Source organism: Eikenella longinqua, assembly GCF_001648355.1.
GTDB lineage: Bacteria > Pseudomonadota > Gammaproteobacteria > Burkholderiales > Neisseriaceae > Eikenella > Eikenella longinqua.
In genome coordinates, this window is record NZ_LXSL01000013.1 from 57,672 (window position 1) to 115,342 (window position 57,671).

The following is a 57,671-nucleotide window of genomic DNA, read 5'->3' on the forward strand; positions in this document are numbered from 1 at the left end:
TCACGCATGACCCGAACATCGCCGCCTTCGCCAACCGCGTGATCGAAATCAAAGACGGCGAAATCATCGCCGACCGCAGCAAAAACGAAAACATCCCGCCCAGCAGCGTGGAAAGCCGCCGTGAGCAGCAGTCTTGGCTGTTTTACAAAGACCAGTTTGTGGAAGCCTTCAAAATGTCGGTGCAGGCCATTATGTCGCACAAAATGCGTTCGCTGCTCACCATGCTCGGCATCATCATCGGCATCGCCTCGGTGGTGTCCGTGGTGGCGCTGGGGCGCGGCACGCAGGAGAAAATCCTCTCCGACATCAGCGCCATCGGCACCAACACCATCGGCGTGTATCCCGGCAAAGGCTTCGGCGACCGCCGCCGCAACCGCATCCGCACGCTCACCATCGCCGACGCCCAAGCCATCGGCAAGCAAAGCTATGTGGACAGCGTTACCCCGATGACCACCTCCAGCGCCACCGTCACCTACCGCAACACCAACGTTACCGCCCAGCTCTACGGCGCGGGCGAGCAGTATTTCAGTGTGCGCGGCATCAAGCTCGATCAGGGGCGGCTGTTTGACCAAGCCGACGTGGACGCCGCCGCGCAGGTGGTGGTGATCGACCCGAACACGCGCAAGCAGCTCTTCCCCGACGGCACCAACCCCATCGGCCAAACCATTCTATTTGGCAAGCGCCCGCTGCGCGTAATCGGCATCAGCGCGGAAGACCAAAACGGCTTTGGCGGCGCCGACAACCTGCAAATGTGGGCGCCCTACACCACGGTAATGAACCGCATTTCCGGCGAGCGCTACATCAGCTCGGTAACTGTGAAAATCAAAGACGACGTGAGCACTTCGGTGGCCGAGCAGGGCATCAAAGAGCTGCTCCTGGCGCGGCACGGCACGGAAGACTTCTTCACCAGCAACAGCGACAGCATCAAGCAAACCATCGAAAAAACCACCAGCGCCATGACGCTGCTGATTTCCTGCATTGCCCTGATTTCATTGGTGGTGGGCGGCATCGGCGTGATGAACATCATGCTGGTGTCGGTAACCGAGCGCACCAAGGAGATTGGCGTGCGCATGGCCATCGGCGCGCGGCAGGGCAATATTTTGCAGCAGTTTCTGATTGAGGCCGTGCTGATCTGCCTCATTGGCGGCGCGGCGGGGATTATGCTTTCCTATTTAATCGGCACGGGCTTCAACGCATTGGCCACCGAATTTGCCATGTCGTTTTCCACCTGGTCGATTGTGAGCGCGGTGCTGTGCTCCACCTTTATTGGCGTGCTGTTCGGCTTTATGCCGGCCAAAAACGCCTCGCAGCTCAATCCGATTGCCGCCCTGTCGCGCGATTAGCCGGGCGGCGTGAGGCTACCTGAAAAATGCGCCTCACTGCAGAAAGATACCGTTTTAGCTTCGCAGAAACTCCGCTTCCTTCGGAAACATCGTTTTAACTTATCGTTGAAGTTTGCGCTTTAGCTGCACAGAAACTCAGCCTTGCTTCGCAAGACATCGTTTTAACTACGTTGAAGCTTGCGCTTTCAGGTAGCCTGCAAAGCTTCTTGTACATCATGAAGGCTACCTGAAAATTAGCAGGCTGCCTGAAACTAACTCCCCCATGGGGAGAGGGCAGGGGCGAGGGTCGGCAAACCGTAGGTTTGCATTCCGGCGCTTTCCGCAGACAGGCGGAGGCTACCTGAAAAATCCCGGCACCACCCAAACCAGACACCAACACCCAACCAAGAAACGAGGGTTTATGAAACCGACAACCCAAGCCGTCCCCGCCCGCGCCGCCGTGCTCGCCCTGCTGCTGCTCAGCGGCTGCGCCATCGATCGCACCCCCAACAGCCAAATCGGCCTGGCGCAGGCGCAAAGCGAAGGCGCGGTCAACCCGCCCGCCGCCGTGGCCGATGCCGCCGGGCAGTGTGCCCAGGCCGAAGGTTGCGCCTATCAGGCCGACAGCGACTGGTGGCAGGTGTTCGGCGACAGCCGCCTCAACGACCTGGTGCAGCAGGCGCTGGCCAACAACGTGAATTTGAAACAGGCCGCCATCAATGTGAACAAAGCCCTGTATCAGGCCAACATCCTCGGCGCCAACCTCGTGCCCGCCTACAACGCCTCGCTCGGCGCCAACGCCAGCCGCAACCTCGACACCCGCGCTAACAGCCACAGCTACAGCAGCCAGCTCGGCTTAAGCTACGAGCTCGACCTGTGGCGTCGCCTCAACGCCACCGCCTCCGCCCAAGTGTGGGAGCAGCGCGCCACCGAGCAAGATTTGGCCGCCACCCGCCTCACCGTGGTCAACAACGTAGCCGACGCCTATTTTCAGGTAGCCTATTTAAACGAAGCCATCAAGCTGGCCGAACAATCCGTCGGCCACTATCAGCAAATCCTGCAAATCGCCCACAGCAAATACCGCCACGGCCGCTCCGCCTCCATCGAAGTTACCCAGGCCGAGCAATCCCTGCTTTCCGCGCAAAACAGCCTGCTCTCGCTCCGACAAAGCCGCGAAAACGCCGAAGCCACCCTGCGCAACCTGCTCAACTTGCGCCCCGGCCAGCAAATGGCCGTGCAGCCCGCCGATTTCAGCCTGCCCGAAGGCGGAAAAGTCGATTTAAACGTGCCCGTTTCCACCATCTCCGCCCGCCCCGACCTCATCGCCGCCGACTACCGCCTGCAATCCGCCCTCAAAAGCCAGCAGGCGCAATACCGCAGCTGGTATCCCAGCATCAGCCTGAACGCCGCCCTCAGCACATCGTCCGAGCACAGCCGCAACTTCTTCAACGTGCCGATATTGGGCGGCAGCGTTAGCCTCAACCTGCCCTTTTTAAACTGGCACACCCTGCGCTGGCGCGACCGCAGCGCCGAAGCCGACTTTGAAAACGCCAAGCTCGCCTTCGAAAAAGCCCTCACCACCGCGCTCAACGAAGTGCAAACCAACTACAGCCAATACCAAAGCAGCCGCCAAAGCCAGGAAAACCTGCGCCGCCGCTACCGCCTCGACGTGGAAAACAGCCGCTACTACCGCGCACGCTACCAACACGGCCGCAACGAACTCAAAGACTGGCTTTCCGCCCTCAACACCGAATACGGCAGCGCGCAAAGCCTGCTTGACGCCCGCTACCAAACCCTCCACCACGAAGCCATGGTGTACAAATCCATGGCCGGCCGCTACCGCCGCAATGGCGGATCGGCCGCGCAATAAACCAGCAGCCGTCAGAAAAACCGGGCAGCCGATTTAAAGGCTGCCCGGTTTTTTGCGGCCGTTTCCGGTTTGAGCGGCGTTGGGGCTGGTGCTTTAATGGCGGATGATCACTCAACGATACGTCCGTGGCTGCGCCAAGGCATTGCTTTCAGGTAGCCTCAGTTTTTCAGGTAGCCTAATTGGGCGCAACAGGCTACCTGAAAATTCTAGCCTGCTTTCGGCAACGCCGGCGCGAAGCGGAGATGCGTTGGCATGCAGTTAAGATGGAAATAAACCAGAGCATTGCCGACTGGTGTTGTTTCGATTTGAACCAAGCAGGCATAAGGTACAACCGCGCGTTGGAGCGGATGGCTTGGCCGGCCTGTTGAGTCAGCTTTGCCGGTTCTGCGTGGCAAAATCGGGATTTTTGAAGGTTGACTTAAATCAAATTAACGTGCTTTCGGCAGTTTATGCCGCCGAATTTGGAGCTTTTGTCCAATTTCGGGTAAAAATACCGTGGTGCTTGTAAAAATTTTACTCATGGAAATCCACAAATATGTTAAGCTTCGACCGTTTGGCAGGAGCTATAGCCGCATCGGGTTTCCGTGCGGCGCGGCGATTGCCGGATGGGTGGCTGTCGTAATAGGCAGTGATAAGCTGAACCGCAGCCGTTTTATTTTTATTGAATCGGAGTGTTGTGTATCATGAACAAGCTCAAAAGCATCCTGATATGGGGCATTGTGGTGCTCGCCGGCCTGGCCGCGTTTACCACTTTGGCCATCCATCGAGGGGAGCAGGTAAGTGCTGTATGGATGGTGATTGCCGCCGTTTCCGTATATTGCATTGCCTACCGTTTTTATAGTCTGTATATCGCCAAAAACGTTATGCAGCTCGACCCGAACCGGCTCACGCCGGCCGAGCGCCATAACGATGGTTTGGATTATGTGCCAACCCATAAGGGTGTATTGTTCGGCCACCACTTTGCCGCCATTGCAGGCGCCGGTCCGTTGGTAGGCCCGGTGCTGGCCGCGCAGATGGGTTATCTGCCGGGCACGCTGTGGATTATCTTCGGCGTGGTGTTTGCCGGTGCGGTGCAGGACGCGATGGTGTTGTTCGTGTCTATGCGTCGTGATGGTAAATCCTTGGGCGACATTGTGAAGCAAGAGCTGGGTACTGTGCCCGGCGTGATTGCCTCTATCGGTATCCTGATGATCATGGTGATCATTATGGCCGTGCTGGCGCTGATCGTGGTGAAAGCCTTGATCCACAGCCCGTGGGGTACCTTCACCATCGCCACCACTATCCCGATCGCCCTCTTCATGGGCGTGTACACCCGCTATATCCGCCCGGGCAAAATCGGTGAGATTTCCGTGGTCGGCTTTATCCTGCTGGTGTTGGCGATTGTGTATGGTAAAAACGTGGCCGAAAGCTCTTTCGGGCACTACTTCGACTTGGAAGGCCTGTCTATCGCTTGGGCAGTGATGATCTACGGTTTTATCGCTTCCGTGCTGCCGGTATGGTTGCTGCTGACCCCGCGCGATTACCTCTCCACCTTCCTGAAAATCGGTACCATCATCGCATTGGCTTTGGGCATCATCATCGTTAGCCCGCCGCTGCAGATGCACGCCGTTACCCGCTTTATCGACGGTACCGGCCCGGTATTCTCAGGCCATCTCTTCCCCTTCCTGTTCATCACCATCGCTTGCGGTGCGGTATCCGGCTTCCACGCTTTGATTTCTTCTGGTACCACCCCGAAAATGGTTGAGAACGAAGAACACGTACGCATGATCGGCTACGGCGGCATGATTATGGAAAGCTTTGTGGCCATTATGGCTCTGGCTGCCGCTGCCTCTCTGGACCCAGGTGTGTACTTCGCCATGAACAGCCCGGCTGCCCTGATCGGCACCGACGCTGCCAATGCCGCACAAGTGATCACTACCCAGCTGGGATTCCCCGTAACCGAAGCCACCCTGCTGCACGTGGCCAAAGAAGTGGGCGAACACACCATTCTGTCCCGTGCCGGCGGTGCGCCGACTCTGGCGGTGGGTATGGCTCACATTATGAGCCAGCTGATCCCCGGCGAAAGCATGATGGCGTTCTGGTATCACTTCGCGCTGCTGTTTGAAGCCCTGTTCATCCTGACTGCCGTGGACGCCGGTACCCGTGTGGCCCGCTTCATGATCCAGGACTTGGGTAGTATCTTCTACAAACCGTTCGGCAACACCGACAGCCTGCCGGCCAACCTGATTGCTACCTTTATGGCCGTGGCTCTGTGGGGCTATTTCCTCTACACCGGTGTAACCGACCCGCTGGGTGGTATTAATTCCCTGTGGCCGCTGTTCGGTATCGCCAACCAGATGTTGGCTGGCGTGGCTCTGATCCTGTGTACCGTGGTTCTGATCAAGATGAAACGCGACCGCTACATTTGGGTTACCTTGGCGCCCGCCCTCGGCGTATTGCTGGTAACCTGCTATGCCGGTTGGCAGAAAGTGTTCGACTCCAACCCGCGCGTTAGCTTCATGGCCCATGCTGCTAAATACAAAGATGCTCTGGCTAGAGGCGAAATCTTGGCTCCGGCCAAAACCGCTGAAGAGATGGGCCGCATCGCGTTTAACGATACGGTGAACTCCGGTCTGACCATCCTGTTCTTGGCTGTGGTTGTGGTAGTGGCCATCTACGGCTTCCGCGTAGCCATGAAAGCCCGCAAAGTGGCGTGGCCGACTGCTCAGGAAATTCCGCCGGTATACCGCAATGAAGCGGCTGCCGCTGAGGCTGGAAACAATGAAGCACAAGCTTAAGCTGCACTTGCAGAACGCCTGGAAAACGGCGAAGCTGACCGCCAACCTGATGGTGGGCGTGCCAGACTACGCCAACTATGTGGCGCGCCAAAGGCGTTACAACCCGAAAGCGCCCGTGATGACCGAGCAACAGTTTGCGGATTATTGCCGTAAGCGCCGCTGCGGTGCCAACGGCGGCCGCTGCTGCTGATTCCGGTTTCTGCCAGATTGCCTGGAAGGGTTTTGCCCTTTCAGGCAATTTTGATTGTGAGGCTACCTGAAAACGTAGTACCGGTTTTCAGGTAGCCCTTTTATATTCATTAAAGAGCAGGCCACCTAAATATACAGTACAAGCAGTACGGCAATGAGAGTCAACGCCGTAGCGGTTTAAATGTAATCCACTATAGTTGCCCCAAATTTTCAGGTAGCCTTTGTGTTTGGCAAGAGGCTACCTGAAAAATACCGCTCCCCCATCATCCGCCCAACCAGGTTTTCAGGTAGCCCGTCAGCCCGCCGCGTTTAGTGCTAAAATCCCTACCCAAATCAAACAAGCCCCCCCAGGGCAGGACAAAACATGACTCGCACCACCGCCGAAGTTACCCCCATCAGCCGCCCCGTGCTCATTCCGCCAGGCGGGCATAACAAAGTTTTATTGCACTCCTGCTGCGCTCCGTGCAGCGGCGAAGTGATGGAAGCCATGCTCGCCTCCGGCATCGACTACACCATCTACTTCTACAACCCCAACATCCACCCGCTCAAAGAATACCTGCTGCGCAAAGAAGAAAACATGCGCTTCGCCGAAAAATTCGGCATCCCCTTCATCGACAAAGACGACGACTACGAAAACGACCGCAAAGAATGGTTTGCCAAAGCCGAAGGCATGGAATTCGAGCCCGAACGCGGCATCCGTTGCACCATGTGCTTCGACATGCGCTTCGAAAAAGCCGCCCAATACGCCCACGAACACGGCTTTCACGTCTTCACCAGCAGCCTCGGCATCTCCCGCTGGAAAAACATGAACCAAATCAACGATTGCGGCCGCCGTGCAGCCGAAAAATACCCCGATTTGGTGTATTGGGACTACAACTGGCGCAAAGGTGGCGGCAGCGCCCGCATGATCGAAATCAGCAAGCGCGAACACTTCTACCAGCAAGAATATTGCGGTTGCGTCTACTCCCTGCGCGATTCCAACCACCATCGCAAATCGCAAGGTCGCCCGCCCATCAAAATCGGCGTCAAATACTACGGCGACGAAGAATAATCCGCCAATTCAACCCAACACAGGAGCACATCATGACCACCTTTGCCGAAAACCTCGCCACCTTCCCCAGTATCGACCATCTCAGCGGCATCGATATTCAAGACGCAGCCGGGCAAACCGTCCACCATATCCCCGCCGCGCCCGGCAAACTCGGCTCCCTGCGGCTGTATTACGCCCTGGCCGAGAAGTTTGCCAACCGCCTAGATGGCAAAGCCGCCACACAGGGCTTGGAGTGGTTTGCCGAGCATACCGCCGATGCCGAGGCTCACCCGGGCAAACACCCGAACATTGATTTGCTGAAACAGATTATTGATAACAAGCAGACTTTACATATTGCTCCGTTAAAAAAGCAATGAAATGACCAATTGGCTACCTGAAAAGGCAGATAATAACTTTGACTCGCCTCAAACGAGGGTTCTTAATATTTCTTGACAAAAAAACATGAAAAGATTAATGTTACGCCGACAGTCTTTTCTTTAGGGTCGGAAACGATTGTTAATAGAACAGACAATTGCGTATGCTTCTAATGCCAAGCAAAGCTTGCTTGGAATGTAAAGAAAAGATGTTTTGCCGCAGTGTAGTAATTTGCCGGAAATGGCAGTGTCTCATGTTGGCAGAGCTGGGAAAGCAGCAAATCTCAGACGTTTCAGTATCAATCGGCTGATGTGGTCAGTGCCAAGCGGTATGCTTGTTCCGTATGGCGTAATAGTTTGTGCGGGATAAGTTCCGGCAGGGTAACTGCGTTTTTTAAATCTTGATTTAAAGGATGCTGAAATGACAACATCAACCGAAAAAAGGTTCTTCGGCCACCCACGGCAGTTGGGTACGCTGTTTTTCATCGAAATGTGGGAGCGCTTCGTTTACTACGGTGTGCAATCCATCTTGATGATTTATATGTATAAGCAGGCCACGGAAGGCGGCGGTTTAGGCATGGAAAAATCGCTCGCCGCCGGTATCGTGGGCGCATACGCTGGCAGTATTTATCTCACCACCATCGTTGGTGGTTGGTTGGCCGACCGTGTGCTCGGTACGAAAAATACTCTGCTTTTGTCTACAGTAGTGATGTTAGCCGGTAATATCCTGCTTGTGATGTTGCCCGGCTATTCTAGTCTGTTGGGCCTGCCCCTTATCTCTTTGGGTAGCGGTAGCTTCAAAGCCACGGCCAGTGCCATGGTGGGTTCGCTCTATGAAGCCGAATCCGAGCAGAAGCTGCGCGATGCGGGTTTCTCCATCTTCTACACTTCAATCAACACCGGTGTTTTCCTTGGTACGCTGCTGGCCGGCTATCTGCAGCCGAAATACGGTTTCCGTATGGTGTTTGCCTCAGCCGTGGTTGGCATGGTGCTCTGCTTGCTGACCTTCCTGCAAGGGCAACGCAAACTGCCGGAAACGCCTGTTCCTAACCCTCTGCCGAAAGAGGAGCGCGGTAAAGCCATCGGTATCGTGGTGGCCATCTGCGCCGTTCTCGGCGGTTTGGTTGGCACCGGCTTGGTGAATCTCGAAAACTTCTCCAGCGTGCTGCTGGGTGTGGTGGGTGTGATCAGTATCGGTTATTTCTTTTTGATGTTTAACGACAAAAAATCTACCGAGGCCGATAAACGCCACCTGATTGCCTATATTCCGCTGTTTGTGGGCATGTGCCTGTTCTGGGCGGCCTATTTGCAGATGTACACCATTGTGGCTGCGTACTTTGAAGAAACCGTGCCGCGTCAGGTTGGCAGCTTCGAAGTGCCGGTGGCTTGGTTGCTCACCTTCCAAAGTTTGGCTGTGATCGTGTTGGCCAGTTCTATGGCTATCTTGTGGACCAAAATGGGTGACCGCCAGCCGAGCTCCCAAATGAAATTTGCCTTGGCTACTTTGGTGGTAGGTATCGCTTATGCAATCTTCGTGCCCTTCCTTTCCACCAATACGCCGATGCCGCTCGTTATCCTGATGGTGGTACTGGTGCTGATTACGGTAGCCGAGCTCTTGCTCTCCCCGATCTCCCTCTCTTTTGCCACCAAAGTTGCGCCGCAGGCGTTTAAAACCCAGATGGTATCGTTTAACTTCCTCTCCCTCTCTTTGGGCTTTACGCTCGGTGGTGTGTTGGGCGACAGGCTGTATACCCCGGAATCAGCCACTCAGTTCTATATTATTCTGGCTGCTCTCGGTCTCGGTTCTGCCGTGGCACTGTTTGTGCTGATGCCCTTCCTCAACCGCATGCTGCACGATGTGGATTGATATACAAAAGCCTAGCCTTGAGCTGACGAGCGACCTTTAGTTTCTATGCCTTGGCTAGGCATATTTTCCCAAACCAAATACAGTAACAGCAACCGCTTGAATGGTCGCTGAGTGAGACATAGGGCTGATTCCAAAAGGTAATCAGGCCAAACCGGCAGAATGCCGCAGATGGTAGTCAGCCCTGTGCAACACGGATGATGTAGAGGGATGTTGCTGGACTTTATGGCGTATAAACAATGTAAAGGACGCTGAAATGACTACGTCGACCGAAAAAAATTCTTCGGCCATCCGCATCAGCTGGGAACATTGTTCCAAGTTGAGCTGTGGGAACGGTTTTCGTTCTACAGCATGCAGGCCATTCTGGTAATTTATCTTTATTACCAAGCCGAAAAGGGCGGCTTGGCAATGCCGGAGGCGCTGGCCGTCGGTATTGTGGGCGCCTATAACGGCAGTATCTATCTTTCCACCATCATCGGCGGTTGGTTTGCCGACCGCGTGATCGGGCCAAAAAATACCTTGTTCTTAGCCGTGTCCACCATGTTGGTGGGGCACATCCTATTGGTGATGATTCCCGGCGTGGGCAGTTTGGCCGGCCTGCCCTTTATCGCATTAGGCAGCGGCGGCGTGAAATCTGCCTGTAGCACCTTGGTTGGTTCGTTGTATGAAGACGAATCCACCCGCAACCTGCGCGACGCCGGTTTCTCCATCTTCTATACCGGCATCAATATCGGCAGCTTCTGCGGCTCGCTGGTGGCAGGCTACCTGCAAACCCATATGGGCTTCCGCATGGCCTTTGCCGGCGCAGTGGTTGGTATTGCCATCGGCCTGACGCTGTTTGTTAAAGGTAAAAGTAAACTGCCGGATTTGCCGCTGCCCAATCCGCTGCCCAAAGAGCAGCGCGGCAAAGCCATCGGTATGGCCGTGGGCATTTTGGTCGTTATCGGCGGCCTGATTGCCACCAAAATCCTGCGTTTGGACAACTTCTCCAGTATCCTGCTGGGCGTGGTAACCTGCATCAGTATCGGCTATTTCTTCCTGATGTTCCACGACAAAGAAGCCACCGAGGCCGACAGACGCCACATCATTGCCTATGTGCCGCTGTTTATCGTGATGTGCTTGTTCTGGGCCATCTGTTCCCAAGTGTATAGCTCCGTTACCCTGTATTTCGACAAAACGGTAAACCGTACCTTCGGCGGCTTCACCGTGCCGGTGGCTTGGTTGGTTACTTACCAGAGCTTGATTGTGATCAGCTTGGCCGGCGTAATGGCTGCCGTGTGGACCAAAATGGGCACCCGCCAGCCGAAATCCCAAATGAAATTCACCTTGGCTATGCTGTTCTTGGGCTTGGCCTACTTGGGTTTCGTACCTTTCCTCTCTTCCGGCACGCCGATGCCGATTATCGTGCTGATGCTGCTGCTGGTGATCACCATCGCCGAGCTGCTGCTCTCGCCGATTTCCCTGTCGTTTGCCACCAAAGTTGCGCCCAAAGCGTTTAAAACCCAGATGGTTGCGTTCAACTTCCTCACCCTTTCCCTCGGCTTCACGCTGGGCGGGGTGCTGGGCGACAAGCTCTATTCAGAAGAGGCCGCCACGCAGTATTTCATGATTTTGGCCGGCTTGAGCATCGGCTCCTTCGTAGCATTGCTGCTGCTGATGCCCAAACTCAACAAACTGCTGCACGACGTGGATTGATGCACAATATTTTTCAGGTAGCCTCCCGCCGTATTGAGGCTACCTGAAAACGGGATTCCCCAGATTCAAAATCAAATCTTCGCAGATTCCCTCTCCGTTTCATGTTTTCCGCCGCCCGCAAATTCGGGCCGGCTAGGGCAGCTGCGCCCTTATCCTGCGGCTGTCGTTTGAAAAATATCAACTTAGTCAAGGAGTAAACAAATGAGTAACCAATATGCCCAACGCCTCGCCGCCCTGCGGCAAGCCATGAAGAAACACCAGATCGACGGCTGGATCATTCCCACCGGCGACCCGCACCTCTCCGAATACCTCCCCGCCCGCTGGGAAGGCCGCAACTGGCTCACCGGCTTCAGCGGCACCGCCGGCACCATCATCGTTACCGCCAACTCTTCCGAATTGTGGGTAGACGGCCGCTACTGGGAAGAAGCCGAACACCAATTGCAAGGCACCGGCACCGTGCTGAAAAAACTCGTTACCACGCCCACCCATGTGGATTCGCTGGTAGAGCAGCTGCCGGAAAACGCCGTGGTGGGCATTGCCGCCGACGTATTGTCGCTGGCCGAAAAACGCCATCTGGAACAAGCCTTCGGCAAGAAACACATTAAATTGCGCCACGATGTCGATCTGCTCGACGAAGTGTGGGAAGGCCGCCCCGGCGCTTCCGACAAACCCGTGTTTGCACAAAAAGCCGAATTCGTGCCCGAAAGCGCCGCCCAAAAATTAAGCCGCATCCGCGCCGCCATGAAAGAGCAGGGCGCCGACTACCACTTAGTTTCCGGCCTCGACGACATCGCCTGGATCACCAACCTGCGCGGCAGCGACGTGCCCTTCGACCCAATTTTCCTCTCCTTCCTGCTCATCGGCCAAGACAGCGCCACCCTGTTTGTGGACGAAGCCAAGCTCACCGCCGACAGCAAACAAGTGCTCTCCGAAGCCAAAATCGGCATCGCCCCCTATGCCGCCATCGGCGAAGCCGTGGCCAAACTCAGCGGCAGCCTGCTCATCACCCCCGACCGCACCGCCGTGTACACCCTCAGCAGGCTACCTGAAAACGTGAAGCTGATTGAAAACATCAGCCCCAGCACCCTGTTTAAAGCCTGCAAAACCGAAGCCGAAATCCAGCACAACAAAGAAGCCATGGTGCAAGACGGCGTGGCCTTGTGCGGCTTCTTTGCCGAGCTCGAGCAGAAACTGGCCAAAGGCGAACGCCTCAGCGAGCTTGACATCGACACCATGCTCTACGAACACCGCAGCAAACAGCCCCACTTCGTCGGCCTCTGCTTCGGCACCCACGCCGGCTTCAAAGCCAACGGCTCCCTGCCGCACTACCTGGCCAAGCCCGAAAAATTCAGCTACCTCGACGGCGAAGGCATGCTGCTGATCGACTCCGGCGCCCACTACCACAACGGCACCACCGACATCACCCGCATGGTGTATATCGGCACCCCCAGCGCCGAAGAAAAACGCGACTACACCCTGGTATTGAAAGCCCACATCGCCCTCGACCAAGCCGTGTTCCCCGAAAACCTCAGCGGCGTGATTCTCGACGCCGTTTGCCGCGCCCAACTGTGGCGCGCCCAGCGCGACTACAGCCACGGCACCGGTCACGGCATCGGCTATTTCCTCAACGTGCACCAAGGCCCGCAGGTGATTTCCATCCTCAAGCCGCTCACCCAGCACAACGCCATGAAGCCCGGCATGGTCACCTCCAACGAGCCCGGCCTCTACCGGCCCGGCAAATGGGGTATCCGCATCGAAAACCTGCTGGTGGCCCGCCGCGTGGAAAACCCCGAGGAAACCGTATTCGGCAACTACCTCTGCTTCGAAGCCATCACCCTGTGCCCGATTAACACCCAGTTAATCGACCGTGATTTGCTTACCGCCGAAGAAATCCAATGGGTAAACAACTACCACGCCAAAGTGCGCGCCGCCCTCGCCCCGCGCACCGAAGGTGCCGCCAAAGCCTGGCTGGAGAAAAACACCCAGCCGATTTAACCCTGTCGGCCGCATAGGCTTTCCGGTCAAATGTCGGCCATAAGAAAGGCTACCTGAAAACTTTCAGGGCAGATTTCCTGCCAAACGGTTTTCAGGTAGCCTTTAATCTATTGAAAGTAATTTAAAAAACGCCGTGGGAAGGCATTCCTCCGGCCTCCCGATTTGCCTTGGCTATCGCCGCGATTGTCGGCTAAGTGTAACAAACAGTAAAAAAATTGGAATCATTGTGCGCCTGCTTGACAAGTTGCGCTTGCCAAGCAGGCGTATTGCGTGTAAAAGTACGCCCCAATCCTCCTTCAAACAGGAAAGGGTGGCTGCGGAGTGGAAATGCTGCTCGGCATGTTCCGCTTCCGATGCCAAACTTTCTTGGGGTAAGGGAGGAATTTATTTTTTGCCGCGCCGATGCCGTATGGGCCGGAAGCAGACTTGCCAGGGTTGGACGGAGGCGGGGTGCGGCGGTTTTTAATTAGCCTCTGATAGGCATAAAAAACATTGAGGGAATATCCATGACCACTCCAACCAATGAGCAAGTTGCGGCGGCTCCCGCCGTGGGCGCTGGCGCCAGAGCCGGTTTCTTCGGCCACCCCCGCCAGCTGGGCACGCTGTTCCACATCGAATTGTGGGAGCGTTTTTCGTTTTACGGTATGCAGGCCATCCTGCTGATTTATCTTTATTATGAAGTAACCAAGGGCGGCTTGGGCATGAATGAGACCAAGGCCGCCGCCATTGTGGGCGCCTACAACGGCAGCATTTATCTGGCCACGATTTTGAGCGGCTGGCTGTCCGACCGCCTGCTGGGTGCGGAGAAGACGCTGTTTTGGTCGGGCGTGGTAGTGATGCTGGGGCACGTTGCGTTGGCGGTGCTGCCGGGCTTGAGTGGCTTGGTGGTGGGCCTCTTGCTGATTGCTTTGGGCAGCGGCGGGGTGAAATCTTCCGCCGGAGCGATGGTGGGTTCGCTGTATGAAGAGGAATCCACCCGTGCGCTGCGCGATGCCGGTTTCTCCATTTTCTACACCGCCATCAATATTGGCGGCTTTGTGGGCCCGCTGATTGTGGGCGTGTTGCAGGTGAAATTCGGTTTCCACTACGGCTTCGGTGCCGCTGCGGTGGGCATGGCTTTCGGCCTGTGGCAATACTGGCGCGGCCGCGCTTCGCTGCCGGATACGCCGCCGGCCAATCCTCTGCCGAAACAGAAATACGGCGCTGCGCTGGGCGTGGTAGCGGCCGGCCTGGCCGTGATCGGCGGCTGTATTGCTGCCGGCCTGCTCACTTTGGATAATTTCTCGCAGGTGCTGTTGGGCACGGTGATCGTCACCAGCCTGCTGTATTTCATCCGACTGTTCCGCGATCCGCAGGTTTCCAGCGACGAGCGTCGCCATATGGTGGCTTATGTGCCGTTGTTCATCGTGATGTGCTTGTTCTGGGCGGTGTGGTCGCAGGTGTTTACCGTGGTGACCGTGTATTTCGACCAAGATCAGGCTGCGCTGCGCATGATTAATGGCTTTGAAATTCCGGTGGCTTGGCTGAGCGCCTTGCAGAGCCTGTGGGTGATTGTGTTTGCCGGCGTGATGGCGGCTTTGTGGACCAAAATGGGCTACCGCCAGCCGAGAACGCCGATGAAATTCACCATGGCGATGGTGATTTTGGGTGTGTCTTACCTGTGCTTCATCCCCTTCCTCACTTCCGGCACGGTGATGCCGCTGGTGATCATGGCGCTGCTGCTGCTCACCATCACCATTTCCGAGCTGCTGCTTTCGCCGATTTCGCTATCGCTGGCCACCAAAATCGCGCCGAAATCGTTTAAAACGCAGATGGTGTCGTTCAACTTCCTCACGCTCTCGTTGGGCTTTACCCTAGGCGGCGTGTTGGTGGACGAATGCTATGTGGCGGAAAAAGCCATTGAGTTTTACGGCCTGCTCGGCGCGCTGGGCATCGGCGGCGGCGTGGTGCTGATGCTGATGATGCGCAAGCTGAACAATATGCTGGTGGATGTGGATTAATCCCGTCGTTTCCATCTTTATAATCAGACAAACCCGTATCCGTTTGAATGCGGGTTTTGCTTTTTCAGGTAGCCTTTATTGATATGGGGCAGGCGATTTGAAGTTTTTGCTTGAAATTTTATGCCACGGCTTGCGGCTGCGGGCGGGCTATACTATAGTTGGAGCTGGCCGGCAGCGGATTTTGTGCAGAAGCTTTCCCATCTGTATGAAATAAACGAACCGGCCATAGGCAGCTTCCGGGCAAAGCGGTTGTTTCCCGCCGCCGGTTGGCTTGCACAAGCCGCAGAGCAGTTTGCATGCTGCGGCTTCCGGCAAAGCCCGCGATGGATTGCCCTCTGTTTTCAGGTAGCCAGTTCTCCGGCTGCCGCTATTTCTCATCAAACCGTCAAGGAGCAAGCAATGACTACTAGTCCCGCGCAACGCCTCGCCGCCCTGCGGCAAGCCATGAAAGCACAGCAGATTGACGCCTGGATCGTTCCTTCCGCCGACCCGCATATGTCCGAATACCTCCCCGAACACTGGCGCGGCCGCACCTGGCTGTCCGGTTTCGACGGCTCGGTCGGCACCCTGGCCGTTACCGCCGATTTTGCCGAGCTGTGGGTAGACAGCCGTTATTGGGAACAAGCCAAACGCCAGCTGGAAGGCAGCGGCTTCGTATTGCAAAAACTCGGCCAAGGCCGCCCCAGCATGCTGGAATCGCTGGTGCAAAGGCTACCTGAAAAAGCCGTAGTCGGCATTCCCGCCGACGGTCTCTCATTGGCCGGAAAACGCGAAATGCAGGCAGAATTTGCCAAGAAGAACATACAACTGCGCCACGACATTGATTTGCTCAACAGCTTCTGGAGCGACCGCCCCGGCCTGCCCGCCAGCCCCTTGTTTGTGCACAAGCCCGAATTTTCACCGGAAAGCGCCGTACAGAAACTGAGCCGCGTGCGCGCTGCCATGAAAGAGCATGGCGCCGACCACCATCTGATTTCCTCGCTCGACGACCTCGCCTGGATCACCAACCTGCGCGGCAGCGACGTGCCGTTCAACCCTGTGTTCCTCGGCTATTTGCTGATCGGCCCCGAACGCTCCACCCTATTTATCGACCCCGCCAAGCTCAACGACGAAACCCGCAAAGCCTTGGCAGAAGCCAAAATTGACGTGGCCGACTACGGCAGCATCGTGGATGCCATGAGCAAACTGAGCGGCACATTGCTGGTCGATCCCGACCGCACTGCCGTTTACACCCTCAACAGGCTACCTGAAAACGTGCGCGTGGTGGAAGACATCAACCCCAGCACCCTCTATAAAGCCCGCAAGCCCGAAGCTGAAATCGAGCACACCAAAGAAGCCATGATCCGCGACGGCGCGGCCTTGTGCGGCTTCTTCGCCGAGCTGGAGCAGAAACTGGCCGCCGGCGAAACCGTAACTGAGCTCGATATCGACACCATGCTGCATGAACACCGCAGCAAACAGGCGCACTTCATATCGGCCAGCTTTGACACCATTGCCGGCTTCAACGAAAACGGCGCCCTGCCGCACTACGCCGCCACCCCCGAATACTACAGCACCATCAAAGGCCCAGGCCTGCTGCTGATCGACTCCGGCGCGCACTATCTCGACGGCACCACTGACATCACCCGTGTGATCCCCATCGGCGAGCCCACCGCACAGCAGAAACGCGACTACACACTCGTGCTCAAGGCTCACATCGCCTTGGCCGAAGCCGTGTTCCCCGAAGGCCTCTCCGGCCAGATTCTCGACACCATCTGCCGCGCCCCGCTGTGGAAAGAGCAGTGCGACTACGGCCACGGCACCGGCCACGGCGTCGGCTACTTCCTCAACGTGCACCAAGGCCCGCAGCGCATCGCCTACAACGTGGCCGGCATCAAGCACAACATGATGGAAGAAAACATGATTACCTCCAACGAACCCGGCCTCTACCGCCCGGGCAAATGGGGTATCCGTATCGAAAACCTGGTGGTGCACCGCCGCGTGAAACAGCCGGCCGAAACCGAATTCGGCAGCTATCTCTGCTTCGAGCAGCTCACCCTGTGCCCAATCGACACCCAGCTCATCGAGCGCAGCATGCTGACCGATGAAGAAGCCGCCTGGCTGAACGACTACCACGCCCTCGTGCGCGAAAAACTCGGCCCGCGCACCGAAGGCGCCGCCAAAGAGTGGCTGGAAAGAAATACCCGCCCGATCTAAACTCGGCCTAGCCGCTTGAACAAAAGGCTACCTGAAAAATACCGCTTCCGATGGAGCGGAGGATTTTCAGGTAGCCTTTTTACGTATGTTACCGTCCTGCGGAAGGAGTAGGGGCGGTTATGGTGTAACATGCTAATAAATCAAGCATTGTTAAGCTTTCTTTACTTTTACTTTTGTTTACATTACTGCGAATTTCTTTGCGCTAGCGCAAATCCGCAACGGGGATTCAGTCAAAAAGAATTGTCTTTCAAAAAATACTTATGCTAATATCCGCCCAACAAATGAGCTAAAAAGTAGTAATAATTGCACTAAGTTAGCATTCTTTAATATCCAAGTGCGACTGGGTCGCAATTAGATTGGCCGTTTTTCAAACGGTTTGATACTGGATTAATCAGGATGGTTTGTGCTAAAATACGTTTGGTCCGGATGTAGAACAAGTCCATAGTTTTACAAAACTACACAATAAAATAGCAGTATCAACACATTCATCACTCCGAAAAAAGTTTTTTCCATTGCTGCCGCTGAAGCTTGGCGGCGGTGTTTATTGAAACACATAGGAGTTTGATATGACGTTTTTAAAAGTAGCAGCCAGCCCGTCTGTTCAACAGGGCTTCACCACTGAATTCGACGTGGTGGACGTGCAAGGTGCCGACCTCGCAGGTATTGGTGCCGTAGTTGCTTCTACCGGCGATGCAGAACAAGCTGTAACGCAAGTTGAAGCCACCGGCTTCGGTATCCCGGTATTTGTGGCTCTGCAACCTGGCGAAAGCGTGCCGGAAAGCCTGCTGACCCGCATCAACGGCGTGATTCAGCTTGGCCGCGGCAACGAAGAATATTACGGCCGTCAGGTAACTACTGCTCTGCAGAAGTATGAATCTCAGCTGCCGCCTCCTTTCTTTGGCGCCCTGCAGCAATATGTGGGCATTGGTAACGCCCAGTTCGACTGCCCGGGACACCAAGGCGGTCAGTTCTACCGCAAACATCCCGCCGGTCGTCAGTTCTACGAATTCTTCGGCGAAAACGTATTCCGTGGCGACTTGTGCAACGCCGACGTTCGTTTGGGCGACCTGTTGATTCACGAAGGTCCCGCTTGCGCAGCCCAGCAACACGCTGCCAAAGTGTTCAACGCCGACAAGACCTACTTCGTTCTGAACGGTACTTCCTCTTCCAACAAAGTGGTAACCAACGCCCTGCTGGCTAAAGGTGACTTGGTATTGTTCGACCGCAACAACCACAAATCCAACACCATCGGTGCTTTGGTTACTGGCGGCGCCATCCCGGTTTATCTGCAAACTACCCGTAACCCCTTCGGCTTCATCGGCGGTATCGACAACGCCTGCTTCGAAGAGTCCTACATCCGTGAACAGCTGGCCAAAGTTGCTCCGGAACGCGCTAAGGAAGAACGTCCGTTCCGCCTGGCCATCATTCAGTTGGGTACTTACGACGGCACTATCTACAATGCTCGCCAGGTAGTAGACCGCATCGGTCATTTGTGTGACTACATCCTGTTCGACTCCGCTTGGGTAGGCTACGAACAGTTCATCCCGATGATGCGCGACTGCTCTCCGATGCTGCTGGAATTGAACGAAAACGACCCCGGCATCTTCGTTACCCAGTCTGTACACAAACAACTGGCCGGCTTCTCTCAAGCTTCACAGATCCACAAAAAAGACAGCCATATTAAAGGCCAGAAACGCTATTGCAGCCACAAACGCTTCAACAATGCGTTCATGATTCACGCTTCCACCAGCCCGTTCTACCCGATGTTCGCTTCTCTTGACGTGAACGCCCGTATCTTGGACGGCGAAGTGGGTCGCAACCTGTGGCGTGACTGCGTAAGCGTGTCTATCGAAGCCCGTAAGCTGCTGCGCGCAAGCTGCAAGCTGATCAAACCGTTTATCCCGGAAACTGTTGACGGCAAACCGTGGGAATCTTACCCGACCGAGCAGATCGCCCAAGACCTGCGCTTCTTCGAATTCGAACCGGGCGCCAAATGGCACTCCTTCCCGGGCTACGGCAAAGGTCAATACTTTGTTGACCCGTGCAAATTCCTGCTGACCACCCCGGGTATCAACGTGGAAACCGGCGAATACGAAGACTTCGGCGTACCGGCTACCATTTTGGCCAACTTCTTGCGCGACAACGGCATCGTTCCGGAAAAATGCGACTTGAACTCCATCCTGTTCCTGCTGACTCCGGCCGAAGACCTGGCTAAGATGGAACACCTGATCGCCTTGATCGCCCGCTTCGAACAACACATCGAAGCCGACAGCCCGATGAGCGAAGTGGTGCCCACCGTATACGGCCGCAACGCCGAATACTACAAAGGCTACACCATCCGCCGCCTGTGCCAAGAAATGCACGACTTCTACAAACGCAACAACATGAAACAGTTGCAGAGCGAGATGTTCCGTGCCGACGGCTGGCCGAAACAAGCCATGCTGCCCTACGAAGCACAGCAAGCCTTCATCCGCAACGAAGTGAAACTGGTTCGCTTGAGCGAAATCGCCGGTCAAATCGCTGCCGAAGGTGCCCTGCCTTATCCTCCCGGCGTGCTTTGCACAATCCCGGGTGAAGTTTGGGGCGGTGCGGTGCAGAAATACTTCTTGGCTCTGGAAGAAGGCATCAACTGCCTGCCCGGCTTCGAGCCCGAGCTCCAAGGTGTATACCTGCAAACCGTGGAAGACGGCAGCCGCCGTGCATTCGGCCACGTTATCGTGAAAGACTAAGGCCGTGTCAGGCTACCTGAAATGGTTTCAGGTAACCTCTATCTGATGATGATTTGCGCGGTAAGACAAGCTGCGCCGGAACATTGGCAAGGGTTGCTTACCGCTTTAATGAAGGATTTATATTATGTCAACCTCTCAAAACAAGATGGGTGTGGTGCAGCTGACCATTCTCACTATGGTGAATATGATGGGCTCCGGCATCATCATGTTGCCGACCAAATTGGCTCAGGTTGGTACAATTTCTATTTTGTCATGGCTGGTTACCGCAGGCGGTTCGCTGGCTCTGGCTTATGCGTTCGCCAAGTGTGGCCGCTTCAGTAAAAACGCCGGTGGTATGGGCGGTTATGCCGAATATGCCTTTGGCAAATCCGGCAACTTCATTGCCAACTATACCTATGCCGTTTCTCTGGTAATTGCTAACATCGCCATCGCTATTACCGCAGTGGGCTATTTGGCTCAGCTGATGGAATGGCAGCTTTCTCCGCAGCAAGTAACCATGTGGACCATCATTTTCGTATGGGTTACCACCGTGGCTAACTTCGGCGGTGCTTCCATTACCGGTAAAATTGGCGGCTTTACCGTGTGGGGCGTGGTGATTCCGGTGGTGGGCATCTCCATTATCGGCTGGTTCTGGTTTGACGGTGCCAAATATGCTGCTGCTTGGAACCCGCATAACTACGGTGTGTTTGAGGCTTTGCCGAAATCAATCTCCATCACTCTGTGGTCATTCCTTGGTTTGGAATCTGCCTGTGCGAACTCCGATGCTGTGGAAAACCCCGAGAAAAACGTGCCGATCGCTGTATTGGGCGGTACGCTGATGACTGCGGTAATCTATATTGTTTCTACCAACGTGGTGGCTGGTATTCTGCCGAATGCTGATTTGGCTGCTTCCGACGGCCCCTTCGGTTTGGTATTTGCTCACATTTTCACCCCGACTATCGGTAAAGTGGTGATGGGCTTGATGGTGCTGGCTTGTACCGGTTCCCTGTTGGGCTGGCAGTTCACCGTGGCTCAAGTGTTCAAATCCAGTGCTGATGAAGGCTACTTCCCAAAAGTATTCAGCAAAGTAACCAAAACCAATACCCCGTTGGTTGGTATGCTCATCCTGTGCGGCGTGCAAACCCTGCTCTCCTTGATGACCATGAGCCCGAGCTTGAGCGAACAGTTCGACGTGTTGGTGAACTTGGCTGTGGTAACGAACCTGGTGCCCTACGTACTGTCTATGTCTGCCCTGTATGTAATGCAGAAAGTCAGCAACGTGCCTGCCGGTGAAATGAAACTGACCACCTTCATCGCCCTGATTGGTAACATCTACAGCTTCTACGCCCTGTATGGTTCAGGTGCCGAAGCAATGCTGGGCGGTGGTTTGGTAACCTTCTTCGGCTGGGTAATTTACGGCCAGGTTGCCGGCAAAAAATACGATCTGAAAGAACCGTATTAATCCTGCCAACAGCTAGTCTAAGCAATATCTAGACAAACCTGCTAAAAGCAGACCCCGAAATTCTAATTAGAGGAGAATTCGGGGTCTGCGCTTTTTCAGGTAGCCTCCGGACAAGCAGGCTACCTGAAAAATGGGAAAGCTTATTGTGTGTTCAACCGATTGTCCGCGCGGGAGGGGCGGTTGTTTTCTGAGTGGCATTCCTGTTTTCAGGTAACCGAAGCGGGAAAGAGGCTACCTGAAAAATCCAGCCGTGCCGACAATCGTATCTTTCTATACCGTGAGAAGACGGCAACTAGGGTTGCCTCCTGCGGTTTAAAAAAATTTCAGGTAGCCTGCTTGTCCGGAGGCTACCTGAAAACAAAAAAGGCTGCCCGAAGCCCATGCTTCCCGCAGCCTTTCCTGCCGAATCAAACCCGCCGTTATTCCACCACAATTTGCGGAAAACGGCTGCTGAAATCCTTACCTTTTGCCGCCACGGCCAGCGCAACCTGCCAGGCCGCCTCGGTGTAGATTTGAGCGATGGCCGGGTTGGCCGCCTGCATGGCCGCCGCGCTGCCGCTGTCCATCGCCTCGCGCACGGGCAGGCTCAGCGGCAGCTGCCCCAGAAGCGGCACGCCCAAGCGTTCGGCCAGCGCCCTGCCGCCGTCTTGGCCGAAAATCGGCTCGTGGTGGCCGCAGCGGCTGCAAATGTGCACCGACATATTCTCCAGCACGCCGAAAATCGGGATGTTGACCTTGCCGAACATGTCCACCGCCTTGCGCGCGTCGATCAGCGCAATATCCTGCGGCGTGGTCACCACCACCGAGCCGGTTACCGGAATCTTCTGCGACAGCGTGAGCTGGATGTCGCCGGTGCCGGGCGGCAGGTCCACAAGCAGATAATCCACATCATCCCATTCGCTTTGAAACAGCAGCTGTTGCAAGGCCTGGCTCACCATCGGCCCGCGCCACACCACGGCCTGATCGGTGTCCACCAGAAAGCCGATCGACATTACCTGAATGCCCTCGGCCGAACGTACGGGGATGAAATGCTTATTTTCCTGCTGCGGCTTGCTTGCGGGCACGCCGAGCATGGTGGGCTGGCTGGGGCCGTATAAATCCGCATCCAAAATGCCCACGCGCGCGCCCATCCTTTGCAGCGCGATGGCCAGGTTGGCGGCGGTGGTGGATTTGCCCACGCCGCCCTTGCCGGAAGCCACGGCAATGATGTTTTTCACGCCGCTGATGGTGCGCACGCCGGGCTGGACTTTGTGGGCGGTGATTTCGCTGCGGAGGGTGATGTGCGGGCTTTGGGTGCAGCCGGCGTCGGCCAGCGCGGCGGCAATATCCCGCTCCAGCTCGCCGGCGATGTGGCCGATGGGGAAGCCGAAGCACAGGTCGAGGTGCAGGCCGTGTTCGTTTGCTTCCATGGATTTCAGGGCGCGGCTGCTGCCGATGGTGAGGTTGCTGCGGGGGATGGCCACGGCTTCAACGGCGGCGCGTAGGTTGCTGGGTGTGTGCATGGTGTTTTCCTGATGAGTGATGAAAAATAAGGATTTGGGTGGGGAAACAGGCTACCTGAAAAACGGGCAATCCGATTTTCAGGTAGCCTGTTTGGCTGCGGCGATGGGGTGGCGCTTATGAAAACAGCCGTTTGGCCAGCTCGCTGCCGGGCTCGATGCCCACCCGTTTCATTTCATCCTGCCGCGCTACCACGTAGCTGCGGATTTCTTTCAGCCATTGGGTGGAGAGCTCTTCCAGCTTGTCGTTGACCAAATCTAGGCCGAGCATGCTGGAAAGCTTGACGGCGATGTCCATGAAGCGGTTGAAGTTTTTCTCGCCGTCGGGGATGTGCGGCGCGTCGAACAGCATGCTGATGCCGCGGTAGTTTTGGCTGGAAAGCAGGGTGGCGGTGAAGGCGCTGTTGTCGAGGGTGGAGATGGCAAACAGCGGCTCGCCGGCCTGGTCGTTGAGGTAGAACATACCGTCGTGCGAAAGCTCGAAGCCTTGGCGCTCCACGGCGTTGCGCAATTCCACGCCGCTCACGTTGTTGCGCGACACCAGGTGGATGGCGATGGTTTGGTCCACGCGGGCGCAGAGCTCGTCGAGCGGGCGGGCGATGGAGAGGAAGGTGTCGATGTCGGTGAGCAGCAGGCCGCCGTCCATTTTTTCAGCAAAGGCGTTGGCCTGCTCGCCGAATTGCTCGAGCTCGGCGATGCTGGCGAGGCCGTTGCGGCTGATGGCTTGCAGGCCGATTACGAAGCCTTGGTAGTACACGCTGGGAATCGGCTCGGCGATTTGGAAGCGGTCGTCCATGGTGCAGCCGGCGATGCGGAAGCGGTGGCGGCTGGAGAGACGCGGCATGGCGTGCAGCTCCTGCGGCTCTTTCAGCGAGATGTAGCACAAGTAATCAAAGCGGCTGTCGAACCAAGGCAGCTGCTGTTTGGCCAAATCCTGCAAATCGAGCAGCAGCTTGCGCTTGGCCGGCTCTTGGGTTTGCGAGGGGGCGGGGGTGGGCACGGGCTGGAAGTTAAAGGCGGGCGCTTCGGCGGCAGGCTCGGCCTGCAACACCGGCTCGGCCGGTTCGGCGCGCTGTTCGGGCAGCGTCTCGGCCACGGGCTCGCCGGCATGTTCGGCCGGGCGGTCGGCTTGGACGAAGGCGGGCTGGAGGCGCGGGGCGCTTTCTTCTTCGGCGGCGGGGGCTTGCTGCTGCCCGTCGCGCACGGAATGGGTGTGGCTTTCCAGCAGCGCGTCTTTGTCGGCATGACCGAACTGGGCGCGGATGGCGTCGCGGTATTTCTTTTCCTGATAGGTGTTGTATAGCAATACGCCGAACACCGGCGCGAAAACGAGGATGGCGATAATCAGAATCGTGTTGGTGCTCATGGGTGGGTCCAAAGGGGCTGCCGTGAAAACAGCAGGATTATACCAAAATCGGCAAGCAAGCCGTGGCGGGGCTGAGGCTACCTGAAAACGTCAGCTTCGGCGAAGCGAAAATACGGCGGGCAAATCAGGAAGCTTGCTGGGCTTCGTCGCGCTCGCGCTCGCGTTCTTTTCCTTCGCGCTTCTGCTGCTTGGCGGTGAGCTTGGGCAGCTCGAAACGGATGTTCAGGCCGTTGGGCTCAACGTTGTTGGCGTTGATGAGGCCGTCGTGTTTGCCAATCACGTGGCGGGCGATGGCCAGCCCTAGGCCGGTGCCGGGCTTGTGGGCGCCGCTGTCGGCGCGGTAGAAGGCGGTGAAGATGTGCGGCAGCTGCTGGGGATCGACGCCGGGGCCGTTGTCGGTGATGTCCACCACCCAGTTGTGTTTGTGCTCGCCGAGGCGGATGTTGATTTGGCTGCCTTCGGGGCTGTAGGACATGGCGTTGCGCAATACGTTGTCGAAGGCGCGGTAGAGGTAGCCTTCGTTGGCGGAGACGGTGGCGTCGGCGTCGGCGGGGTCGTAGGCAAAGGCGATGTGCTGGCTGTTTTGGCAGGCGATGGCGCGGCAGTCTTCCATCAGGTTTTCCAGGAAGGGCACGAGCTTGAGCGGGTCTTTTTCCATTTCCACATTGGCGGTTTCCAGGCGGGAAAGGGTGAGCAGCTCGCCTACGAGTTTGTCCATGCGGGTGAGCTCGGATTCGAGGCGCTTGATGTTTTGCTCCTGCTTGTGGGGCTGCACTTGCAGCAGCGCCAGCAGAGCCTGCATGCGCGCCAGCGGAGAGCGCATTTCGTGGGAAACGTGGTGCAGCAGGTGGCGTTCGCGTTCCACCAGTTTTTGCAGCTGGCCGGCCATGCGGTCGAACTGCACGGCCAGCTTGGCCAATTCGTCGCGCCGGCCGATGAGCTGGTGGGAGATACGGGTTTCGAGGTCGCCTTCGGCCAGGCGGCTCATGCCACGCTCGAGTGTGCGGATGGGCTGGGAGATGTTGTTGGCGAGGATGTAGGCCAGCAGGAGGCCGACGATGATGATGAAGCTGAGGATGATGAGCTCGTGCCACACCGGCGCCATTTCCACGCCGGGAATCATCAGCGGGGAGGGCAGGCGGGCGGGCTGTTGTTTGTCCCAATCGGCGAGCATGAAGATGTATTCTTCGCCCAGCGGGTCGTAGGCCACGCGCACCACGCGGGTGTTGGGGAATTCGGCGGCGAATTTGCGTGCGGCGAGGATGCGCGATGGCTCCACCGGGCGCTGGAAAATATCGGCTTTGCTGTCGCCGGAAATCACGAGGATGTTGTCGAAGGTGGGGGTGTTGTTCCAGTCTTGCAGGGTTTCGCGCACGCCGGAGAGGCCGCGGGTTTGAAACACGGTTACGGTGCTGTTGAGCAGGCCGGTTTCGAAGGCGCGCTGCTGCTTGAAGCGGGTTTCGGCCACTTTGTCTTGCACCAGCCAAAAGGAGAAGCTGGCCACGAAAATGGCGGCGATGATAACGAAGAAGAAGGTGAGGAAAATCCGCTGGAACAGTTTCATGAATTTGCTTTGGCGGGAAGGGGAAATCGGGCGGGCGGGAAAACAGAGCCGCCGTTGGCCGGCATGGCTTGGCGGCGGCTAGATGTTTTCAGGTAGCCTTTTGGCGGATTGAGGCTACCTGAAAAACGGCAGCATCAGTTTTTCACAAACAGATAGCCCAAGCCGCGCACGGTTTGAATCAGCGAGGCGTCGCCCAGCTTGTGGCGGATGCTGGAGATGTGCACGTCGATGCTGCGGTCGAACTTGGCCAGCTTGCGGTCGAGCGCTTCCAGCGAGAGGGTTTCTTTGTTTACCACTTGGCCGGCGTGGCGCATGAGCACTTCCAAAAGGTTGAATTCGGTGCTGGTGAGCTCGAGCGGGGCTTCGCCGATGGTGGCTTGGCGTTTGGCCGGATAGAGGGTAACGCCGCTCACGGAAATTACGTTGGGCGTGCTGTTGTCGGACTCGGCCTGGCGGGTGCGGCGCAGGATGGCGTTGATGCGCGCCAGAAGTTCGCGCGGCTGGCAGGGCTTGGGCACGTAGTCGTCGGCGCCCATTTCGAGGCCGATGATGCGGTCGATGTCGTCGCCTTTGGCGGTGAGCATGATGATGGGGATTTTGCTTTGCTGGCGCACGGTTTTGAGCACGTCGAGCCCGCTGAGCTTGGGCATCATGGAATCGAGCACCACCACGTTGTAGTTGCCGTTGAGGATTTCGTTCACGCCGGCTTCGCCGTCGGGCACGCTGCTGACTTCGAGGCCTTCGGCGCTCAGGTATTCGGTTAAGAGTTCGGTGAGCAGGGCGTCGTCGTCTACCAATAAAACACGGTTCATGATTACTCCTTTATTAGGATGCCGCGCAGTGCGGCGTAGATTGTGTTGCGGCGGGCCGTATGGGCAATGTTGTTTGCCAAACCCGCTTATAGCTGTTTAATTTCAAGCGTCTTAACACTTTGCCTGATAGCGGCGCACAAGCCAAATTCTTTTGCGTATCTTTGCGTAAGCAGGGGCTGGGATTACGGGTGTGAAGTTTTGCTGGCTGTAGCGGCTGGGTTTTCAGGTAGCCTCGTCAGCCGCCGCTGCTTTGGCTGCTGCGGCTGGCCGCTGTGCCGGCGGCGCTGGCGGGCTGGGTGCCGCAGGTGAGGTTGCCGGCGGCTTCGGGCATGGTTTGCACATAGCGCTGGCACTGTTCGCGCAGGGGCTGCACGATGGCGGGGGCGGCGCGGAAGGCGGCGGCGGTGCTCAAGAGGTGTGGCTGCTGCTTGGGGTAGTAGCGGCCCATATTCAAGAGCCAGTCGGCGGCTTCGCGCTCGCGGCCGGCCTGCTCCAGATAGAAGGCGCGCACGGCGGTGTTGGCGTAGGGGCGGAACAGGCTGGCGCGCAGGGCGGCGTCTTGGCCCCATTCGGGCAGCGGGCGCAGCCAGTCGATTTTGCGGATGATGCCCATCTGGGCGTAATACTTCAGGAAGTAGTGTTTTTCTTCCAGCTCGCGCAGGGTGTCCACTTGCTTGTATTGCGGATAATTTTCGGTGGGGTTGGCGTAGGCGTAGATCAGACGGTGGTAGGCGAAGCCGTATTGCACGGTGATGGCGATGGCGAGCGCGGCCATCGCAGCGCCGAAGCGTTTGGTCCACATGCCCGGCTGCGGGCGCACGAACCAGCCGGGCGTTTTGGCCGGGGTGAGGCTCATCATCACCACGAAGGGCGTGAGGAAATACACATACCACAAAGGATATTCCAGCAGGCTGTGGCACAGCGACACGGTCATCAAGGCCAGCATCAGCGCGGAAGATGCGCCCAGCCGTTTCTTCAGGTAGCCTTTGGCCACCAGCATCCAGCCGCCGAACACCAACAGCGCGCCAATCATGCCCGTTTCGGCCAGGATTTCCAGCATGCTGTTGTGGCTGTGGGTGAAGAGCACGCCCACGTCGTAGTTGCGGAAGCCCGGGTTGCGCATGGCCAGCGCGAAGCTTTCATGTGCATAGCCCTGCCAGCCCACGCCCAGCCATGGGTTTTCGGTGAATACCGTCCACGCCTTCGCCCACTCCGAAGCGCGCCCCGGGCTGGCCGCATCGCCCGACACCAAGCGCCCCACGCCCGAAGATTCCACATCGCTCGGCAGGAAATTGCTAATCAGCCAAGGCATCAGCAGCTGCGCCGCCAACACGCCCAGCACCAGCAGCGCGGTAAACGCACACCAGCGCCGCAGCGGCCGCCCGCCCAGTACATACAAAAACGGCAACAGCAGCAGCAGTGCGCCCACATACAGGATAATCGTGCGCGACGTAATCACCCCCACCACCTGCGACAGGAACACCGCCAGCGCAAACGCCAGCAGCCCCGGCAGCCGCCGCCGGCTCCACAGATAGCCCAGCGAGAGCACGCCCCACATCATATAGTGGCCCAGATGGTTGCGCTGCCCCACCTGGCCGAACACGAAATACTTATGCGGCGAGCGCATCAGCCCCGGCAGCCAGCCCGTGTGCCCGATAAATTGAAACACACACACCAAGCCCTGCAACAGCGCCCCCGCGAGCAGCGCCCAGGCAAAGATTTCCACCACCCTGTCCTGCCCCAGGCGCGCCACCTGAATCCGGCAGGCCCAAGCCAACAGCGCCATCACGCAAAACACCGCCGCCGTCAAATCCGACATCTGCGGATAAGGCAGCCGCAAAATCCGCGCCTGCACCACCCAAAAGCCCGCCAGCAGTACAAAATACACCATCGCCGCAGGCAGCCGCGCGCGCACCGGGTTCAGCCACAGCGTGAGCAGCGCAAACAGCGAGGCGAAAATCAGCGAGCCGCTCTCGATAAACCAGCCCCCCTGCGGCCCCGTGCGCCACGACGACAAAAACGGCACCACCGCCATCAGCGCCATGCCCAGCCACACCACCCAGCTTTCCTTCAGCCGCTGCCACATCATGCCCGCTCCTTCCGGCCCGAGCGCATAAACATCAGGCAAGACACAAAAAACACCCCGCCCGCCGCCAAAGCCGCCATCGCGCAAGCCCTGCTCGCCGGCACCGCGTCAAACAGCCGCACCACCGCTTCCGCCGCATAAAATAGCACCAGCATGCCCGAGAGCAGGAAGCTTTGCCGACGCCGCTGCAAAATCCCCGGCAGCAGCAGGCAGAGCGGCAGCGCCTTAAGCGCCAGCCACGAGCCGCCCGGGCGCAGCGGCGCCAGCCACAGCTCCCAAGCCAAAGATAAGAAAATCAGCGCAAGCAGGCTGCACACGGCCATGCGGTAAGCAGAAGATTGGGCAATCGGCATCGGTTATTCAAATAAAAGAAAAGGTTGGATGAAGTAGCAAAGGCTGCCTGAAAAAGCAAATTCGGTTTTCGCGGCGCCGAGGCATTGTTTTTCAGGTAGCCTGCATCGGGTTGGGGCTACCTGAAACCTGTCCCTTCTCCTGTGGGAGAGGGCTGGCAAAGCGTAGGTTTGCAACATTCGGCTGTGAAAGGCTACCTGAAAATCCCAAAAGGTTTGCAACTCAAATGCTGTATTTTGGTTTCGCCAAAATTTGAGACGCCCGGTTTCGTTTTGTTGCAAGCATATTTTCAGGTAGCCTCAACAAGGTTAGAGGCTACCTGAAAACCAGGCAACCGGGTTAGCCGGCCTCATCCGCATCCGTAGTGCTCGGCAGCGCGGCCACTTCCGCATTCGGTTTGGTCAAACGGCACATCAGCAGCCCCGCCTCATACAGCGCAATCAGCGGCACCGCCAGCAGAAACTGCGAAATCACATCCGGCGGCGTGATGATGCCCGCCACCACAAAAGCCGCCACCACCACATAAGGCCGCGCCGTTTTCAGCGCCGTGAGCGGCACCGCGCCCATGCGGTAGAGCAGCACCACCAACACCGGCAGCTCAAACGCCGCGCCGAAGGCCACAAACATCCCCAGCACGAAGGAAAGATAGCGGTCGATGTCCGTCATCATGCTCACCCCTTCCGGCGTGGCCGAGGCAAACACCTTAAACACCAAGGGAAACACCAAAAAATAGCAAAACGCCATCCCAGCAAAAAACAGCCCCACGCTGGAAAGCAGCAGCGGCGCCACCAGCCGCTTCTCGTGCCGGTAGAGCGCCGGCGCCACAAAAGCCCAAAGCTGGTACAGCGTGTGCGGCAGCGACACGAGAAACGCCGCCATCAGCGCCACCTTCAGCGGTACGAAAATCGGCGCAATCACATCAATCGCCTGCATATGCGCGCCCGGCGGCAGGCTTTCCATCAGCGGCTTGGCCACCAGCGAATAAAGCGTGTTGGCAAAAGGCACGGCGGCAAATAAACACAGCAGCAACACCGCCACCACCCAAATCAGGCGGCGGCGCAGCTCCTTCAAATGCTCCACCAAAGGCTGTGCGTTCATCGGCTGCCGCCTCCCGCCTGTTTGCGCACCCGCAGGCGCGGCCGGATGCGCACGCGCGGCTGCATTTTGCGCCGCCCGGCGCGGGCGCGCTGCTGGAGCGAAGGCGTGTGGAAGCCCGCTGGCAGCGGGGCAGGGCGGGGCACGTGTTTGCCGTCCTCATCCGTATCGATGCCGAAATCGGCGGGCGTGCGCGGCGGCGGCAGGCGCTCCCAAGCGGGCAAATCGGGCATCGCGCCGGCGCGCAGCTGCTGCATTTCCTGCTTGAGCTCGCTGGCCGTGTGTGCCAGCGTTTCCTGCATCCGGCGCAGGTCGGCCACATCGGCGTGCTGCGCCAGCTCGGCTTTCAGGCTGCCGGCCAGGCGCTGGATCCTGCCCAGCATCCTGCCCAGCGCGCGCGCCGCCTGCGGCAGCCGCTCCGGCCCGAGCACCACCAGCGCCACCACGGCGGCCAGCAGCATCTCGCTGAGGGCGAAGTCGAACATGGCTTATTCGCCCGGTTTCTCTTCTTTATGCTCGGCAATCTGCTTGGGCGCGGCGGCTTCGGCTTCGCCTTCGCTGCCTTCGTTCAGGCCTTTTTTGAAATCGTGAATCGCGCCGCCGAGGTCTTTGCCCACGTTGCGCAGTTTTTTGGTGCCGAATATCAGCACCACCACAACCAGGATGACCAGCCAATGCAGGCCGCTTGAAATACCCATGATGTTTCCTTTCGGTTCGATTGGGTGGCAGGGGAGGCTACCTGAAAAACAGGATTCAACGAATCGGGAAAAGGGGAGTTGAAACATGACTTTGCCGCTTGAGCACGCTGCTGTTTGGCCGGCGGGCAAACGTTGCCGTGCGGTTTCAGGTAGTCTAGGGTTTTGCGCCGCAGCCGGCACACGTGGGGCGGGCTGGGGCTTGTGGGGAGGCAGCCGCGATTGTAACAGCGGGCGCGGTAAATCGAAAGAACGTCGGCAGGTGGAGAAACGCTGCTGCACGGGTGTGGCAGGCGGCCGGAGGCCGTGCTGCAAGGTGGCTAAGACGGGGTATGGCGGGAGTGTGCTGTGTTTAAGTTTGTTTTTCAGGTAGCCTTTGGCGAAGGGGCTACCTGAAAACAGCATTTCTCAAGTGCTTGGCGGTCATGTTTGCCGTGCTGCTGCATGCAAGGCTTGTTCAATTACTTGGTGCATATCGTAGTAGCGGTATTCGGCTAGGCGGCCGCCTAGAATCAAGTGTTTTCTTTGTGCGGCCAAGGCTTGGTATTGGGAGAATATGGTTTGGTTTCGCTTGTCGTTAACCGGATAGAAGGCTTCTTGGCTGTGGGATGGGCTGGCCGGATATTCCCGGGTGATGATGGTGTTCGCTTGCTGCCCGAATTCAAAATGTTTGTGTTCGATAATGCGGGTATAGGGAATACGGGATTCTGTGTAGTTGACAACGGCATTGCCTTGGTAGTTTGGTGTATCCAAAATCTCATGTTCAAAACGCAGGCTGCGGTAATCCAAGCGGCCGTAGCAGTAGTTAAAAAGCTCGTCGATCTTTCCGGTATAGACGATTTTTTCGGCATGGTTATCCCAATATTGGCGGTTTGGGAGATAGTCGGTGTGGGTTTTCACTTCTATGCCGTTAAGCATTTTGCTGATTATTTGGGTGTAGCCGCCAATCGGGATGCCTTGATAAGTATCGTTGAAATAATTGTTGTCGAAGGTGAAGCGCAAGGGCAGCCTGCGTAGGACTGAGGCGGGAATTTCGGTGGCCGGCCTGCCCCACTGTTTTTCAGAATAGCCTTTGATTAGCTTTTCATAAATATCCCTGCCCACCAAAGATAGTGCTTGTTGTTCCAGATTTTCCGGCTCGGTGATATGGCGGTATTCTGCGCATTGCTCTTGGATTTTCTCTTGGGCTTCTGCCGGTGTTTTCACGCCCCATAATTGGTAGAAAGTATTCATGTTGAAAGGCAGGTTGAACAGCTGCCCTTGGTAGCAGGCTAATGGCATATTGGTAAAGCGGTTGAATTCGGCAAAATGGTTTGCGTAATCCCATATTTGTTTATTGTTGGTGTGGAAGATATGGGCGCCATACATATGCACCTGAATGCCTTCCCGTTTTTCGGTGTAGATGTTGCCGCCGATGTGATGGCGCTTTTCCAATATCAGGCAGCGTTTGCCGCGCTTGTGCATTTCGTGTGCGAATACGGCGCCAAACAAGCCGCTGCCGACGATTAAGTAGTGGTAGGGTTTCGTCATGGTTTTCAGGTAGCCTTTGGTGGGGGAGCAGGGACGTTATCTGCCGCTTTCGTTGGGAAACAGCAAAGCCGCCTCCACCCCGCCTTCGCAATTGCCCAGCACCAAGCTGCCTCGGTGCAGGCGCATGATTTCGGTGGTGAAGCTGAGCCCCAGCCCGCTGCTGCGGCTGCCGTCGGCGCGGGGCAGAGAATAAAAACGCTGGGGGATTTTGGCCAGCGCATAGTCGGGAATCGGCGCGCCTTGATTGCGGACGCTGAGCCTAGTTCGGCCGCGTTCGCGGGCAAGGCGGATGCGGATTTCGCTGCCTTCGTCGGCAAAATCGATGGCGTTGTAAAGCAGGTTGTCGATGGCTTGGCGCAGCAGCAACGGGTCGCCCTGTACGGTGTGGGGCGGGCAGTCTAAGGCGATGTGCAGCCGTTTGGCGTGCCGGGCGGCGCGGCTGTCTTGGGCGGCTTGCGCGGCGAGCTGTGCCAAATCGGCGGTTTGGGTGCTTTTCAGGCTGTCGCGGTTTTCCAGACGGGCGAGTTTGAGCAGGCGGGCAACGAGCTGTTTTTGGTTTTGGATATTGCGGCGGATGCGGTCGAGCAGTTGCCGCTGGTCGGGGGCGAGCGGGCTGTCTTGCAGCAGTTCGAGCGCGGCCTGCTGGGCGGTGAGCGGGGTTTTGAGCTCGTGGGTGAGCCCCAATACATAGTTTTCGATGTGTTGGCGGTGGTCGAGTTCGTCGCGCAGGCGGGCAACGGCGTTCACAAGGCGGTAAAGATAGCTGTCGCCGAATTGCGGCTGCGGGGCGGGACGGTTGGCGGCCATGGCTTCGGCATAACGGCGGATGCGGCTGATGCTGCGGGCGAGCCACCAGGCAAGCGCGCCGAGCACGGCAAGGTTGGCGGCGAGCAGGTGGGGAACATAGGGGCTGCCGTGCGCCAACGCCCACACGGTAAGCAGGACGAGCACGCCGAGCAGGACGAAAAACAGGCGCAGGCTGAGATGGGTGAAATATTTGAGCATGGAGGCTACCTGAAAATGGAAAGGCGGCGCGGGGCAGCCTGAAAAACGGCGGATGGCTTCGGGTTGCCGCAGGCCGGTATTCTACGCGAAGCCAATATTGGCGAAAGGTTTGCCCGCCTGCCGCCTCTACTTTTTCAGGCAGCCTTCCGGCGTTTGGGGCAGCCTGAAAACGGGCGGCGTTTGTTGGTTTTCAGGCAGCCTGAAAAAGCCGCCCGACTGCCTTACCAAGGCGGGGTTTGCGCACAAAAAACCTTTAAAAACAAGACTGTTTTTTATTTTATTGCGTTGATATAATTAGGCTTTCTTGTTATTCACTCACTCATCGGGAGAGAAATATGCAAATGCACTGGGTATTTCTGGCCGTGGCGATTTTGGGCGAAGTATGCGGTTCCGCCATGCTTAAATTAAGCGACGGGTTCAGCAAGCTGATGCCTTCCATCGGCGTGGTGGTCAGCTTTTCGGTGTGTTTTTGGGCGTTGTCGATGGCGTTAAAAACCATGCCACTGGGGACGGCATACGCCATTTGGGCGGGCGTGGGGCTGGTTTTAACGGCACTCATCAGCGTGGTGTTTTTCGGGCAGAAGCCTGATGTCATCGGCATTGTCAGCATCGGTTTGATTCTGTTGGGCGTGGTGCTGCTCAATACCGTATCGCATATGTCGGGGCATTGATTCCCCGCCCCAAAAGGCAGCCTGAATATCCGCAACGGGTTTCAGGCTGCCTTTTTTGAGGCTACCTGAAAAACAGCTGGGGCAGCCCGGATTGGCGGGGCGTAAGCCGGTGAGGGTGTGCAAGATGCTGGGCTATTGCCTGCGCCCCAACAACGCTTCTGCTTCGGGATAATCTTTCAAATCAAAAGGGTTGTCTTGCCCGAAGCCGTTTTTCTGCCGTTCGGGCTGCTCGGCAAGGACGGTACGGATTTGTCGGCTCAGGTAGGTTTCCAGCGACTTCGGGTTGTCGTCGCCGTCGGGGGCGGCGTAGAGCCGTTTGCCGTCTTCGCCGGCGAGGAAACGGCTGTCTGAAACGGCACGGCCTGTATCGTCAAACAGCACGATTTCGTAATACGGATAGCCCGGCACGGGGCGCGACACGGTTTCCAAGCGGTAGGCGGCACGTTGTTCGGGCGGAATATGCGGCGAAACGCGAACGAGATACAGCGCAACAATCAGGTTTTTATAGCGGTTGATGTGTTGCAGGATAGCGCGCTCGACGGCGGTGTGGGCAAACGGGTAGGGATAAAATTTGCCGTCCCGTTCGATATCGTTGGCGGCGCGGCGCGTGTTGCTGGGTTGAACCGTGTCGCCGCGCGTGTTCATCATGCCCCAAGTGCCGCCTTCGAGGGCGGTGTGTTCTTCGTTGGCGCGCACTTCGCGGCAGCCGTCGCAAAATTCGGCATAGCCGTATTCAAATTGCCCTGCCCAGTCGTGCCGGGCGGGGATGACCAGTTTGCCCGCTCGGTCGGCAAAGCCGACTTTGCCGTCAGGCGACACATAGCGGCGGCGGCCTTCGGCAAAATCGTCTGCGCCCATGTCGTACATCATCGGCTGATACAGGAAAACGCCCTGCCGCGAATGCAGGAAAAACGGCGAATAAGCAACCGGCCCCTCACTGCGCGGCCGATGTCCATAAACAGCAGCTTGCCTTCGGCGGTTTCGCCGTGTTCGCGGATCAGGCCGCTGTCGTATTGCGCGGGCACGATGATTTCGCCGCTCTCGGTTTGGGCGCCGAATCTACCGTTTTGCTCGAAATAGACGATTTTCCCGGCGGGAGGCGGGGCGGGCTGCCCGAATAGGTGAGCGCGGCAAATATGGCCGCGCCAGCTAGGGTGGAGAGCAGGAACAGGGGGGGTCAGCTTCATGGGAGGCCTTTCGGATGAAGGGTGCGGCAGGCGGCGCGGGCTGAGAGGCCGCCTGCTTTTTTTCAGGTAGCCTTTTGATGCGGGAGGCTACCTGAAAACCGGGTTGCTGCGAAGCGGTAGCCTTCCGGTATTTGGGGCTACCTGAAAAAGCTACTTGAAAAACGGCGGGTGTGCTGGTTTCCATTTTGTGGAAACTGTATTTGTAGGCCGCCTTCCCACGCGAGCCTTCGGTCAGGGCATCCGTTACGGCTTTTACCTTCGGCTGCAAATGCTGCTTTTTCTGCCACAGCACGCAGATGGGTTCGGGCGGCAGGGAGTGGCTGTCGAGCAGCGGCACGAGCCTGCCTTGCGCCAAATAGGGTTGAATCAGCCAGTCGGGCAGTTGGGCGATGCCGCAGCCGGCCAGCACCGCTTGCAGGCGGGCATCGCCGTCGTTCATCCGGTGGCGGACGGATACGGCGCAGGTTTGCACCGCACCTTGCCCGTCTTGCAGCAGCCAGTGGGACGCGCTGCCGCCGATGCAGGCGTGCCGCACCAAATCTTCGGGGAGTTGCGGTGTGCCGCAGCGGGCAAGATAGCCGGGGGCGGCGCACACGCGGTTGCGGTTTTCGTCTATTTTGCGGGTGATGACGTCTGCCGAGTCGTCCGGCTCGCCGAAGCGCACGGCAACGTCGATATGTTCGGCAATCAGGTCGGTTTTGCGGTCTTGGAAGCTGATGTCCAAATGCAGGCGCGGGTGTCGCTCCGCCAGAACCAGCAGCTTCGGCAGCAGCCTGTTTCTGCCGTAGGTGGTGGGCAAATCTATCCGCACGCTGCCTATCGGCTCCTGCCGTTCGCTGGAAAGCAGGTTTTGCACCTGTTCCATTTCTTCCGTCATCCGCAGGCAGGTGGCAAGCCACACTTCCCCTTCGCGCGTGAGCGTCAGGCGGCGGGTGGAACGGTGGAAAAGCTGCGTATTGAGCCGTTTTTCCAAGCGCGTGATGCTTTTGCCCACTGCCGAGCCGGTCATGTCCAGCTTGCTGCCTGCCGCGCTGAAACTGCCCGTTTCCACCGTGGCGAGAAATTCTTCGATGCCTGCAAATTTGTCCTGCATATTGCCCCATTCCGGAATCTGGTTCCCAAATCAATGGAATTGTACCTACTTAATCCGTCTTTTAGAAATGAATATACTGCGCGCATCCCAAACACAGACAGATTAGGAGCGCAGCCATGAAAGCAAAATACCAACCCCTATTCCAACCCTACATCCTAAACAACGGCGTTGAAATCAAAAACCGTCTCACCGTCGCACCGCTGACCATTTACGATTCGGGCGCAGACGGCGAAATGACCGAAGCCGGCCGCCGCTTCTGGCAAAACCGTTTTGAAGGCTTCGGGCTTTACATTATGCCGTTTACCAACGTCCACCCGAGCGGCATCGGCTTTGAATCGCCCAACGCCTTTAACGAACGCCATTTGCCGACCTTGCGCGAATACGCCGAAATCGCCCATGCCCAAGGCGCGAAAGCGGTGGTGCAAATCGCCCATTCCGGCTTGCGTGCCGACCCGTCGATGACGCAAGGACACGATGTCATCGCCCCGACCGGCGATATGTACGGACGTTTCCGCACCATGACGGAACAAGAAGTGTGGGATATGGTGCAAAGCTACGCTTACGCGGCGGAACTGGTGATGAAAGCAGGTTTTGACGGCGTGGAAATCCACGGTGCGAACGGCTGGCAAATCCAACAATTCGTCTCCGCCGCCACCAATTTACGCACCGACCACTGGGGCGGCAGCTTGGAAAAACGCCTGCGTTTCCCACTTGCCATCATCGACGCCATTGACGAAATGCGCCAAAAACACCACCGCCCCGATTTCATCATCGGCTACCGCTTCTCGCCTGAAGAACCGGGTTCAGACGGCATCACCATGAAAGAAACGCTCACGCTGGTGGACGCATTGCTCGAAAAACCGCTGCAATATCTGCACATCTCGTTGTGGGACTTCTACAAAAAAGTCCGTCGCGGCGCAGACACCAGCCTCACGCGTATGCAAGTGGTGCACGACCGCATCAACGGCCGCCTGCCGTTCTTTGGCTCGGGTAACCTCTACACCGCCGACGATATGCTCAAAGCCTATCAAACCGGCTGGGTAGAAAGCGTTTCCATCGGCAAAAGCATTATGCTCAACCCGAATTTGGTGGAACTCATCGAAACCGACCGCGAAGACGAAATCCAAACCGCCTTCGACTGGGAACAAGCCGACTTCTACCGCTACACGCCTGCGATGCTGCAAGGCACAAGGGCGGGAACGGATTTCTTCCCACCGTCAAAACAGAGAGGTGTGCGGTATAAGACGGAGCATTTTTAAGGCAGCCTGAAAAGGCTACCTGAAAAGTGCGGCGTCAATACACAACGTGTTTCAGACGGCCGCACTTTTTCTTTCAGGAGAACAAAATGGAAAAATTAAACATCCCCACCCAAAGCGGCGTGGTGCTGCACGGGGCGAGATTCAGCGGTGGGCCGAGCGATACGGTGGTGATTGCCATCACGGGCGTGCATGGCAATTTTTATTCCAATCCGTTTTATTACCGCATCGGCGAGACTTTGAGCCGTGCGGGCGTGGATTTTATCTATGCCCAGACCCGCAATGCTTTCGGGCAGATTGAAATCCAAAATGCGAACACGGGCGAGCGGCAGCTTATCGGTTCGTGGAACGAAAATTTTGTCGATGCAGTGGAAGATGTGCGGGCTTATGTGGATTTTGCCGCGCAGTCGGGCTATCGCCGCATTATTTTGGCGGGGCATTCCTTGGGGGCAAACAAGGTGATTTATTACCTGTCGCAAACCGCCGACCCGCGCGTGGAAAAATTCATTCTGCTCAGCCCTGCCAATATCAAACATTTGACCGGCTATGTGTCGCCTGCCGAGCGCGCGTTGGTGCAGCAATGGGTTGCAGACGGCATGGGGCAAGAAGTGCTGCCGTTCGAGCTGTTCGGCTGGCTGCCGAGCGTTGCCGACACTGCCCATCAGTGGCTGCACAGCCCGATTTTGGACAATGTCCACGTTGAGCCGGACGGCGATTTTTCGCAAATCGAGCAAATCCGCCACACGGGTGCGTTGCTGATTGGCACTTACGACCGTTTTACCTACGGCGAGCCGGCGGATTTTCTGCACAACATCAACAACCACTTTCCAAGTGCGGTGGAAAACGAAGTCATTTTGATTGAAAAAACGGGGCATACCTACCAGCAAAAAGAGCAGGAACTTGCCGACATTTTGCGGGATTTGGTGTTGAAATGGGGCGAAGACAAGGAGAAATAATGCCGTTTATCTTTCTACAAACCAATGTGAAAATCGACGAACCCCGAGCCGAACGCCTGAAAGCAGGCTTGGGCAAGGCGATTGAACTGGTGCCGGGCAAATCGGAGCAAGTGTTGATGGTGGGGCTGGAAGGCGAAAAATGCCTGTATTTAAAAGGCAAAAACACGCCTGTTGCCTACATTAAAGTCGCCGTGTTCGGCAACCGCACGCATCAGGGCTATGCCGAACTCAGCCACGCCATCACCGCCTTGGTTCACGCCGAACTGGGCATTTTGCCGACGCAAATTTATGTGCAATATGAAGACATTCCCGCGTGGAGCGTGGGCAGTTATTTCTTTGGGGAGGAGCGATGAACCGGCTCAAAATTTCTGTTTTCACCGACCCGATGATGGGGCTTTCCTACGAAAGCGAGCCGTTTTTCCGCAAACTGGAAACCCATTTCGGCGACCGAATCGAGGTGCAGCCAATTATGTCGGGCTTGGTGCGAAACGTGTATGACTTTGTGAACCCAAGCGATTTGGCGGTCAGCGAAGATTACGCCATCGAACGCTATCTGCCGCGTTTGGCAGCCATTTACAACGCCGAGCAAGCCATCAGCGGAATGCCGATTGCCATGGAAAAACTGGATTTATTTTCAACCGAACGCACCTCGTCCATTCCGCTGAATCTAGCCTACAAAGCCGTGCAACGCATCGTGCCCGACAAAGCCGAAGCCTTTTTATACCGCCTGCGTTTCGCCACCATCGCCGAAGTCCGCCCGACCACCAAACTGGACGAACTGGCACGCGTCGCCGAGCAGGTCGGCGTAAATCAGGCTGATTTTCTGACCGCTTACCACACGCCCGAAACCGAAGCCGCATTAGCAGAAGATTTCAGACGACGTGAACAACTGCGCTTATTCAGCCTGCCTGCGTATCTGTTTGAATATAAAGGGCAAGCAGTGTTGGCAAAAGGCGTGTTGGACGACAAAGCTTTGTTTGAACTGGTTGAAAAAATCACGAATGGCGAACTCAAACCCCAACCGCTCGAAGCCACGACTGAAAACGTGCGGAAATTGTTTGAACGCCACCCGCTGATAAATCTTATCGAACTGCGTTATGCGTTTGACTTGTCGGATAAAAATACGGTATTGAAACGGGGGAAACCGTTGTTGGAGAACGGGGAAATCAGGCGGATTGACATGGCGAGCGGGGTGTTTTTTGAGGCGGTATAGGCAGACATTGGGGGTTGCAGACACCTGTGTTGCCCATTTTGACCGTGCCGAACTGCGTTTTCAGGCTGCCTTTCGGTGTGCGGGGCTGCCTGAAAAAGGCTACCTGAAAAAATATCGGTAGGTTGGGTTGGCAAACCCAACATTCCAGACAACGTGACGGTTTGGTTAGGTCATAACCCGACTTACCCTCACTATTTTCAGGCAACCTTGCGTAGGTCGGGCATTGATGCCCGACAATTTTTTTGCGTTCGGGCAACCGTCGGGCATCAATGCCCGACCTACCGCTGCTGTGTTTTCAGGCTGCCTTTCGGTATGTGGGGCTACCTAAAAAATACGGCAGCCTGAAAACGCCGCATCAGTATCGGTAGGTTGGGTTGGCAAACCCAACGTTTCGGATAATTCGACGGTTTGGTTGGGTCATGGCTCAACCTACACTGGCTAATCCAACCTGCGATTACTGTCATATGGCAAGCACATCGCCTTACGCCAAAAAACCATCACAATTGCCGCTGCAATGATGATGATTCCGTATGGAATCATGCCGTTGCCGTTTTCATATGCCGCCCGTCTGCCCGGGAAACCCGTGCGTGCGGTATTGGCAACCGTATGACACGCAACCAATACAAATACCGAACCACCGCTGCCGTTGTACAGCCATACATAAATAATTCTCACGGCAACCGTCCCAGCCAATCCCCATGCAATCAGTTCGGCAGACTGCCCCACGGCAATCATGGACGGCAAATGCCACAATGCCCACGGTATCCCGATAATCAGTGCCGTAACAAGCGGGGTAAAACGCCGTTGCAGACTTTCAGTTGCATAGGCGGCATAGCCCAATTCCTCGGCAACTGCCGCGATAAAGAACATGACGAACGCACCGGCGAGCGGCACAAGCGATACGGATAAGGTAGGTATGTTTTGTCCTGTTTGGCGTATCGCGACATAAGTCAGCAGATAAAATAGAGGGAAAATCAGTATTGCCGTCCAAAAATAGGCAGAATGCTTTATCCGCCCGTAATCAAACACACGTCCAAACAGTCCGCGTACCGCTGCCATTCCGCTCTCGCGGTAACGCAGTAACGCGGCGGCAACCGTCGGGGTGAGTGCTGCGCCGATGTCGGTCAGCGGCAGATTATCAGGCAGAGGACTGTGTTTGAGAAACAAAGACAGTAGCCAAAACGGCGCGCTCAAAGCGTACACCAGCAGAAAGTATTGCCACGGATGCGAATAATTCACGTCCAAGCTCCCCGAATACTTGACTTGCATTTGCATATTACCTCCATTTATTCAGTATCGGCGGGTTGGGTTGGCAAACCCAACATTCCAGATAACTTGACGGGTTGGTTAGGTCATAGCCCAATTTACCCTCACTGTTTTCAGACAACCTTTGCGTAGGTCGGGTATTCATGCCCGACAATTTTTTTGCGTTCGGGCAACCGTCGGACATGAATGCCCGACCTACGGCGGCTGTGTTTCAGGCTGCCTTTCGGTGCGCAGGGCTACCTGAAAAAGGCTACCTGAAAAATACGGCAGCCTGAAAACGCCGCATCAGCCTTCGCTAAAACTATACCCCAGCCCGTGGTGCGTGCGGATGGGTTCGCCGGCCACGCTCGCTTCGCGCAGTTTGTGGCGCAGGGCGCGGATGTGGGTGTTGATGGTGTGCGGGTCGGAGGGGCGGTTGCCGCCGAACATGGCGGCGAGCAGTTCTTCGCGGCTGAACACGCGGCCGGGGCGGTGCAGCAGGGTGCGCAGCAGGCGGTATTCGCCCTGCGTGAGCGGCAGTTCGCGCCCTTGGTGGCGGATGCAGCAGGCGGGCGCGTCGTCGTGCCATACCAGTGCGGATTCAGCTTCGGCGGCGGGCTGTGTTTGTGTGCGCCGCAGCACGGCTTTGACGCGGGCGGTGAGCTCGCGCGGGCTGAAGGGTTTGCCGATGTAGTCGTCTGCGCCGAGCTCGAGGCCGAGGATGCGGTCGGTTTCTTCGTCTTGGGCGGTGAGCATGATGACGGGCTGGGCATACTGCGGGCGCAGGGTTTTGAGCAGTTCGAAGCCGTCGGTGTCGGGCAGGCCGACGTCGAGCAGGAGCAGGTCGAAGCGTTCGCGCGCGAGCAGTTGCCGTGCCTGCCCTGCGGTGGGGGCGATGCGTGCGGTGAAATGGGCGCGGGCGAGGGTGAGTTCGACCAGTTCGGCGATTTCGCGCTCGTCTTCGATGATGAGGATATGCGGGTTCATGGCGGGGCGGGGTTTCTGCAAAATGGCGGATGGGCGGTTTTCAGGTAGCTTTTTTAGGCAGCCTTTGCGCCCGATATGCTGTGTATGGCCGGAATCGTGGTTTCTTCATAACACGGCATGACTCCGGCGGTATTGTACGCAAGGGCGGCGGGCGGCACACGCTTTCAGGCTGCCTTCTTCATGAAATCTTCATTATTGCTCCACGGGAAATTGACGCGGCACGGGCATACTGGGCGCAGTTGGCAGGCGCGTGTCCTGCCGTGTTTGATTTTTTTGAAGGAGCAGAAAATGACGAAAAAACTATGGAGCGTGTTGGGGCTTTGCCTTGTGTTTGCCGTGGTGCTGTTTGCGATTTACGGCCTGGCGGAGCAGCGGGGGTATTACCAATCGAGCACGCTGTTGGACGCGGAAGACTACCGCATGATTATCCGCAGCGTGAAATACGGCATGGTGCTGGTGGTGCTGGTGTTTGCCTCGTTCTTTTTGAGCGAGGTGTTGCAGGAATGGCGCATCCACCCGATGCAGTATCTGCTGGTGGGCGCGGCCTTGTCGATATTTTACCTGCTGCTGCTTTCGCTGGCCGAGCATATCGGCTTTACCGCCGCTTATTGCATCGGCGCGTTTGCCTGTATCAGCCTGCTGTGCTGGTATCTGCATTTCGTGCTGGCCACCACGCGCGGGGTGTATATGATGACCGCGCTGCTCGCGGCGGCCTACGGCGCGATGTTCGTGCTGGTGAAAATGCAGCAATACAACCTGCTGGTGGGCTCCTGCCTGCTGTTTGCCGCGCTGTTTGCGGTGATGTATTACACGCGGGAAATTGATTGGTATGCGCTGGGCGGGGAGGCTAAAGATTAGTGCGCGATAGGCGGATAAAGGCTACCTGAAAATTTTAGCTGCGCAGAAACTCGTAAAGCTTGTTTTAGCTGCGCTGAAGCAGACGCTTTCAGGTAGCCTTTTTATATGCCGGTGCGGCTGAGGGGAGGCTACCTGAAAATATGGCTGCAAACAAAAACAGTTGGGCTGCTTGGGCGGTTAGCGGCGGGAGTCGGGTTCGTTTTTGCGGTAGTGCCCTTGCTGGTAGGGGACGGCATGGTTGCGGATTTCTCCTTTGGTGAGGCGGTGCCATGCGCCGCGCAGATAGGTGAGGCCGACGGCGAGCAGGCCGTCTTGCTTGAGGCGGCGCGGGTGGAATTCAAAATACACCGGCAAAATGTGGAAGCGGAAGCTTTTCGAGGCTCGGTTTACATAGTCGCAGTCTTCGCCCAGGGTGATGGTTTCGTCGAAACCGCCGAGATGGCGGTGGACGGTTTGCGTGCTGAAGATGCAGGCGCCGGCGCATTGGGGAAACCAAAACTGCATGGCACGCATTATCCAGTCGGCGCTTCGGATGGCGGCACGGATGCGCCAGGAAGGGTCGCGGCTGCGGAGGCGGGCGGCGGCCACCAATAGGCCGCTGTTGTCTAGCGCGCGGCGGGCTCGGGCCAGGAAGTCGGCATCCAGCCGCACGTCGGCATCAAAGAAAATAAGCCGGTTGGCGCGTGCTTCGGCGGCGCCTGCGTTGCGCCCTAAGCCGACGCTGCGTGCTTTCATGGCCACCGTGCGCAGGTTGAGGCTACCTGAAAAACGGCGGGCAACGGCCAGGGTGTCGTCGTCACTGTTGCTGTCGCTCACGATGACTTCGAAATCGTTGAAGGTTTGGGCTTGCAGGTCGCCCAGCAGCTTGGCGATATTTTCTTCTTCGTTCAGCGTGATGATGACGATGCTGAAGTGCGGCCGGTGCAGCAGGTCGCCATACTCCGGGTGGTGCTCGATATAGGTGCGCACGAAGGAGCAGCTCGGGCGTACCGGCCAGCCGTGGGCGCGGGCGTGCGCCAGCGCGGTTTGCACCAGCCGTGTGCCGATGCCGCGCCCGCCGATGGGCGGCGGCACAACGGTGTGCCGGAAATCATAGGTGCCGTCGGGCAAGAGGGTATAGCTGAGGTAGGCGGTTTCGCCGTGTTCGGTGAGTTCAAAACGTTGGGCAGCGGGTTGATGGGTAACCATGGTTGGCGCCTGGAAGCGGAAAGGGAACAGGATAATATAGTGAATTAAATTTAATCCACTATACAGAGAAACAGGCTACCTGAAAAATGCAGAACGGTTTTCAGGTAGCCTGTTGAACTAAGCAATCAGATGCTTATTTTTTCTTGCGCTGCGGGGGCAGGTCGGTGCAGGTGCCCATGGCCACTTCGGCGGCCATGCCGATGCTCTCGCCCAAGGTCGGGTGCGGGTGGATGGTTTTGCCGATGTCTTCCGCATCGCAGCCCATTTCGATGGCCAGGCAGATTTCGCCGATCATGTCGCCGGCGTGGGTGCCCACAATGCCGCCGCCGATAATCAGGCCGCTTTCGGCATCGAAAATCAGCTTGGTGAAGCCTTCGTCGCGGCCGTTGGCGATGGCGCGGCCGGATGCGGCCCACGGGAACACGGCTTTGGTGATCTTGATGCCGTCGCGTTTGGCGATTTCTTCGGTTACGCCCACCCAGGCCACTTCGGGGTCGGTGTAGGCCACGCCGGGGATCACGCGTGCGTCGAAATAGGCTTTGTGGCCGGCGCAGTTTTCGGCGGCCACGTGGCCTTCGTGCACGGCTTTGTGCGCCAGCATGGGCTGGCCGACCACGTCGCCGATGGCGTAGATGTGCGGCACGTTGGTGCGCTGCTGTTTGTCCACTTCGATGAAGCCGCGCTCGGTTACGGCCACGCCGGCTTTTTCGGCGTCGCACAGTTTGCCGTTGGGCGCGCGGCCGGCGGCCACCAGCACGAGGTCGTAGCGCTGCGGCTCTTTCGGCGCTTTTTCGCCTTCAAAGGTTACATAAATGCCGTCTGCTTTGGCTTCCACGGCCACGGTTTTGGTGTTGGTCATGATGTTGTCGAAGCGGTGTTCGTTCATCTTCTGCCATACTTTCACCAAATCGCGGTCGGCGCCCTGCATCAGGCCGTCCATCATTTCCACCACGTCCAGGCGGGCGCCCAGCGTGCTGTACACGGTGCCCATTTCCAGGCCGATGATGCCGCCGCCGATCACCAGCATCCTTTCAGGCAGCTTGCCGCCGTTTTCACGCAGCTCCAGCGCGCCGGTTGAATCCACAATGCGTGGATCTTCGGGGATGAAGGGCAGTTTCACCACGCGGCTGCCCACGGCGATGATGCAGTTTTTGAAGGCGACGGTTTTTTTCTCGCCGGTTTCGGTGGCCTGTTCGTATTGGGGCGATTCGGTGAGCGCCACTTCGATGTGGTTGGCGCCCACGAATTTGCCGTAGCCGCGGATGATGTCCACTTTGCGGGCTTTGGCCATGCCGGCCAGGCCGCCGGTGAGCTTGGCGATGACTTTTTCTTTATAGGTGCGCAGTTCGCCCACATTGATTTCGGGCTCGCCGAACTTGATGCCGTTTTTCACCAGGTGTTTCACTTCGTCGATCACGGCGGCGTTGTGCAGCAGTGCTTTGGAGGGAATGCAGCCCACGTTCAGGCACACGCCGCCCAAGGTGCTGTATTGCTCGATGATGGCGGTTTTCAGACCTTCGTCGGCTGCGGCGAAGGCAGCGGAATATCCGCCCGGGCCGCCACCCAACACGACCACGTCGTATTCGGCATCGGCGCTGCCGGCAAATTGCGCGGCCTGCGGCGCGGGTGCGGCGGCTTTCGGGGCTTCCTGCGCGGGAGCAGGAGCAGCGGCTTTGGGCGCTTCGGCAGCGGCGGCCGCGCCGGCGGCTTCAATCACGGCAATCACGCCGCCTTCGGAGATTTTGTCGCCCACGTTCACGCGCACTTCCTTCACCACGCCGGCGGCTTCGGCCGGCACGTCCATGGTGGCTTTGTCGGTTTCCAGCGTAATCAGCGTGTCTTCCACGGCGATGGTGTCGCCCGCTTTGATTTCCACGGCGATGATGTCCACGTTTTCGTGGCCGCCGATGTCGGGCACTTTCAATTCGATCAAGCTCATTATTTTGCCTTTCTTGTGTGTTGGGTTGTGTGTGCCGATAAAAGCGCTGCAACCCGTGGGGTTGTTGGGGGAGGGCTACCTGAAAAAGGCTACCTGAAAAATGTCTGCTTCAGCGCGGCCAAACAAGCGGCGCGAGTTTCTGCGCGGCTCGAAAGCGGAACCGTTTCCGGCCGCCCGATGGTTTGCTCAAGGGCGGATTATAGCGCACTTCGCCGCCTTTTCTGCGGCTTTGTTTCCGGCTTGGGAGCGGGGCGGATTGCGGCGGGAGGGCGGTTGCGGTATATAATGCCGCTCAAACCGTAGCTTGCGAGATTGCCATGAATCCGTTTGACACTCCCGGACAGCCCGCCAGCCGCCGCGAGGCTTTCCGCCAAAACAGCATCTATCTGCTGCCCAATTCCTTCACGCTGGCGGCTTTATTTTGCGCCTTTTTCGCCATCACCCAAGCCATGCACGGCCGCTATGAAGCAGCCGCGGTGGCGGTGTTTGTGTCGATGCTGCTCGACGGCATGGACGGCCGCGTGGCGCGCTGGACCAACAGCCAGAGCGCGTTTGGCGAGCAGCTCGACAGCCTGGCCGATATGGTGAGCTTCGGGGTGGCGCCGGCGCTGATTGCCTATCAGTGGCAGCTCCACGATTTCGGCCGCATCGGCTATTCGGTGGCCTTTATCTACTGCGCCTGCGCGGCTTTGCGCCTGGCTTTGTTCAACACGCTCATTGGCAAGGTGGACAAACGCTGGTTTATCGGCATTCCGAGCCCGACGGCGGCGGCGCTGGTAATCGGCCTGGTGTGGGTGGACCACAGCTTCGGCGGCCTGCCGCTGGCGGGCTGGTGGTGTTTGATCATCACGCTGTTTGCGGGGCTTTCGATGGTGGTGCAGATCCGCTTTTGGAGCTTCAAGGAAATCAATATGCGGCGCAAGGTGCCGTTTTTCGGGCTGATTTTGGCGGTGCTTGGCTTTTTGGTGATCACTTGGGAGCCGTCGCTGGTGTTGTTCCTGCTGTTTTTGGCCTACAGCCTGTCGGGCTATGTGCTGTGGTTTTGGCAGCGCGGCCGCAAACAGAAGCCGCAAGCGCAAGCGAAGCCGGAAGACGGGCCAGAGGCTACCTGAAAAACTTTGGGCGACTGAGAGGCTACCTGAAAAGCTGAATGATGAATACGCCGCTGCCGATTGTTTTCCGGCGGCGGTTTTGCAATGGAGGCGGATATGTGGGGCATGGAAGTGTGGCTGCCGCTGTTGGCGGTGGGCGCGGCGGCGGGCTTTTTGGCGGGGCTGTTGGGCATCGGCGGCGGGGCGGTGACGGTGCCGATTGTGCTGTGGTTTCTGGGCAAGCAGGGCATTGGCGGGGCGCACAGCCAGCATTTGGCGGTGGGCACGTCGATGGCGGTGATGGTGTTCACCACCTTTTCCAGCGCGCTGGCGCAGCAGAAAAAAGGGGCGGTGCGCTGGGAGTTTGTGCGGCGTATGGCGCCGGGGCTGGTGGCGGGCAGCCTGCTGGGCTCGCTGGTGTCGAACCGGATTCCCACTTTCGGCTTGCAGGTGTTGTTTATCGTGTTTTGCTATTTGGTGGCGGCGAAAAATTTGTTTCGGCTCAATCCGCAGCCGGCGGCCAAGCTGCCGGGCGAACGTGCGCAGGTGGGCGTGGGCGGGCTGTTTGGGCTGCTTTCGAGCTGGGTGGGCATCGGCGGGGGCTCGCTGTCGGTGCCGTTTATGATGTATTGCCGCGTGCCGGTGCATCAGGCGGTGGCCACTTCCAGCGTGCTGGCTTGGCCGATTGCGGTGTCGGGGGCGGCGGGCTATTTGGTGTCGGGCTGGGATGTGCCGGGTTTGCCGGCGGGCACGCTGGGCTTCTGGTATCTGCCCTGCGTGGCGGCGCTGGGGGTGTGCACGGTGTTGTTTGCACCCTTGGGGGTGACGGCGGCGCACCGCCTGCCGCCGGAATGGCTGAAGCGGGCTTTCGGGGTGTTGATGGTGGTGATCGGCAGCCAGATGCTGTGGAAGCTGTTGTATGGCTGAGGCGCTTCACTTCCTGCCGCGTTAGCTCGCCTTGCCGTATTGCCCATACTGCCTGCGGCTCGCTGCTTGGGATGAAGTGAAGCGCTTCAGCTATAGGGATTGCTGTTTCATTCGGGCTACCTGAAAACGGCGGCTGCAAATCTCGGCGGGCAAATGCAAAAATCCGTATCCGAACAAGCAATCCCGTGGAAAACTTGCTAGAATGACGCCCGCTGGCCGCAGCCTGTTGCACCGGCGCGCCGTGCCGGCGGCGGAAAGCCGGTTTAAAAATGAATAATCGCCAGCCCCTTATCCCCGAACTTTGGAGAATCCCGATGGCCGTTGAACGCACCTTGTCCATTATCAAACCCGATGCCGTTGCCAAAAACGTGATCGGCAAAATCTACAGCCGTTTTGAAAGCAACGGCCTGAAAATCATCGCCGCCAAAATGAAGCACCTCACCCGCGAAGAGGCCGAAGGCTTCTACGCCGTGCACAAAGAGCGCCCGTTTTTTGCCGATTTGGTGCAGTTTATGACCAGCGGGCCGGTGATGATTCAGGTGTTGGAAGGCGAAAACGCCGTGGCCAAAAACCGCGAGCTGATGGGCGCCACCAATCCGAAAGAAGCCGCGCCCGGCACCATCCGCGCCGATTTCGCTTCCTCCATCGATGCCAACGCCGTGCACGGCTCCGACAGCTTGGCCAATGCCGCCATCGAAGTGGCCTATTTCTTTAACGAGCAGGAAATCTGCCCGCGTTAAAGCAGCAGGCACAGCAGGCTACCTGAAAGTTTCAGGCATTGAAACTCGGTTTTCAGGTAGCCTTTAAGCCTTTATCCAATTAGAAATATAACGAACACAGCCGCCCCGCTGCCCGTATGAAAACCAACCTCCTCAACTACGACCTCGCCGGCCTCACCGCCCACTTCGCCCAGATGGGCGAAAAGCCCTTCCGCGCCCGCCAAGTGATGCGCTGGATGCACATGGGCGCCGCCGGCGATTTCGACGAAATGACCGACCTGGCCAAATCCCTGCGCGCCAAGCTAAACAAGCATGCCGAAGTGGGCGTGCCCGCGCTGATGGCCGCGCAGGAAAGCCGCGACGGCACGCGCAAATGGCTGCTCGACGTGGGCACTGGCAACGGCGTGGAAACCGTGTTCATCCCCGAAACCGAGCGCGGCACGCTGTGCATCTCCTCGCAGGTGGGCTGCGCGCTGGAATGCACCTTCTGCTCCACCGGCCGCCAAGGCTTCAACCGCAACCTCTCCACCGCCGAAATCATCGGACAATTATGGTGGGCAAACAAAGCCTTGGGCGCCACGCCGAAAAACGAACGCGTGATTTCCAATGTGGTGATGATGGGCATGGGCGAGCCGCTGGCCAACTACGACAACGTGGTTACCGCGCTTTCCATCATGTTGGACGACCACGGCTATGCCTTGAGCCGCCGCCGCGTTACCGTGTCCACTTCCGGCATGGTGCCGCAGATGGACCGGCTCAAAGAAGACATGCCGGTGGCGCTGGCCGTGTCGCTGCACGCGCCGAACGACGCCATCCGCAACGAAATCGTGCCGCTCAACAAAAAATACCCGCTCAAAGAGCTGATGGCCGCCTGCCAACGCTATCTGGCCAAAGCGCCGCGCGATTTCGTTACTTTTGAGTACGTGATGCTCGACGGCGTGAACGACAAACCCGAGCACGCCCGGCAGCTGGTGGAATTGGTGAAAGACGTGCCGTGCAAATTCAATCTGATTCCGTTTAATCCCTTCCCCCATTCTGGCTACCGTCGCTCCGGCAACGAGAGCATCCGCGTGTTCCGCGACATCCTCTATCAGGCCGGGCTGGTGGTAACCGTGCGCAAAACGCGCGGCGACGACATCGACGCCGCCTGCGGCCAGCTGGCCGGACAGGTGCAAGACAAAACCCGCCGCCAGCAGAAATGGCTGCAATTACAAGTTGTGAAAGGTTGATGATCATGAAAAAAAGTTTCATTGCTTCCCTAACGACGCTCGCCCTGCTCGCCGGCTGCGGCGGCATCACCATCCACACCGGCAGCAAAGAGGCGCGTAACCGGCCGGAAGAAATCGCCGCCATCAAAATCCAGCTCGGCATCGAATACATGAACGCGCGCGACTACCGCGCCGCCGTGGACGCCATCGAAGAAGCCTTGCGCCTGCAACCGCGCAACGCCAACGCCTGGCTGGTGCGCGCCGAGATTTACCAATATCTGAAAGTGCCGGAAAAGGCGCAGGAAAGCTTCCAGCGCGCCTTGGCCATCCAGCCCAACAGCGCCGAAATCAACAACAACTACGGTTGGTTTTTGTGCAACGCCGGCGGCCGCCTGAACGAATCGCTCACCTATTTCGACCGCGCCTTGGCTGACCCCACCTATCCCAGCCCGCAGGTGGCCTATATGAACAAGGGCATTTGCAGCGCCCGCCTCGGCCAATACAATTTGGCCACCTCTTACCTGGAGCGCTCGCTGGCCGCCGACCCAAGCTTTGCGCCTTCGCAGAAAGAAATGGCGCGCGTGCGCATGTTGGAAGGCAACCTGGGCGAGGCCGACCGTCAGTTCCGCCAATATCAGAGCAAGGTGGACAGGCTCAGCGCCGACGACCTGCTGCTGGGCTGGAAAATTGCCCGCGCCCGCGGCCAAACCCAAGCCGCCTACGAATACGAAGCGCAACTGCGCACCAACTACCCGTATTCGCCCGAACTTGAAGAAATCACCACAGGAAGACCCAAATGACCGAAATTTCCAACCCGCAACTGGCCGCCGCCGAAGAACTGGGCAGACTGCTGCGCCACAACCGCGAGCAGCAGCAGCTTTCCATCGGTGACGTATCCGAGCATCTGAAGCTGCCCGCCCGCCAGGTGGAAGCGCTGGAAAACGCCGATTTCGACAAACTGCCCGAGCCGGTATTTGTGCGCGGTTTCCTGCGCAGCTACGGACGCTACCTGAATTTAGACGAAGAGGTGCTGAACAACTATCTCGAGCAGCTTGTGCGCGCGGATCCGGCCTTGCGCCCCGCTGCTAAAGCCGATGCCGGCGAAGTGAAGATGACCTATCACAACGCGCGCCTGCGCAAACCCTTCCCGCGCTGGGTGTTCGGCGTGGCCGCCGCCGTGGCGATTGTGGGCGCGGTGTATCTGTGGCAGGGCAAATCCAAAACCGAACACGAACGCCAAAACGCGCAAACCAGCATTCCGGAAAACCAAGTGCTGCCGCCCAATCTGAACGGCAGCAGCGTGCAAGTATTGCCTTTGCAGGATGCTTCCGCACCGTCGGCTTCTGCCCCCGCAATTTCAGGTAGCCAACCCTTGCCGGCGGAAAACGCCTCTGCCGCTTCCGCGCCGGCTGCCGGCATCCAGTCGGCAGCCGGCGAGTTAGTGATCAAACTGCGCTTCCGCTCCTTTCTCACCGTTACCGATAAAGACGGCCAGATGCTGGTGAGCAAAATCGTGCCGGCCGGCAGCGAACACCGCTTCTCCGGCAACGGCCCCTACCGCGTGCGCATCGGCTTTGCCAAAAACAGCCTGGCCAGCTACAGCGGCCGCGACATCAATGTGGCCGACCACATGGTCGACCGCAAAACCGCCGCCTTCACCGCCGGCGCGCCGGATGCTGCCGCACAATAACAACAGCTGATTTATGAACACAACCCTTCCTCCCCGGCGGCGCACACACCAGGTGCAAATCGGCCATATCGCCGTCGGTTCCGATTCGCCGGTGGTGGTGCAGTCGATGACCAACACCGACACCGCCGACGCCGAAGCCACCGCCTTGCAGGTGAAAGAGCTGAGCGACGCCGGCTCGGAAATGGTGCGGATTACCGTGAACAACCCACAGGCCGCCGCCAAAGTGGCCGAAATCCGCAGCCGGCTCGACGACATGGGCTGCGCCACGCCGCTCATCGGCGATTTCCATTTCAACGGCGAGCGCCTGCTGGCCGAGTTCCCCCAATGCGGCAAAGCCTTGGCCAAATACCGCATCAACCCCGGCAATGTGGGCAAGGGCGCCAAGGGCGATGAAAAATTTGCCTTTTTAATCCGCACCGCTGCCGAAAACGACAAAGCCGTGCGCATCGGCGTGAATTGGGGCAGCCTCGACCAAAGCCTGGCCAAACGCCTGATGGATGCCAACCGCAGCCGCCCCGAGCCGCTGCCGCCCGAAGCCGTGATGAAGGAAGCGCTGGTGCTTTCCGCGCTCGAATCCGCGCAAAAAGCCGTGGAATTGGGGCTACCTGAAAACAAAATCATCCTTTCCTGCAAAGTGAGCGCCGTGCAGGATTTGATTCAGGTATACCGCGATTTGGGCAGTCGCTGCGCCTACCCGCTGCACCTCGGGCTCACCGAGGCCGGCATGGGCAGCAAGGGCATCGTTGCCTCCACCGCCGCGCTGGCCGTGCTCCTGCAAGAAGGCATCGGCGACACCATCCGCATCTCGCTCACCCCCGAGCCAGGCAGCTCGCGCACGCAGGAAGTGATTGTGGCGCAAGAGATTCTGCAAACCATGGGGCTGCGCTCCTTCACGCCGATGGTTACCGCCTGCCCCGGCTGCGGCCGCACCACCAGTACCGTGTTTCAAGAGCTGGCGCGCGACATCCAGCAGCACTTGCGCCGCCAGATGCCCGTGTGGAAAGACCAATACCCCGGCGTGGAAAGCCTGAACGTGGCCGTGATGGGCTGCGTGGTGAACGGCCCCGGCGAGAGCAAGCTGGCCGACATCGGCATCAGCCTGCCCGGCACCGGCGAAACGCCGATTGCTCCCGTGTATGTGGACGGCGAACGCAAGGTTACGCTCAAGGGCGACAATATGGCGGCCGAGTTTTTGCAGATTGTGGAAAACTACATCGTGGAAAACTACGGAGAAGGCGGCAAAAAACGCCGCAGCCAAGTGCCCAAAATCATCCCCATCCGCCAAGCCTGATTGAGGGCTACCTGAAAATTTGTCTCCAAGCAAAAACCTTTGCCCGTTCCTCAGCGGCAAAGGTTTTTGTTTTTCAGGTAGCCTTCCTCCTCGATAGAGCTTATCCGGCAGATTGGCTATAATGGCGCCAACCGCAGCCAATAGCGGGAAACCCAAGGGAAACATCATGACCGACCTGCGCCAGCTCCTGCTCAAACTCTATCTGCTCAACAACCACAAAATCGAACACAAAGTTTACATCTACAGCTATCGCGGCGTAACCGACGTGGCCACCAACCCCTTCCAATACGTGAGCGGCGATTTGGCGGAAAACGTGAAAAAAAGCCTGATTCTGCAAAACCTGGCCAGCGGCGAGATGCTGCAAGCCTTCATTGTGTCCACCGAAGAGAGCGCCGGCAAAACCCACAGCGCCTACAAAATCGAAAACACCGTGCTCTACGGCAACAAAACCGGCGTCATCATCGAAATCGGGCTGGATAAAGACAAAATCGAGAAAACCGACAAATACCGCCAATTCAGCCACCTAGCCACCAGCATACTGCGCCAGTTTATCGACTAACGAAGTTGGCCGGCAACAAAAAGGCTACCTGAAAGCGTCAGCTTCAGCGCAGCTAAAACGAGCTTCGCGAGTTTCTGCGCAGCTAAAACTTTTCAGGTAGCCTTTCCCGTGCTTTGCGCGTATGGCAACGTCAATCTTGTTATCCATTAATCCGCTATATTGCCGATAAACAAACCAAGAAAGCCAACAAAGGCTACCTGAATATTTTAGCTTCGTAGAAACTTCACGGCGCCCAAGTTTTAACTTCGTTGAAGCTGACGCTTTCAGGTAGCCTTTTGCCATATTGCCAAACTAAGGCGCCAGCCGCTCCTTAATCCATTCGCCGTTTTCCAAACGGTATTGGATGCGGTCATGCAGGCGGCTGGGGCGGCCCTGCCAGAATTCCACGCGGTCGGGAATCAGCAGGAAGCCGCCCCAATGCGGCGGGCGCGGCACGTGCAGCGGGTGTTTGATGGCTTCTGCCGCCGCGCGCGCCACGATGATGCTTTTGCCGGCAATCACGCTGCTCTGCTCGCTCGCCCACGCGCCCAGGCGGCTGGTGTAGGGGCGGCTGGCGAAGTATTCGTCGGAAGCCTTGGCGTCTAATTTCTCCACCCGCCCTTCGGCGCGCACCTGCCGCTCCAGTTCCGGCCAGAAGAAGGTGAGCGCGGCAAAGGGATGGGCGGCCAGAGCGCGTCCTTTGCGGCTTTGGTAGTTGGAGAAAAACACGAAGCCCTGCGCGTTCACTTCTTTCAGGAGCAGGATGCGGCTGTTGGGGCGGCCGTCTTCGCCCACGGTGGCCACGCTCATGGCGGTGGGCTCTTTGGCGGCGGAGTGCATGGCTTCGCCCAGCCATTTTTCAAACTGCGGCAGCGGCGCGGCGGCACATTCGGCTTCGGATAATTCCTGCTTGCTGTAGTCTTCGCGGATGTCGTGCAGATCCATTCGGGGTTTCTCCTTTCTCTCGGATGGTTTAATTGATAGATGTTATCATCTTGAAGTTGTTCAATAATATTTTCTTTTGGCTGCGTATTGCTTATAATGCGCGCTTTCGGTTTTGGAAATTTTGGAAACGTTTGCCATGCAGCTCACCGCCATCGGCTTAAACCACCAAACCGCTCCGCTGAGCATACGCGAGCGTTTGGCTTTTGCCGCCGCCATGTTGCCAGACGCTTTGCGCGCGCTGGTGGGCAGCCGCACGGCCGAAGAAGCCGTGATTTTGTCCACATGCAACCGCACCGAATTATACTGCGTGGGCGAGCCGGACGATATTGTGCGCTGGCTGGCCGACTACCGCAAGATTCCCGGCAGCGCGCTGGAGCCCTATCTTTATCGTTATCAAACCGAAGCCGCGGTGCGCCACGCCTTCCGCGTGTCTTGCGGGCTGGACAGCATGGTGCTGGGTGAGCCGCAGATTCTGGGGCAAATCAAAGATGCGGTGCGGGTGGCGCAGGAGCAGCAGGCCGTGGCTTCCAACCTGCACGCGCTGTTTCAGAAAACCTTTGCCATCGCCAAGGAAGTGCGCACCAGCACGGCGGTGGGCGCCAATTCGGTGAGCATGGCGGCGGCCAGTGTGAAGATGGCCGGCCAGATTTTTCCCGATATTGGCGAATTGAACATTTTGTTTGTGGGCGCGGGCGAGATGATTGAATTGGTGGCCACGCATTTTGCCGCCAAGTCGCCGCGCGGCATCATGGTGGCAAACCGCACACTGTCGCGCGCGCAGGAGTTGTGCGCCAAGCTGGCTTCGCCGGCCGCGCCCTGCCTGTTGAGCGATTTGCCGCAGCGGCTGCACGAGTTTGATGTGGTGGTGTCGTCCACCGCCAGCCAGCTGCCGATTATCGGCAAGGGCATGGTGGAGCGGGCGCTGCGCGGGCGCCGCCGCCAGCCGGTGTTCCTGCTGGATTTGGCCGTGCCGCGCGACATCGAGGCGGAAGTGGCCGAGCTGGGCGATGCCTACCTCTACACCGTGGACGATATGATGCAGGTGGTGAACAGCGGCCTGGCGGCGCGGCAGCAGGCGGCGGCGGAAGCCGAGCAGATGGTGGAAAGCAAGGTGGAAGAGTTTATGAGCTGGCAGCGCCGCCGCCAAAGCGTGCCGCTGATCCGTTCGCTGCGCGACGAGGGCGAGCGGGCGCGGCAGCAGGTGTTGGAGAATACGCTGAAGCTGCTGGCCAAGGGCGTGCCGCCGGAAGAGGCGCTGGCCAGGCTCTCGGTGCAGCTCACCAATAAGCTGTTGCACGCGCCCACCCGCGCGCTTTCGAAAGTGGACGGGCAAACGGCGCACCTCACCGAGGCGTTGGTGCAGGTGTACGGGCTGGATAAGCCGCGCGCTTGAGCTTTGCTTGCCGGTAAAAATAGAGGCTACCTGAAAACTATTTAAGCTTCGCAGAAACTTGCGTTGCCTGTTTTCAGGTAGCCTTTTGCATGGCCGGGCGGCGGGGAAGGCTACCTGAAAAAAGCGGGAGGAACCGGCTCAGTGGCGAGCCATTCGTTTTTCAGGTAGCCTGCCTTTGTGCCGCAGAGAAATGCGCCGGTGTTGTTATCTTAGCCGGAAAAATGCGCTTTTCAGGGGTTTTGCCTGTGTGAAACGGCGATTTGCTTTACAATCGGGTTACCAGCAAGTGCTCAGACGACAACGGATGGGCGGCTTCGGCGGCGGCAGTATCCCGCCTAAGCGCCTGCAAACAAAAGGAGTATGAAAATGTATCAACGAATTTTGGTTCCGATAGACGACAGCAAAACTTCCGTGCATGCCTTGCAAGAAGCCTGCCGGCTGGCCAAGGCGGTGGGCGCCACCCTGGTGGCGGTGCACGTGGTGGATTTAACCGATTTGAAGCGCGAGGCCAATATGCTACCGCGCTCCGAAGAGCTGTATGCGATTGAGGCGCAGGTGGCCGACCATGCCGAATCCATCATGAAAGAGGCCGGCGTGCCCTATGAAATCGAAACGCTGGAAAACGACGGCATGCGCATTGCCGACGTGCTGATTAAAGAAGCCGCGCGCCAAGAGTGCGACCTGATTGCGATGGGCACCCACGGCTTCAGTGGCCTTTTGCACTTGCTGATGGGCTCCGTGGCCGAAGGCGTGCTGCGGCAGTCGCATGTGCCCGTGTTGCTGTTCCGCCGCGCCGACGACGAAGAATAACACCCTGGTTTTTCAGGTAGCCTCTGTGCCAGCATAGAGGCTACCTGAAAATATAGTGAATCAAAATTAAGAATGCTACGGCGTTGGCTTGCCTTGCCGTACTGCTGGTACTGTCTGCGGCTCGCCGCCTTGTCCCATTCTTATTTTGATTCACTATGTATTTAACTGATTTATCACTAAAAATGGAAAACGTTTTATGGCAATTCCCGCTTACAACGAAGAGATGAAAAAATTCATCCACGGCCTGCTCCACCACCTGGTGCAAAGCAAAGGCTCCGACCTCTTCATCACCGCCGGCTTCCCCCCGGCCATGAAGCTCGACGGCAAGCTCACCCCGATCACCGACAAACCGCTCACTGCCGACCACACCGCGCTCATCGCCCGCGCCCTGATGGACGACAAACAGGCCGAAGAGTTCGACAACACCAAAGAATGCAACTTCGCCATCAGCCTGGCCGGCGTATCCCGCTTCCGCATTAACGCCATGGTGCAGCGCGGCGCCGCCGCCCTCGTGTGCCGCGTGATCACCAGCGAAATCCCCAAGTTCGACAACATGAACCTGCCGCCGATTTTGAAACAAGTGGTGATGGAAAAACGCGGCCTCGTCATCTTCGTGGGCGGCACCGGCTCCGGCAAATCCACCTCCCTGGCCGCCATGATCGACTACCGCAACGAAAACAGCTACGGCCACATCATCACCATCGAAGACCCGATCGAATTCGTGCACCCGCACAAACACTGCATCATCACCCAGCGTGAAGTGGGCGTAGACACCGAAAACTGGTTTGCCGCCCTCAAAAACACCCTGCGCCAAGCCCCCGACGTGATCCTCATCGGCGAAATCCGCGACCGCGAAACCATGGACTACGCGCTCGCCTTCGCCGAAACCGGCCACCTCTGCATGGCCACCCTGCACGCCAACAACTCCAACCAGGCGCTCGACCGCATCATCAACTTCTTCCCCGAAGAGCGCCGCACCCA

50 protein-coding genes (2 of these 50 cut by a window edge) are annotated in these 57,671 nt (G+C 57.8%); 31 read left to right on the top strand and 19 right to left on the bottom strand.

What is annotated here, in order from left to right; genetic code table 11:
- The 13 genes from A7P95_RS02850 to potE form a co-directional block, all read left to right on the top strand.
- A protein-coding gene (locus A7P95_RS02850; protein ID WP_067590859.1) for a MacB family efflux pump subunit crosses the window boundary here: on the top strand, positions 1–1,343 show its 3' portion. Its footprint begins 595 nt before the window's first position; 1,343 of the gene's 1,938 nt are visible here — the last part of the coding sequence; the start codon falls outside the window, past its left edge; the stop codon is at positions 1,341–1,343.
- A 400-nt stretch (positions 1,344–1,743) separates the two neighbouring features.
- Positions 1,744–3,192 (top strand): TolC family protein, encoded by a 1,449-nt coding sequence (locus A7P95_RS02855; RefSeq protein WP_067590862.1) that lies wholly within the window; start codon positions 1,744–1,746, stop codon positions 3,190–3,192.
- A 683-nt stretch (positions 3,193–3,875) separates the two neighbouring features.
- Complete coding sequence (locus tag A7P95_RS02860) at positions 3,876–5,969, top strand: carbon starvation CstA family protein (RefSeq protein WP_067590865.1); 2,094 nt, start codon at positions 3,876–3,878, stop codon at positions 5,967–5,969.
- On the top strand, positions 5,953–6,159 hold the full coding sequence (locus A7P95_RS02865) for a YbdD/YjiX family protein (protein ID WP_067590868.1): 207 nt from the start codon (positions 5,953–5,955) through the stop codon (positions 6,157–6,159). The genes A7P95_RS02860 and A7P95_RS02865 overlap by 17 nt, the downstream gene beginning before the upstream one ends.
- A gap of 363 nt (positions 6,160–6,522) precedes the next feature.
- Complete coding sequence (locus A7P95_RS02870) at positions 6,523–7,209, top strand: epoxyqueuosine reductase QueH (protein WP_067590871.1); 687 nt, start codon at positions 6,523–6,525, stop codon at positions 7,207–7,209.
- Between the two features lie 32 nt (positions 7,210–7,241).
- Positions 7,242–7,565, top strand: coding sequence for a DUF2322 family protein (locus A7P95_RS02875; protein ID WP_067590874.1), 324 nt, complete (start codon positions 7,242–7,244; stop codon positions 7,563–7,565).
- A 418-nt stretch (positions 7,566–7,983) separates the two neighbouring features.
- The gene (locus A7P95_RS02880) at positions 7,984–9,429 is read left to right on the top strand and encodes a peptide MFS transporter (protein WP_067590877.1); all 1,446 of its coding nucleotides are present in this window, start codon (positions 7,984–7,986) and stop codon (positions 9,427–9,429) included.
- A gap of 306 nt (positions 9,430–9,735) precedes the next feature.
- Positions 9,736–11,121 (top strand): peptide MFS transporter, encoded by a 1,386-nt coding sequence (locus A7P95_RS02885; RefSeq protein ID WP_245636550.1) that lies wholly within the window; start codon positions 9,736–9,738, stop codon positions 11,119–11,121.
- 201 nt (positions 11,122–11,322) lie between these two features.
- The gene (locus A7P95_RS02890; protein WP_067590882.1) at positions 11,323–13,116 is read left to right on the top strand and encodes an aminopeptidase P family protein; all 1,794 of its coding nucleotides are present in this window, start codon (positions 11,323–11,325) and stop codon (positions 13,114–13,116) included.
- A 506-nt stretch (positions 13,117–13,622) separates the two neighbouring features.
- A complete protein-coding gene (locus A7P95_RS02895; protein ID WP_082890699.1) occupies positions 13,623–15,116 on the top strand; it encodes a peptide MFS transporter in 1,494 nt (497 codons plus the stop codon).
- Between the two features lie 399 nt (positions 15,117–15,515).
- Positions 15,516–17,312, top strand: a complete 1,797-nt coding sequence (locus A7P95_RS02900) for an aminopeptidase P family protein (protein ID WP_067590885.1) — start codon at positions 15,516–15,518, stop codon at positions 17,310–17,312.
- A gap of 566 nt (positions 17,313–17,878) precedes the next feature.
- Positions 17,879–20,041 carry an ornithine decarboxylase gene (locus A7P95_RS02905; protein WP_067590889.1) on the top strand — a complete coding sequence of 721 codons (2,163 nt, stop codon included), beginning with the start codon at positions 17,879–17,881 and terminating at the stop codon, positions 20,039–20,041.
- 124 nt (positions 20,042–20,165) lie between these two features.
- Entirely contained in the window at positions 20,166–21,482 is a 1,317-nt protein-coding gene (gene potE, locus A7P95_RS02910; RefSeq protein WP_067590891.1) for a putrescine-ornithine antiporter, read from the top strand.
- A 419-nt stretch (positions 21,483–21,901) separates the two neighbouring features.
- On the opposite strand, the gene apbC is transcribed toward potE, so the two are convergent.
- The 11 genes from apbC to A7P95_RS02965 all read right to left on the bottom strand — a co-directional run bounded on the left by apbC (position 21,902) and on the right by A7P95_RS02965 (position 33,485).
- Positions 21,902–22,984, bottom strand: coding sequence for an iron-sulfur cluster carrier protein ApbC (gene apbC, locus A7P95_RS02915; RefSeq protein ID WP_067590895.1), 1,083 nt, complete (start codon positions 22,982–22,984; stop codon positions 21,902–21,904).
- 115 nt (positions 22,985–23,099) lie between these two features.
- On the bottom strand, positions 23,100–24,347 hold the full coding sequence (locus A7P95_RS02920) for a cell division protein ZipA C-terminal FtsZ-binding domain-containing protein (protein WP_082890700.1): 1,248 nt from the start codon (positions 24,345–24,347) through the stop codon (positions 23,100–23,102).
- A gap of 124 nt (positions 24,348–24,471) precedes the next feature.
- The gene (locus A7P95_RS02925) at positions 24,472–25,911 is read right to left on the bottom strand and encodes a sensor histidine kinase (RefSeq protein ID WP_067590898.1); all 1,440 of its coding nucleotides are present in this window, start codon (positions 25,909–25,911) and stop codon (positions 24,472–24,474) included.
- Positions 25,912–26,045: 134 nt separating this feature from the next.
- A complete protein-coding gene (locus A7P95_RS02930) occupies positions 26,046–26,723 on the bottom strand; it encodes a response regulator transcription factor (RefSeq protein WP_067590901.1) in 678 nt (225 codons plus the stop codon).
- A 235-nt stretch (positions 26,724–26,958) separates the two neighbouring features.
- Positions 26,959–28,812 carry a PglL family O-oligosaccharyltransferase gene (locus A7P95_RS02935; protein ID WP_067590904.1) on the bottom strand — a complete coding sequence of 618 codons (1,854 nt, stop codon included), beginning with the start codon at positions 28,810–28,812 and terminating at the stop codon, positions 26,959–26,961.
- Positions 28,809–29,156, bottom strand: a complete 348-nt coding sequence (locus tag A7P95_RS02940; protein ID WP_179945893.1) for a DUF2069 domain-containing protein — start codon at positions 29,154–29,156, stop codon at positions 28,809–28,811. The genes A7P95_RS02935 and A7P95_RS02940 overlap by 4 nt, the downstream gene beginning before the upstream one ends.
- A 343-nt stretch (positions 29,157–29,499) precedes the next feature.
- On the bottom strand, positions 29,500–30,258 hold the full coding sequence (gene tatC, locus A7P95_RS02945) for a twin-arginine translocase subunit TatC (protein WP_067590909.1): 759 nt from the start codon (positions 30,256–30,258) through the stop codon (positions 29,500–29,502).
- Positions 30,255–30,740: a Sec-independent protein translocase protein TatB gene (gene tatB, locus A7P95_RS02950; protein WP_067590913.1), complete on the bottom strand. Its 486-nt coding sequence runs from the start codon at positions 30,738–30,740 to the stop codon at positions 30,255–30,257. The genes tatC and tatB overlap by 4 nt, the downstream gene beginning before the upstream one ends.
- Before the next feature lie 3 nt (positions 30,741–30,743).
- Positions 30,744–30,953, bottom strand: coding sequence for a Sec-independent protein translocase subunit TatA (gene tatA / locus A7P95_RS02955; RefSeq protein ID WP_067590916.1), 210 nt, complete (start codon positions 30,951–30,953; stop codon positions 30,744–30,746).
- A gap of 420 nt (positions 30,954–31,373) precedes the next feature.
- Positions 31,374–32,480: a UDP-galactopyranose mutase gene (glf, locus tag A7P95_RS02960; protein WP_067590919.1), complete on the bottom strand. Its 1,107-nt coding sequence runs from the start codon at positions 32,478–32,480 to the stop codon at positions 31,374–31,376.
- A 36-nt stretch (positions 32,481–32,516) separates the two neighbouring features.
- On the bottom strand, positions 32,517–33,485 hold the full coding sequence (locus tag A7P95_RS02965) for an ATP-binding protein (protein WP_067590922.1): 969 nt from the start codon (positions 33,483–33,485) through the stop codon (positions 32,517–32,519).
- A 63-nt stretch (positions 33,486–33,548) separates the two neighbouring features.
- Between A7P95_RS02965 and A7P95_RS11475 the strand changes: the two genes are divergently transcribed.
- Positions 33,549–33,779 (top strand): hypothetical protein, encoded by a 231-nt coding sequence (locus A7P95_RS11475; RefSeq protein WP_156503478.1) that lies wholly within the window; start codon positions 33,549–33,551, stop codon positions 33,777–33,779.
- 41 nt (positions 33,780–33,820) lie between these two features.
- Positions 33,821–34,156, top strand: a complete 336-nt coding sequence (locus A7P95_RS02970) for a DMT family transporter (protein ID WP_082890701.1) — start codon at positions 33,821–33,823, stop codon at positions 34,154–34,156.
- A gap of 132 nt (positions 34,157–34,288) precedes the next feature.
- Here the strand turns inward: A7P95_RS02970 and A7P95_RS02975 are convergent, their stop codons facing one another.
- Genes A7P95_RS02975 through A7P95_RS02980 form a run of 3 tightly spaced genes read right to left on the bottom strand, consistent with a single transcriptional unit; the run spans position 34,289 to position 36,436 of the window.
- A complete protein-coding gene (locus A7P95_RS02975) occupies positions 34,289–35,026 on the bottom strand; it encodes a WG repeat-containing protein (RefSeq protein WP_179945889.1) in 738 nt (245 codons plus the stop codon).
- Positions 35,023–35,343, bottom strand: coding sequence for a hypothetical protein (locus A7P95_RS11895; protein ID WP_179945890.1), 321 nt, complete (start codon positions 35,341–35,343; stop codon positions 35,023–35,025). The genes A7P95_RS02975 and A7P95_RS11895 overlap by 4 nt, the downstream gene beginning before the upstream one ends.
- On the bottom strand, positions 35,306–36,436 hold the full coding sequence (locus tag A7P95_RS02980) for a LysR family transcriptional regulator (protein WP_067590928.1): 1,131 nt from the start codon (positions 36,434–36,436) through the stop codon (positions 35,306–35,308). Before A7P95_RS02980 ends, A7P95_RS11895 begins: the two co-directional genes overlap by 38 nt.
- A gap of 116 nt (positions 36,437–36,552) precedes the next feature.
- On the opposite strand from A7P95_RS02980, the gene A7P95_RS02985 reads away from it, so the two are divergent.
- From A7P95_RS02985 to A7P95_RS03000, 4 genes are all read left to right on the top strand, one after another.
- Positions 36,553–37,695: an NADH-dependent flavin oxidoreductase gene (locus A7P95_RS02985; RefSeq protein WP_067590931.1), complete on the top strand. Its 1,143-nt coding sequence runs from the start codon at positions 36,553–36,555 to the stop codon at positions 37,693–37,695.
- A gap of 86 nt (positions 37,696–37,781) precedes the next feature.
- Complete coding sequence (locus tag A7P95_RS02990; RefSeq protein WP_067590934.1) at positions 37,782–38,648, top strand: alpha/beta fold hydrolase; 867 nt, start codon at positions 37,782–37,784, stop codon at positions 38,646–38,648.
- On the top strand, positions 38,648–39,001 hold the full coding sequence (locus A7P95_RS02995) for a phenylpyruvate tautomerase MIF-related protein (RefSeq protein ID WP_067590938.1): 354 nt from the start codon (positions 38,648–38,650) through the stop codon (positions 38,999–39,001). Before A7P95_RS02990 ends, A7P95_RS02995 begins: the two co-directional genes overlap by 1 nt.
- Positions 38,998–39,861, top strand: coding sequence for a DsbA family protein (locus A7P95_RS03000; protein ID WP_067590941.1), 864 nt, complete (start codon positions 38,998–39,000; stop codon positions 39,859–39,861). The genes A7P95_RS02995 and A7P95_RS03000 overlap by 4 nt, the downstream gene beginning before the upstream one ends.
- Positions 39,862–40,299: 438 nt before the next feature.
- Here the strand turns inward: A7P95_RS03000 and A7P95_RS03005 are convergent, their stop codons facing one another.
- Together A7P95_RS03005 and A7P95_RS03010 are read right to left on the bottom strand one after the other, a co-directional pair.
- A complete protein-coding gene (locus A7P95_RS03005) occupies positions 40,300–41,130 on the bottom strand; it encodes a CPBP family intramembrane glutamic endopeptidase (RefSeq protein ID WP_067590944.1) in 831 nt (276 codons plus the stop codon).
- A gap of 282 nt (positions 41,131–41,412) precedes the next feature.
- Positions 41,413–42,093 carry a response regulator gene (locus A7P95_RS03010; RefSeq protein ID WP_067590947.1) on the bottom strand — a complete coding sequence of 227 codons (681 nt, stop codon included), beginning with the start codon at positions 42,091–42,093 and terminating at the stop codon, positions 41,413–41,415.
- A 288-nt stretch (positions 42,094–42,381) separates the two neighbouring features.
- Between A7P95_RS03010 and A7P95_RS03015 the strand changes: the two genes are divergently transcribed.
- The gene (locus tag A7P95_RS03015; protein ID WP_067590950.1) at positions 42,382–42,951 is read left to right on the top strand and encodes an inner membrane CreD family protein; all 570 of its coding nucleotides are present in this window, start codon (positions 42,382–42,384) and stop codon (positions 42,949–42,951) included.
- Between the two features lie 177 nt (positions 42,952–43,128).
- On the opposite strand, the gene A7P95_RS03020 is transcribed toward A7P95_RS03015, so the two are convergent.
- Positions 43,129–44,139 (bottom strand): N-acetyltransferase, encoded by a 1,011-nt coding sequence (locus A7P95_RS03020; RefSeq protein ID WP_218916351.1) that lies wholly within the window; start codon positions 44,137–44,139, stop codon positions 43,129–43,131.
- Between the two features lie 133 nt (positions 44,140–44,272).
- Positions 44,273–46,078, bottom strand: a complete 1,806-nt coding sequence (lpdA, locus tag A7P95_RS03025; RefSeq protein WP_067590953.1) for a dihydrolipoyl dehydrogenase — start codon at positions 46,076–46,078, stop codon at positions 44,273–44,275.
- 317 nt (positions 46,079–46,395) lie between these two features.
- Here lpdA and pssA point away from each other — a divergent pair, with 317 nt between their 5' ends.
- From pssA to A7P95_RS03065, 8 genes are all read left to right on the top strand, one after another.
- On the top strand, positions 46,396–47,190 hold the full coding sequence (gene pssA, locus A7P95_RS03030; protein ID WP_067590955.1) for a CDP-diacylglycerol--serine O-phosphatidyltransferase: 795 nt from the start codon (positions 46,396–46,398) through the stop codon (positions 47,188–47,190).
- 96 nt (positions 47,191–47,286) lie between these two features.
- Positions 47,287–48,096, top strand: a complete 810-nt coding sequence (locus tag A7P95_RS03035) for a sulfite exporter TauE/SafE family protein (protein ID WP_067590958.1) — start codon at positions 47,287–47,289, stop codon at positions 48,094–48,096.
- 314 nt (positions 48,097–48,410) lie between these two features.
- Complete coding sequence (gene ndk, locus A7P95_RS03040; protein ID WP_067590961.1) at positions 48,411–48,836, top strand: nucleoside-diphosphate kinase; 426 nt, start codon at positions 48,411–48,413, stop codon at positions 48,834–48,836.
- A gap of 116 nt (positions 48,837–48,952) precedes the next feature.
- Positions 48,953–50,044 carry a dual-specificity RNA methyltransferase RlmN gene (gene rlmN, locus A7P95_RS03045; protein WP_067590964.1) on the top strand — a complete coding sequence of 364 codons (1,092 nt, stop codon included), beginning with the start codon at positions 48,953–48,955 and terminating at the stop codon, positions 50,042–50,044.
- Between the two features lie 5 nt (positions 50,045–50,049).
- Positions 50,050–50,823 (top strand): type IV pilus biogenesis/stability protein PilW, encoded by a 774-nt coding sequence (gene pilW / locus A7P95_RS03050; protein WP_067591150.1) that lies wholly within the window; start codon positions 50,050–50,052, stop codon positions 50,821–50,823.
- The gene (locus A7P95_RS03055; protein ID WP_067590967.1) at positions 50,820–51,713 is read left to right on the top strand and encodes a helix-turn-helix domain-containing protein; all 894 of its coding nucleotides are present in this window, start codon (positions 50,820–50,822) and stop codon (positions 51,711–51,713) included. The genes pilW and A7P95_RS03055 overlap by 4 nt, the downstream gene beginning before the upstream one ends.
- Positions 51,714–51,726: 13 nt before the next feature.
- A complete protein-coding gene (gene ispG / locus A7P95_RS03060; RefSeq protein WP_067590970.1) occupies positions 51,727–53,004 on the top strand; it encodes a flavodoxin-dependent (E)-4-hydroxy-3-methylbut-2-enyl-diphosphate synthase in 1,278 nt (425 codons plus the stop codon).
- 166 nt (positions 53,005–53,170) lie between these two features.
- Positions 53,171–53,563, top strand: coding sequence for a hypothetical protein (locus A7P95_RS03065; protein ID WP_245636551.1), 393 nt, complete (start codon positions 53,171–53,173; stop codon positions 53,561–53,563).
- A 291-nt stretch (positions 53,564–53,854) separates the two neighbouring features.
- Here A7P95_RS03065 and pdxH read toward each other — a convergent pair whose 3' ends face one another.
- Positions 53,855–54,487, bottom strand: a complete 633-nt coding sequence (gene pdxH / locus A7P95_RS03070) for a pyridoxamine 5'-phosphate oxidase (RefSeq protein WP_067590973.1) — start codon at positions 54,485–54,487, stop codon at positions 53,855–53,857.
- A 136-nt stretch (positions 54,488–54,623) separates the two neighbouring features.
- Here pdxH and hemA point away from each other — a divergent pair, with 136 nt between their 5' ends.
- From hemA to A7P95_RS03085, 3 genes are all read left to right on the top strand, one after another.
- Positions 54,624–55,880: a glutamyl-tRNA reductase gene (gene hemA, locus A7P95_RS03075; RefSeq protein WP_067590976.1), complete on the top strand. Its 1,257-nt coding sequence runs from the start codon at positions 54,624–54,626 to the stop codon at positions 55,878–55,880.
- Between the two features lie 366 nt (positions 55,881–56,246).
- Positions 56,247–56,690 carry a universal stress protein gene (locus tag A7P95_RS03080; RefSeq protein WP_067590979.1) on the top strand — a complete coding sequence of 148 codons (444 nt, stop codon included), beginning with the start codon at positions 56,247–56,249 and terminating at the stop codon, positions 56,688–56,690.
- A gap of 196 nt (positions 56,691–56,886) precedes the next feature.
- Positions 56,887–57,671, top strand: partial view of a PilT/PilU family type 4a pilus ATPase gene (locus tag A7P95_RS03085; RefSeq protein WP_067590982.1) — the 5' portion only. The gene runs 382 nt beyond the window's last position; only the first 785 of its 1,167 coding nucleotides appear in the window; its start codon is at positions 56,887–56,889; its stop codon lies off the right edge, out of view.

What these genes read in the sequence shown, in the direction of transcription:
- A7P95_RS03065 (WP_245636551.1), top strand. Translation starts at nt 53,171, where the DNA reads ATGACCGACCTGCGCCAGCTCCTGCTCAAACTCTATCTGCTCAACAAC.
- apbC (WP_067590895.1), bottom strand. Translation starts at nt 22,984, where the DNA reads ATGCACACACCCAGCAACCTACGCGCCGCCGTTGAAGCCGTGGCCATC.
- tatC (WP_067590909.1), bottom strand. Translation starts at nt 30,258, where the DNA reads ATGAACGCACAGCCTTTGGTGGAGCATTTGAAGGAGCTGCGCCGCCGC.
- A7P95_RS02975 (WP_179945889.1), bottom strand. Translation starts at nt 35,026, where the DNA reads ATGATGTACGACATGGGCGCAGACGATTTTGCCGAAGGCCGCCGCCGC.
- potE (WP_067590891.1), top strand. Translation starts at nt 20,166, where the DNA reads ATGTCAACCTCTCAAAACAAGATGGGTGTGGTGCAGCTGACCATTCTC.
- A7P95_RS02925 (WP_067590898.1), bottom strand. Translation starts at nt 25,911, where the DNA reads ATGAAACTGTTCCAGCGGATTTTCCTCACCTTCTTCTTCGTTATCATC.
- A7P95_RS02920 (WP_082890700.1), bottom strand. Translation starts at nt 24,347, where the DNA reads ATGAGCACCAACACGATTCTGATTATCGCCATCCTCGTTTTCGCGCCG.
- pilW (WP_067591150.1), top strand. Translation starts at nt 50,050, where the DNA reads ATGAAAAAAAGTTTCATTGCTTCCCTAACGACGCTCGCCCTGCTCGCC.
- hemA (WP_067590976.1), top strand. Translation starts at nt 54,624, where the DNA reads ATGCAGCTCACCGCCATCGGCTTAAACCACCAAACCGCTCCGCTGAGC.
- rlmN (WP_067590964.1), top strand. Translation starts at nt 48,953, where the DNA reads ATGAAAACCAACCTCCTCAACTACGACCTCGCCGGCCTCACCGCCCAC.
- A7P95_RS03005 (WP_067590944.1), bottom strand. Translation starts at nt 41,130, where the DNA reads ATGCAAGTCAAGTATTCGGGGAGCTTGGACGTGAATTATTCGCATCCG.
- A7P95_RS03000 (WP_067590941.1), top strand. Translation starts at nt 38,998, where the DNA reads ATGAACCGGCTCAAAATTTCTGTTTTCACCGACCCGATGATGGGGCTT.
- A7P95_RS02930 (WP_067590901.1), bottom strand. Translation starts at nt 26,723, where the DNA reads ATGAACCGTGTTTTATTGGTAGACGACGACGCCCTGCTCACCGAACTC.
- A7P95_RS02905 (WP_067590889.1), top strand. Translation starts at nt 17,879, where the DNA reads ATGACGTTTTTAAAAGTAGCAGCCAGCCCGTCTGTTCAACAGGGCTTC.
- pdxH (WP_067590973.1), bottom strand. Translation starts at nt 54,487, where the DNA reads ATGGATCTGCACGACATCCGCGAAGACTACAGCAAGCAGGAATTATCC.
- A7P95_RS02865 (WP_067590868.1), top strand. Translation starts at nt 5,953, where the DNA reads ATGAAGCACAAGCTTAAGCTGCACTTGCAGAACGCCTGGAAAACGGCG.
- ndk (WP_067590961.1), top strand. Translation starts at nt 48,411, where the DNA reads ATGGCCGTTGAACGCACCTTGTCCATTATCAAACCCGATGCCGTTGCC.
- A7P95_RS02995 (WP_067590938.1), top strand. Translation starts at nt 38,648, where the DNA reads ATGCCGTTTATCTTTCTACAAACCAATGTGAAAATCGACGAACCCCGA.
- A7P95_RS02870 (WP_067590871.1), top strand. Translation starts at nt 6,523, where the DNA reads ATGACTCGCACCACCGCCGAAGTTACCCCCATCAGCCGCCCCGTGCTC.
- A7P95_RS02900 (WP_067590885.1), top strand. Translation starts at nt 15,516, where the DNA reads ATGACTACTAGTCCCGCGCAACGCCTCGCCGCCCTGCGGCAAGCCATG.
- A7P95_RS03020 (WP_218916351.1), bottom strand. Translation starts at nt 44,139, where the DNA reads ATGGTTACCCATCAACCCGCTGCCCAACGTTTTGAACTCACCGAACAC.
- A7P95_RS02855 (WP_067590862.1), top strand. Translation starts at nt 1,744, where the DNA reads ATGAAACCGACAACCCAAGCCGTCCCCGCCCGCGCCGCCGTGCTCGCC.
- glf (WP_067590919.1), bottom strand. Translation starts at nt 32,480, where the DNA reads ATGACGAAACCCTACCACTACTTAATCGTCGGCAGCGGCTTGTTTGGC.
- lpdA (WP_067590953.1), bottom strand. Translation starts at nt 46,078, where the DNA reads ATGAGCTTGATCGAATTGAAAGTGCCCGACATCGGCGGCCACGAAAAC.
- A7P95_RS02990 (WP_067590934.1), top strand. Translation starts at nt 37,782, where the DNA reads ATGGAAAAATTAAACATCCCCACCCAAAGCGGCGTGGTGCTGCACGGG.
- A7P95_RS03015 (WP_067590950.1), top strand. Translation starts at nt 42,382, where the DNA reads ATGACGAAAAAACTATGGAGCGTGTTGGGGCTTTGCCTTGTGTTTGCC.
- A7P95_RS02895 (WP_082890699.1), top strand. Translation starts at nt 13,623, where the DNA reads ATGACCACTCCAACCAATGAGCAAGTTGCGGCGGCTCCCGCCGTGGGC.
- A7P95_RS03080 (WP_067590979.1), top strand. Translation starts at nt 56,247, where the DNA reads ATGTATCAACGAATTTTGGTTCCGATAGACGACAGCAAAACTTCCGTG.
- ispG (WP_067590970.1), top strand. Translation starts at nt 51,727, where the DNA reads ATGAACACAACCCTTCCTCCCCGGCGGCGCACACACCAGGTGCAAATC.
- A7P95_RS02935 (WP_067590904.1), bottom strand. Translation starts at nt 28,812, where the DNA reads ATGATGTGGCAGCGGCTGAAGGAAAGCTGGGTGGTGTGGCTGGGCATG.
- A7P95_RS02965 (WP_067590922.1), bottom strand. Translation starts at nt 33,485, where the DNA reads ATGCTCAAATATTTCACCCATCTCAGCCTGCGCCTGTTTTTCGTCCTG.
- A7P95_RS02980 (WP_067590928.1), bottom strand. Translation starts at nt 36,436, where the DNA reads ATGCAGGACAAATTTGCAGGCATCGAAGAATTTCTCGCCACGGTGGAA.
- tatB (WP_067590913.1), bottom strand. Translation starts at nt 30,740, where the DNA reads ATGTTCGACTTCGCCCTCAGCGAGATGCTGCTGGCCGCCGTGGTGGCG.
- A7P95_RS03055 (WP_067590967.1), top strand. Translation starts at nt 50,820, where the DNA reads ATGACCGAAATTTCCAACCCGCAACTGGCCGCCGCCGAAGAACTGGGC.
- A7P95_RS03010 (WP_067590947.1), bottom strand. Translation starts at nt 42,093, where the DNA reads ATGAACCCGCATATCCTCATCATCGAAGACGAGCGCGAAATCGCCGAA.
- A7P95_RS02875 (WP_067590874.1), top strand. Translation starts at nt 7,242, where the DNA reads ATGACCACCTTTGCCGAAAACCTCGCCACCTTCCCCAGTATCGACCAT.
- A7P95_RS03035 (WP_067590958.1), top strand. Translation starts at nt 47,287, where the DNA reads ATGTGGGGCATGGAAGTGTGGCTGCCGCTGTTGGCGGTGGGCGCGGCG.
- A7P95_RS11895 (WP_179945890.1), bottom strand. Translation starts at nt 35,343, where the DNA reads ATGAAGCTGACCCCCCCTGTTCCTGCTCTCCACCCTAGCTGGCGCGGC.
- A7P95_RS02860 (WP_067590865.1), top strand. Translation starts at nt 3,876, where the DNA reads ATGAACAAGCTCAAAAGCATCCTGATATGGGGCATTGTGGTGCTCGCC.
- A7P95_RS02970 (WP_082890701.1), top strand. Translation starts at nt 33,821, where the DNA reads ATGCAAATGCACTGGGTATTTCTGGCCGTGGCGATTTTGGGCGAAGTA.
- A7P95_RS02880 (WP_067590877.1), top strand. Translation starts at nt 7,984, where the DNA reads ATGACAACATCAACCGAAAAAAGGTTCTTCGGCCACCCACGGCAGTTG.
- pssA (WP_067590955.1), top strand. Translation starts at nt 46,396, where the DNA reads ATGAATCCGTTTGACACTCCCGGACAGCCCGCCAGCCGCCGCGAGGCT.
- A7P95_RS02985 (WP_067590931.1), top strand. Translation starts at nt 36,553, where the DNA reads ATGAAAGCAAAATACCAACCCCTATTCCAACCCTACATCCTAAACAAC.
- tatA (WP_067590916.1), bottom strand. Translation starts at nt 30,953, where the DNA reads ATGGGTATTTCAAGCGGCCTGCATTGGCTGGTCATCCTGGTTGTGGTG.
- A7P95_RS02890 (WP_067590882.1), top strand. Translation starts at nt 11,323, where the DNA reads ATGAGTAACCAATATGCCCAACGCCTCGCCGCCCTGCGGCAAGCCATG.